At 66.1% G+C, this 55,183-nt stretch carries 55 protein-coding genes and 1 pseudogene (1 of these 56 cut by a window edge); 26 read left to right on the top strand and 30 right to left on the bottom strand.

Annotated elements, in window-relative coordinates; genetic code table 11:
• From V9L21_RS12475 to V9L21_RS12495, 5 genes and pseudogenes are all read left to right on the top strand, one after another.
• Positions 1-552: pseudogene (locus V9L21_RS12475) on the top strand (nitrite reductase large subunit); the annotation flags it as partial.
• A 20-nt stretch (positions 553-572) separates the two neighbouring features.
• Entirely contained in the window at positions 573-992 is a 420-nt protein-coding gene (gene nirD / locus V9L21_RS12480; RefSeq protein ID WP_337312250.1) for a nitrite reductase small subunit NirD, read from the top strand.
• 13 nt (positions 993-1,005) lie between these two features.
• Positions 1,006-1,836: a uroporphyrinogen-III C-methyltransferase gene (gene cobA / locus V9L21_RS12485; RefSeq protein ID WP_443304758.1), complete on the top strand. Its 831-nt coding sequence runs from the start codon at positions 1,006-1,008 to the stop codon at positions 1,834-1,836.
• Positions 1,837-1,909: 73 nt separating this feature from the next.
• Entirely contained in the window at positions 1,910-2,722 is an 813-nt protein-coding gene (locus tag V9L21_RS12490; RefSeq protein WP_258506356.1) for a formate/nitrite transporter family protein, read from the top strand.
• 30 nt (positions 2,723-2,752) lie between these two features.
• On the top strand, positions 2,753-4,486 hold the full coding sequence (locus V9L21_RS12495; RefSeq protein WP_337312535.1) for a protein kinase domain-containing protein: 1,734 nt from the start codon (positions 2,753-2,755) through the stop codon (positions 4,484-4,486).
• Here the strand turns inward: V9L21_RS12495 and V9L21_RS12500 are convergent.
• The 4 genes from V9L21_RS12500 to V9L21_RS12515 all read right to left on the bottom strand — a co-directional run bounded on the left by V9L21_RS12500 (position 4,470) and on the right by V9L21_RS12515 (position 8,446).
• Positions 4,470-5,615 carry a PAS domain-containing sensor histidine kinase gene (locus tag V9L21_RS12500; protein WP_337312252.1) on the bottom strand — a complete coding sequence of 382 codons (1,146 nt, stop codon included), beginning with the start codon at positions 5,613-5,615 and terminating at the stop codon, positions 4,470-4,472. The genes V9L21_RS12495 and V9L21_RS12500 overlap by 17 nt on opposite strands.
• A gap of 8 nt (positions 5,616-5,623) precedes the next feature.
• A complete protein-coding gene (locus V9L21_RS12505) occupies positions 5,624-6,433 on the bottom strand; it encodes an alpha/beta fold hydrolase (protein WP_337312254.1) in 810 nt (269 codons plus the stop codon).
• Positions 6,434-6,845: 412 nt separating this feature from the next.
• Positions 6,846-7,529 (bottom strand): hypothetical protein, encoded by a 684-nt coding sequence (locus V9L21_RS12510; protein ID WP_337312256.1) that lies wholly within the window; start codon positions 7,527-7,529, stop codon positions 6,846-6,848.
• Positions 7,530-7,624: 95 nt separating this feature from the next.
• Positions 7,625-8,446, bottom strand: a complete 822-nt coding sequence (locus V9L21_RS12515) for an AraC family transcriptional regulator (protein ID WP_337312258.1) — start codon at positions 8,444-8,446, stop codon at positions 7,625-7,627.
• Between the two features lie 116 nt (positions 8,447-8,562).
• On the opposite strand from V9L21_RS12515, the gene V9L21_RS12520 reads away from it, so the two are divergent.
• Entirely contained in the window at positions 8,563-9,507 is a 945-nt protein-coding gene (locus V9L21_RS12520) for an alpha/beta fold hydrolase (protein ID WP_337312260.1), read from the top strand.
• A 121-nt stretch (positions 9,508-9,628) separates the two neighbouring features.
• Here V9L21_RS12520 and V9L21_RS12525 read toward each other — a convergent pair whose 3' ends face one another.
• The 10 genes from V9L21_RS12525 to V9L21_RS12570 form a co-directional block, all read right to left on the bottom strand.
• A complete protein-coding gene (locus tag V9L21_RS12525; RefSeq protein WP_337312261.1) occupies positions 9,629-10,114 on the bottom strand; it encodes a DoxX family protein in 486 nt (161 codons plus the stop codon).
• Positions 10,111-10,899 (bottom strand): DNA-binding domain-containing protein, encoded by a 789-nt coding sequence (locus V9L21_RS12530; protein ID WP_337312264.1) that lies wholly within the window; start codon positions 10,897-10,899, stop codon positions 10,111-10,113. Before V9L21_RS12530 ends, V9L21_RS12525 begins: the two co-directional genes overlap by 4 nt.
• Positions 10,896-11,741, bottom strand: coding sequence for an MNIO family bufferin maturase (gene bufB / locus V9L21_RS12535; RefSeq protein WP_337312266.1), 846 nt, complete (start codon positions 11,739-11,741; stop codon positions 10,896-10,898). The genes V9L21_RS12530 and bufB overlap by 4 nt, the downstream gene beginning before the upstream one ends.
• 18 nt (positions 11,742-11,759) lie before the next feature.
• A complete protein-coding gene (locus tag V9L21_RS12540) occupies positions 11,760-12,047 on the bottom strand; it encodes a BufA1 family periplasmic bufferin-type metallophore (protein WP_258506368.1) in 288 nt (95 codons plus the stop codon).
• A gap of 131 nt (positions 12,048-12,178) precedes the next feature.
• Positions 12,179-12,961: an SDR family oxidoreductase gene (locus tag V9L21_RS12545; protein ID WP_337312268.1), complete on the bottom strand. Its 783-nt coding sequence runs from the start codon at positions 12,959-12,961 to the stop codon at positions 12,179-12,181.
• A gap of 26 nt (positions 12,962-12,987) precedes the next feature.
• A complete protein-coding gene (locus V9L21_RS12550; RefSeq protein ID WP_337312270.1) occupies positions 12,988-13,590 on the bottom strand; it encodes a cysteine hydrolase family protein in 603 nt (200 codons plus the stop codon).
• The gene (locus V9L21_RS12555) at positions 13,587-14,072 is read right to left on the bottom strand and encodes an aromatic-ring-hydroxylating dioxygenase subunit beta (RefSeq protein ID WP_337312272.1); all 486 of its coding nucleotides are present in this window, start codon (positions 14,070-14,072) and stop codon (positions 13,587-13,589) included. Before V9L21_RS12555 ends, V9L21_RS12550 begins: the two co-directional genes overlap by 4 nt.
• A complete protein-coding gene (locus V9L21_RS12560) occupies positions 14,069-15,373 on the bottom strand; it encodes an aromatic ring-hydroxylating dioxygenase subunit alpha (protein WP_337312274.1) in 1,305 nt (434 codons plus the stop codon). Before V9L21_RS12560 ends, V9L21_RS12555 begins: the two co-directional genes overlap by 4 nt.
• Before the next feature lie 27 nt (positions 15,374-15,400).
• Positions 15,401-16,366 carry a PDR/VanB family oxidoreductase gene (locus V9L21_RS12565; protein ID WP_337312538.1) on the bottom strand — a complete coding sequence of 322 codons (966 nt, stop codon included), beginning with the start codon at positions 16,364-16,366 and terminating at the stop codon, positions 15,401-15,403.
• Positions 16,366-17,625: a dienelactone hydrolase family protein gene (locus V9L21_RS12570; protein ID WP_337312276.1), complete on the bottom strand. Its 1,260-nt coding sequence runs from the start codon at positions 17,623-17,625 to the stop codon at positions 16,366-16,368. Before V9L21_RS12570 ends, V9L21_RS12565 begins: the two co-directional genes overlap by 1 nt.
• Positions 17,626-17,824: 199 nt before the next feature.
• Between V9L21_RS12570 and V9L21_RS12575 the strand changes: the two genes are divergently transcribed.
• Positions 17,825-19,018 carry an ABC transporter substrate-binding protein gene (locus tag V9L21_RS12575; protein ID WP_337312279.1) on the top strand — a complete coding sequence of 398 codons (1,194 nt, stop codon included), beginning with the start codon at positions 17,825-17,827 and terminating at the stop codon, positions 19,016-19,018.
• 13 nt (positions 19,019-19,031) lie between these two features.
• Here the strand turns inward: V9L21_RS12575 and V9L21_RS12580 are convergent, their stop codons facing one another.
• The 3 genes from V9L21_RS12580 to V9L21_RS12590 form a co-directional block, all read right to left on the bottom strand.
• Positions 19,032-20,060, bottom strand: coding sequence for an AraC family transcriptional regulator (locus V9L21_RS12580; RefSeq protein ID WP_337312281.1), 1,029 nt, complete (start codon positions 20,058-20,060; stop codon positions 19,032-19,034).
• A 176-nt stretch (positions 20,061-20,236) separates the two neighbouring features.
• A complete protein-coding gene (locus V9L21_RS12585) occupies positions 20,237-20,476 on the bottom strand; it encodes a hypothetical protein (protein WP_126745835.1) in 240 nt (79 codons plus the stop codon).
• A gap of 25 nt (positions 20,477-20,501) precedes the next feature.
• Complete coding sequence (locus tag V9L21_RS12590) at positions 20,502-20,762, bottom strand: hypothetical protein (RefSeq protein WP_337312283.1); 261 nt, start codon at positions 20,760-20,762, stop codon at positions 20,502-20,504.
• Positions 20,763-21,047: 285 nt separating this feature from the next.
• Here V9L21_RS12590 and V9L21_RS12595 point away from each other — a divergent pair, with 285 nt between their 5' ends.
• From V9L21_RS12595 to V9L21_RS12640, 10 genes are all read left to right on the top strand, one after another.
• Positions 21,048-21,449 (top strand): type IV pilin protein, encoded by a 402-nt coding sequence (locus V9L21_RS12595; protein ID WP_337312285.1) that lies wholly within the window; start codon positions 21,048-21,050, stop codon positions 21,447-21,449.
• A complete protein-coding gene (locus V9L21_RS12600; protein WP_337312287.1) occupies positions 21,449-22,033 on the top strand; it encodes a pilus assembly protein in 585 nt (194 codons plus the stop codon). Before V9L21_RS12595 ends, V9L21_RS12600 begins: the two co-directional genes overlap by 1 nt.
• Positions 22,030-23,193, top strand: a complete 1,164-nt coding sequence (locus V9L21_RS12605) for a PilW family protein (protein ID WP_337312289.1) — start codon at positions 22,030-22,032, stop codon at positions 23,191-23,193. Before V9L21_RS12600 ends, V9L21_RS12605 begins: the two co-directional genes overlap by 4 nt.
• 2 nt (positions 23,194-23,195) lie before the next feature.
• A complete protein-coding gene (locus V9L21_RS12610; protein WP_337312291.1) occupies positions 23,196-23,747 on the top strand; it encodes a pilus assembly PilX family protein in 552 nt (183 codons plus the stop codon).
• Positions 23,748-23,793: 46 nt separating this feature from the next.
• Positions 23,794-26,871: a pilus assembly protein gene (locus tag V9L21_RS12615; RefSeq protein ID WP_337312293.1), complete on the top strand. Its 3,078-nt coding sequence runs from the start codon at positions 23,794-23,796 to the stop codon at positions 26,869-26,871.
• 31 nt (positions 26,872-26,902) lie between these two features.
• The gene (locus V9L21_RS12620) at positions 26,903-27,397 is read left to right on the top strand and encodes a GspH/FimT family pseudopilin (RefSeq protein ID WP_337312295.1); all 495 of its coding nucleotides are present in this window, start codon (positions 26,903-26,905) and stop codon (positions 27,395-27,397) included.
• Positions 27,398-27,514: 117 nt separating this feature from the next.
• Positions 27,515-28,357: a DUF6502 family protein gene (locus V9L21_RS12625; protein WP_337312297.1), complete on the top strand. Its 843-nt coding sequence runs from the start codon at positions 27,515-27,517 to the stop codon at positions 28,355-28,357.
• The gene (locus tag V9L21_RS12630) at positions 28,354-29,733 is read left to right on the top strand and encodes a DUF5666 domain-containing protein (RefSeq protein ID WP_337312299.1); all 1,380 of its coding nucleotides are present in this window, start codon (positions 28,354-28,356) and stop codon (positions 29,731-29,733) included. The genes V9L21_RS12625 and V9L21_RS12630 overlap by 4 nt, the downstream gene beginning before the upstream one ends.
• A gap of 176 nt (positions 29,734-29,909) precedes the next feature.
• Complete coding sequence (locus V9L21_RS12635; protein ID WP_337312301.1) at positions 29,910-30,155, top strand: BON domain-containing protein; 246 nt, start codon at positions 29,910-29,912, stop codon at positions 30,153-30,155.
• Between the two features lie 35 nt (positions 30,156-30,190).
• Positions 30,191-32,560, top strand: a complete 2,370-nt coding sequence (locus tag V9L21_RS12640; RefSeq protein WP_337312303.1) for a phosphoketolase family protein — start codon at positions 30,191-30,193, stop codon at positions 32,558-32,560.
• A gap of 22 nt (positions 32,561-32,582) precedes the next feature.
• On the opposite strand, the gene V9L21_RS12645 is transcribed toward V9L21_RS12640, so the two are convergent.
• The gene (locus V9L21_RS12645) at positions 32,583-33,578 is read right to left on the bottom strand and encodes an AraC family transcriptional regulator (protein WP_337312305.1); all 996 of its coding nucleotides are present in this window, start codon (positions 33,576-33,578) and stop codon (positions 32,583-32,585) included.
• A gap of 224 nt (positions 33,579-33,802) precedes the next feature.
• Here V9L21_RS12645 and V9L21_RS12650 point away from each other — a divergent pair, with 224 nt between their 5' ends.
• A complete protein-coding gene (locus tag V9L21_RS12650; RefSeq protein ID WP_337312307.1) occupies positions 33,803-34,852 on the top strand; it encodes an aldo/keto reductase in 1,050 nt (349 codons plus the stop codon).
• 13 nt (positions 34,853-34,865) lie between these two features.
• Here the strand turns inward: V9L21_RS12650 and bioD are convergent, their stop codons facing one another.
• From bioD to V9L21_RS12670, 4 genes are all read right to left on the bottom strand, one after another.
• A complete protein-coding gene (bioD, locus tag V9L21_RS12655) occupies positions 34,866-35,588 on the bottom strand; it encodes a dethiobiotin synthase (protein ID WP_337312309.1) in 723 nt (240 codons plus the stop codon).
• Entirely contained in the window at positions 35,585-36,817 is a 1,233-nt protein-coding gene (locus tag V9L21_RS12660; protein ID WP_337312311.1) for an 8-amino-7-oxononanoate synthase, read from the bottom strand. Before V9L21_RS12660 ends, bioD begins: the two co-directional genes overlap by 4 nt.
• On the bottom strand, positions 36,801-38,198 hold the full coding sequence (bioA, locus tag V9L21_RS12665) for an adenosylmethionine--8-amino-7-oxononanoate transaminase (RefSeq protein WP_337312313.1): 1,398 nt from the start codon (positions 38,196-38,198) through the stop codon (positions 36,801-36,803). Before bioA ends, V9L21_RS12660 begins: the two co-directional genes overlap by 17 nt.
• Before the next feature lie 319 nt (positions 38,199-38,517).
• Positions 38,518-39,378 carry an NmrA family NAD(P)-binding protein gene (locus V9L21_RS12670; protein ID WP_337312315.1) on the bottom strand — a complete coding sequence of 287 codons (861 nt, stop codon included), beginning with the start codon at positions 39,376-39,378 and terminating at the stop codon, positions 38,518-38,520.
• 174 nt (positions 39,379-39,552) lie between these two features.
• On the opposite strand from V9L21_RS12670, the gene V9L21_RS12675 reads away from it, so the two are divergent.
• Entirely contained in the window at positions 39,553-39,741 is a 189-nt protein-coding gene (locus V9L21_RS12675) for a hypothetical protein (RefSeq protein ID WP_258506406.1), read from the top strand.
• Positions 39,742-39,783: 42 nt separating this feature from the next.
• Entirely contained in the window at positions 39,784-40,479 is a 696-nt protein-coding gene (locus tag V9L21_RS12680; RefSeq protein WP_337312317.1) for a UdgX family uracil-DNA binding protein, read from the top strand.
• An 18-nt stretch (positions 40,480-40,497) separates the two neighbouring features.
• Here V9L21_RS12680 and V9L21_RS12685 read toward each other — a convergent pair whose 3' ends face one another.
• Both V9L21_RS12685 and V9L21_RS12690 read right to left on the bottom strand, forming a co-directional pair.
• Positions 40,498-41,106 carry an alpha-ketoglutarate-dependent dioxygenase AlkB gene (locus V9L21_RS12685; protein ID WP_337312319.1) on the bottom strand — a complete coding sequence of 203 codons (609 nt, stop codon included), beginning with the start codon at positions 41,104-41,106 and terminating at the stop codon, positions 40,498-40,500.
• On the bottom strand, positions 41,093-43,381 hold the full coding sequence (locus V9L21_RS12690) for an ATP-dependent DNA helicase (RefSeq protein ID WP_337312540.1): 2,289 nt from the start codon (positions 43,379-43,381) through the stop codon (positions 41,093-41,095). The genes V9L21_RS12685 and V9L21_RS12690 overlap by 14 nt, the downstream gene beginning before the upstream one ends.
• 212 nt (positions 43,382-43,593) lie before the next feature.
• On the opposite strand from V9L21_RS12690, the gene V9L21_RS12695 reads away from it, so the two are divergent.
• From V9L21_RS12695 to V9L21_RS12715, 5 genes are all read left to right on the top strand, one after another.
• Positions 43,594-47,088 carry a response regulator gene (locus V9L21_RS12695; protein ID WP_337312322.1) on the top strand — a complete coding sequence of 1,165 codons (3,495 nt, stop codon included), beginning with the start codon at positions 43,594-43,596 and terminating at the stop codon, positions 47,086-47,088.
• A 47-nt stretch (positions 47,089-47,135) separates the two neighbouring features.
• A complete protein-coding gene (locus V9L21_RS12700) occupies positions 47,136-47,951 on the top strand; it encodes a CheR family methyltransferase (protein ID WP_443304772.1) in 816 nt (271 codons plus the stop codon).
• The gene (locus tag V9L21_RS12705; RefSeq protein WP_337312324.1) at positions 47,948-48,553 is read left to right on the top strand and encodes a chemotaxis protein CheB; all 606 of its coding nucleotides are present in this window, start codon (positions 47,948-47,950) and stop codon (positions 48,551-48,553) included. The genes V9L21_RS12700 and V9L21_RS12705 overlap by 4 nt, the downstream gene beginning before the upstream one ends.
• Complete coding sequence (locus V9L21_RS12710; RefSeq protein ID WP_337312326.1) at positions 48,543-49,763, top strand: hybrid sensor histidine kinase/response regulator; 1,221 nt, start codon at positions 48,543-48,545, stop codon at positions 49,761-49,763. The genes V9L21_RS12705 and V9L21_RS12710 overlap by 11 nt, the downstream gene beginning before the upstream one ends.
• 76 nt (positions 49,764-49,839) lie before the next feature.
• Positions 49,840-50,199 (top strand): response regulator, encoded by a 360-nt coding sequence (locus V9L21_RS12715; protein ID WP_337312328.1) that lies wholly within the window; start codon positions 49,840-49,842, stop codon positions 50,197-50,199.
• A gap of 10 nt (positions 50,200-50,209) precedes the next feature.
• Here the strand turns inward: V9L21_RS12715 and V9L21_RS12720 are convergent, their stop codons facing one another.
• Positions 50,210-51,151, bottom strand: coding sequence for an adenylate/guanylate cyclase domain-containing protein (locus tag V9L21_RS12720; protein WP_337312330.1), 942 nt, complete (start codon positions 51,149-51,151; stop codon positions 50,210-50,212).
• 393 nt (positions 51,152-51,544) lie between these two features.
• Between V9L21_RS12720 and V9L21_RS12725 the strand changes: the two genes are divergently transcribed.
• Positions 51,545-51,787, top strand: coding sequence for a hypothetical protein (locus V9L21_RS12725; RefSeq protein WP_337312332.1), 243 nt, complete (start codon positions 51,545-51,547; stop codon positions 51,785-51,787).
• 86 nt (positions 51,788-51,873) lie between these two features.
• Here V9L21_RS12725 and V9L21_RS12730 read toward each other — a convergent pair whose 3' ends face one another.
• The 5 genes in view from V9L21_RS12730 to V9L21_RS12750 are tightly spaced (at most 46 nt apart) and all read right to left on the bottom strand, a layout consistent with a single transcriptional unit that may run on beyond the window.
• A complete protein-coding gene (locus tag V9L21_RS12730) occupies positions 51,874-52,836 on the bottom strand; it encodes an LD-carboxypeptidase (RefSeq protein WP_337312334.1) in 963 nt (320 codons plus the stop codon).
• Positions 52,833-53,957 (bottom strand): tRNA adenosine(34) deaminase TadA, encoded by a 1,125-nt coding sequence (gene tadA / locus V9L21_RS12735; protein ID WP_337312336.1) that lies wholly within the window; start codon positions 53,955-53,957, stop codon positions 52,833-52,835. Before tadA ends, V9L21_RS12730 begins: the two co-directional genes overlap by 4 nt.
• Positions 53,947-54,183, bottom strand: coding sequence for a hypothetical protein (locus V9L21_RS12740; RefSeq protein WP_337312338.1), 237 nt, complete (start codon positions 54,181-54,183; stop codon positions 53,947-53,949). Before V9L21_RS12740 ends, tadA begins: the two co-directional genes overlap by 11 nt.
• A gap of 1 nt (position 54,184) precedes the next feature.
• Entirely contained in the window at positions 54,185-54,829 is a 645-nt protein-coding gene (locus V9L21_RS12745) for an FMN-binding negative transcriptional regulator (RefSeq protein ID WP_337312340.1), read from the bottom strand.
• A 46-nt stretch (positions 54,830-54,875) separates the two neighbouring features.
• Positions 54,876-55,183, bottom strand: the 3' portion of a protein-coding gene (locus tag V9L21_RS12750; protein ID WP_337312342.1) for an ankyrin repeat domain-containing protein. It continues 391 nt past the right edge of the window; 308 of the gene's 699 nt are visible here — the last part of the coding sequence; the start codon falls outside the window, past its right edge — the gene reads right to left on this strand; it ends in the stop codon at positions 54,876-54,878.

Below are 55,183 nucleotides of genomic sequence, written 5' to 3' on the forward strand. Positions count from 1 at the left end.
CTGCGCACGGTGAAGACCTGCGTGGGCAGCGAGTGGTGCCGCTTCGGCACGCAGGATTCGACCCAGATGGGCAAGGACCTGGAGCGGGCGCTGTGGGCGATGTATTCGCCGCACAAGGTCAAGCTGGCGGTGTCGGGCTGCCCGCGCAACTGCGCGGAGGCCGGGATCAAGGACGTGGGCGTGATCGGGGTGGATTCGGGCTGGGAGCTGTATGTGGGCGGCAACGGCGGCATCAAGACCGAAGTGGCGCAGTTCCTGGTGAAGGTGAAGACGGCCGAGGAGGTGATGGAGTACTCGGGGGCGTTCTTGCAGCTGTACCGCGAGGAAGGCTGGTACCTGGAGCGCACGGTGCACTACATCGGGCGGGTGGGGCTGGACTATGTGAAGAAGAAGATCCTGGAAGACGAAGCCGGACGCAAGGCGCTGTGGGAGCGGCTGCAGTTCGCGCTGGACGGGGAGCCCGATCCGTGGTTCGAGTCGAGCCAGGCGCAGGTGGATGTGCGGCAGTTCACGCCGGTGGCGGTGGTGGACGAGGCGCCCCAGGCCGCCTGAACGAGAAGGAGAAACAACCCATGAGCAACAACAGCAACACCAACGAGTGGAAAGTGATCTGCCGCGTCGAGGACATCCCGGTGCTGGGCGCCCGCCGCGTGGCACGCCCGGTGGGGGTGGATGTGGCGGTGTTCCGCAATGCCGAGGACCAGGTGTTCGCGCTGCTGGACCGCTGCCCGCACAAGGGCGGGCCGCTCTCCCAGGGCATCGTGTTCGGCACCAGCGTGGCCTGCCCTCTGCACAACTGGGCCATCGGCCTGGACGACGGCTGCGCCAGGTCGCCCGATGAAGGATGCACGCCCAAGTTCGCGGTGAAGGTGGCTGAAGGCGTAGTGCACCTGGATTCGAATGAGCTTGCCACGCATGCGGTGGAACTAGAGCGCCCGGTCGCGGGGCCGGCCAACCGCGCCTGCCTTCAAACCGAAGACTCGGCTGCCTGACACAACCAACATCATGAGCCTCACTCTCACGTCTTCGTCGCGCAGCGACGACCGCAAACCAGGCATGCCGCCCCCGCATGGCCGCTGCACGCTCGTCGGCGCCGGTCCGGGCGACCCCGAACTGCTCACGATCAAGGCCCTCAAGGCCATCCAGTCGGCCACCGTGCTGCTCGTCGACGACCTGGTGAGCGACGAGATCGTCGCCATGGCGCAACCCGGCGCACGCGTGATTCACGTCGGCAAGCGCGGCGGCTGCAAGAGCACGCCGCAGAGCTTCATCGAGCGGCTGATGATCATGGCCGTGCGCGAAGGCGAGCACGTGGTGCGGCTCAAGGGAGGCGACCCCTTCATCTTCGGCCGTGGCGGCGAAGAGGTCGAGCACCTTGCGCAGGCCGGCATCCACGTCGAGGTGGTGAACGGCATCACCTCCGGGCTGGCCGGACTGACCTCGCTCGGCGTGCCTCTGACGCACCGCGACCATGCACAGGGCGTCGTCTTCGTCACGGGCCATGCAAAGCCCGGTTCGCCGGGCACCGACTGGCAAGCGCTGGCGGCCACCGCGCATGCCGCGCGGCTGACGCTGGTGATCTACATGGGCGTGTCGGGCGCTGGCCGCATCCAGAACGAACTGCTGAGCGGCCTGCCGGCTTCGACGCCCATCGTGGTGGTCCAGAGCGCCAGCCTGCCGACCCAGCGGCATGCGGTGGGAACACTCGCAACGCTGGAGCAGACCATTGCCGACAACGGCCTGTGCAGCCCTTCGATCATCGTGGTCGGCGATGTCCTTCAGGGACTGGCCGCCGCGGCGTCTTCCGCGCATCTTGCGCTGGAGAAGGCGGCCTGAGGCTCCGGCCTCCCCTCGCCTCTCCTTTCCATCTTTCTTTCGGCTTTTTTTCTCTTCAAACCAAAGCAACGCCATGGCCTATTTGCAGCCTTCCGAATTCGTCACCAAGATGGTGGACGCCGGTGAATCCAAGATCTTCATGTCCACGCGGGACACGCTCATCCGCTCTTTCATGGCGGGTGCAATCCTGGCGCTGGCGGCTGTGTTCGCGGTCACCATCAACGTGCAGACCGGCTACTCGATCATCGGAGCCATCCTGTTTCCGGTCGGCTTCTGCATTCTTTACCTGCTCGGCTTCGACCTGCTGACCGGCGTGTTCGTGCTGACGCCGCTCGCGCTCATCGACAAGCGCCCCGGCGTGACCATCGGCGGTGTGCTGCGCAATTGGGGGCTGGTGTTCGTCGGCAACTTTCTCGGCGCGTTCACCGTGGCCGTGCTGATGGCCATCGTCTTCACCTTCGGCTTCACGAGCCCGCCCGACAAGGTCGGCCAGGTGATCGCCACCATCGGCGAGGCGCGCACGGTGGGCTACTCCGACCACGGCGCCGCCGGCATGCTCACGCTCTTCGTGCGCGGCATGCTGTGCAACTGGATGGTGTCGACCGGCGTGGTCGGCGCAATGATCTCGACCTCGGTTACGGGCAAGGTGCTTGCCATGTGGATGCCGATCATGGTGTTCTTCTTCATGGTGTTCGAGCACTCGGTGGTCAACATGTTCCTGTTCCCGTCGGCACTGCTCATGGGCGGCAACTTCTCGATCATGGACTACATCATCTGGAACGAGATTCCTACCGTGCTGGGCAACCTCATTGGCGGCCTGTCGTTCACCGGCCTCACGCTGTACGCCACGCACGTGAAAACGGGCCCCAAGCGCGTGGTCCGCTAAGCAAGGCCCGACTGCTCGCCGCCGGTGACGATGCGCTCCGCACTCGCGGTCTCGATCGGCCAGCACTCCGACAAGGGGCGCAAGGAAACCAACCAGGATTTCCACGGCGCCGCCCTGCCCGAGGGGCAAGTCCGCAGTGCCAAGGGCGTGGCACTTGCCATTGCCGACGGCATCAGCAGCAGCGACGTGAGCCATGTGGCCAGCGAGTCGGCGGTCAGGAGCTTTCTGACCGACTACTACTGCACCTCGGACGCATGGAGCGTGAGCCGCTCGGCACAGCGGGTGCTGACGGCCGCCAACGCCTGGCTGCACGCGCAAACGCAGAACGGCGGCGGCCGATTCGACAAGGACCGCGGCTACGTCTGCACTTTCAGCGCCCTGGTCATCCGGTCGAACACGGCGCACATCTTTCATGTGGGCGACACGCGCGTCTACCGCTGGCATGCAGAGGCGCTCGAGCAACTGACCGAAGACCACCGCGTGTCGGTGGGCGGCGGGCAAAGCTACCTTGGCCGCGCGCTGGGTGTGGGGCCGCATGTAGAGATCGACTACCGCGCCGTTCCAATCGAGCAAGGCGATGTGTTCCTGCTGACCTCGGACGGCGTTCACGAGCACATCGACGTTGCCGCCATCAAGGCCGCACTGGATGCGAATCCCAACGACCTGGATGCCGCGGCCCGCAGCATCGCCGAGGAAGCCTACCGCCGAGGCAGCCCGGACAACCTGACGGTGCAGATCGCCAGGGTCGACGCGCTGCCCGATGGCGACATCAACGAGCTGCACGCACAACGCGCCGCACTGCAACTGCCGCCGATGCTGGAGGCGCGCATGCGCTTCGACGGCTACACGATCGTGCGCGACCTGCACCACAGCCATCGCAGCCACATCTACTTGGCAACCGACGACGAGACGGGCCAGCGCGTGGTGCTCAAGACCCCTTCCGTCGACCTGCAGAACGACGAGGCGCACCTGGACCGCTTTCTGCTCGAAGAATGGGTGGCCCGGCGAATCGACAGCGCGCACGTGCTCAAGCCGCATGCCACTCATCGCAAGCGCAACTACCTCTACGTTGCGATGGAGTTCGTCGAGGGGCAGACGCTGGCGCAGTGGATGGTCGACAACCCGCGGCCGAGTCTCGAATCGATGCGCGGCATCGTCGAGCAGCTTGCGAAAGGCCTGCAGGCTTTTCACCGCCTGGAAATGCTGCACCAGGACCTGCGGCCCGAGAACATCATGATCGACCGCACGGGCACGGTGCGCATCATCGACTTCGGCTCCACCTGGGTGGCCGGCCTGGACGACAGCACGCTGGCCGCGCCCGACCAGATACTGGGCACGGTGCAGTACACCGCGCCCGAGTACTTTCTGGGCGAAGGCGGATCGGCAAAATCGGACCTGTTCTCGCTGGCCGTCATCGTCTACCAGATGCTGACCGGACGGCTGCCCTATGGCGCCGAGGCGGCCCGCATCAGGACGCGGTCCGACCAGCGAAATCTGCAGTACAGGTCCGCGCTGGACGCGCAGCGGGCCATTCCGGCCTGGGTAGACGAAGTGCTGCGAAAGGCACTCAACCCCAACCCGCTCAAGCGCTACGAAGTGCTTTCAGAGTTTGTGCAAGACCTGCGGCAGCCCCATCCGGATTTTTTGAACAGCCGCGGCACACCGCTCGTCGAAAAGAACCCGGTGATCTTCTGGAAATGCACGGCCTTGCTGCTGGGCATTGCGGTGGTCGTGCTGATCGGCTTGCTCAGCCAGCGAGGCTGAGCGTCGATTTTCCAAAGGCGGGCAAGGTAGCGCTGAAGGTTGTCCCTTCTGCGTTGCTCGACTCCACCGCCACCTGACCGCCATGCGCCTTCGCAATCCCCATGATGATGAACAGCCCTAGGCCCACGCTTCTGCCGGTGCCGACAGCCGATCCGCGGACCATCGGTTGGAACAAGGCCGAAATGAGTTCGCTCGGAATGGCAGGGCCCCAGTTGTGGACCGAAACTTCGACGCGCTCAGGACTCACTGACGTTCTGATGGTGACTTCCCTGTGCGGGTCACCATAGGCCACGGCGTTTGCCACCAGATTGCCGACGAGCTGCGCGACTCGATCCGGATCGGCACGGCACGCCCCTCGGCCTTCGGTTTCGTGGCGCAACGTCCGATCAGGAAAGGACAAAGCGAGTTCGGCCACGCTCTGGGCGACCACCTCATGAAGGTCGACCGGCTGGGGGTTGATCGCAATGCCTTTTCCCACACGCGCGACGGTGAAGTCCAGCAAGTCCGACACCAGGCGATTCGCGCGGTCTACCGACTGAGCCATTCGCGACAACACCCGTGCCTGGTTGTCGGTGGGTGCATGCTTGAAGAGAACCTGGATGCCGGTGTGAACGGCGGACAGCGGATTGCGCAGATCGTGGCTCACGATCCCGATCATCTGCTCCGCGAAAAGCGCCCGGTCTTTCGTTTCGGCCTGAAGGCGCTCCACCTCCGCAATATGCGTCTCGAGCTTTTTTCGGTTCAGGAGCAACTCCTGTTCGTACTTGTCGCGGTCTCGTGCCACGAACAGCGCCACTTCCTGGGTGTGGTCCGGCCCGTGCCCGTGGCGAACGACGTTGAGAACCATGGGCAGGGTGCTTCCATTCTTGTGCCGGATGTCGAGCTTCAACTCCGAGATGGAGCCTTGCATTTCCAGCAACGGCGCCCAATGGGTCTGGTGAAAGATACGGGCGCCCATGGTCAACAGATCCTGCAGTCGCTTCTTGCCCACCAGATCTGCCTTGTCATATCCCAGCCAGGCGCAGAACGGCTTGTTGACGCGCAGGAAGACGCCCTTCGCATCCGTCTCGGCCAGCCCGCAGGGAACACCGTCAAGCAGCGCCTCATCGGCAGGCCCAAGCGCTGTCATGAGCGGGCCTAGTAACCGCGCTGCGAAAGAAACGATGCGATCGCGTCGTTGCTGGCGCTCGGCTGGCTCAGGTGCGGACAATGTCCGACGTTCTCGATGATCGTCAGCACGCTTTCGGGCATGACCTTGTGCATGTATTCGCCGACAGCCACGGGGGCGATCAGGTCGTCGTCGCACTGAAGGATCAGCGAAGGCGTTCGCAGTTCGGCAATGGCGTCTCGGTGGTCCGACAGGAAGGTGACGCGCGCGAAATGCTTCGCGATCTCCGGGTCGGTGCGGCAGAAACTGTTGGTCAACTCGACACCAAGCGCGGGTTGCTCCGGCGCACCCATGATGGCCGGCGCCATCGTGCTGGACCATCCGAGATAGTTGCTTTCGAGGGTGTGCAGCAACGAGTCGATGTCGGCGCGTTCGAACCCTCCGACATAGTCGCCATCATTGATGTAACAGGGCGACGGCCCGACCATCACGTGCGCCGCAATGAGGCCCGGGCTGGCAAGGTCAGCCAGCACGCCGATCATCGCGCTCACCGAATGCCCCACGAAGATGGCAGGGCCCTCGCCATAGGCTTTCACGATCTCGATCACATCCGCGGCATGGCCGTCCAGCGAAGCGTACTTGGCGGGATCGAATGCCTTGAGATCGGAGCCGCCACTGCCGACGAGGTCGAAAAGCACTGTCCGGTACCTCTTGCGGTACTCGGGTTCCAGAAGGCGCCACATGTTCTGGTCGCAGCCGAAGCCATGCGCGAAAAACAGCGTGGCGGGGCCACTGCCGGCCACATGGACGTTATTGCGATGCTGCAACCCGGCGGTCATGTGCTGTCCTTTTGAAGCTCGATATTTCGCAAAACCGGGCGAAGTATGCCCTCCCAAGTCGGTCGGAAAAGCTCGGCTGGCAAGCATCCTACGTAATCCGTCAGTCCAGCCGTACGACCTTTCGATCGCGTGCGGTTAGCTTTGCCCGCAGGCGCCTAGCGAGTTGCTGATCTTTTCATTTTCCAAGCCAATATGTTCAGAACGATCCTGGGAGTCGCGGCAATCCCTTTGGTGGCAATCGCCCTGTTTTGCGCTGGCATTCTCACGGCGGCGCTGCACTTGCTTGCCTTGCCTGTGCTGTATCTGTGGGAGCGCTATCTCGAGCAACGGCCTCTCGCGGGCAAACGAGATCGCGATAAAGACCGGGTTGACTCCGGGAGTCGAACCGGGACATGAGTTCGCTCTGCCGGAGTCAGTTCGTCGCGAAGCAGTACATCAGCCCGGCGCTGCCGCTCATCTTGAGTTGATCGACGCTGCAGCCGCGCGTACCGTGCGAAGAGTTCCACGAGGCATTGGCTACTGGATCGGGATTGGTGCCCTTGCGGTCGTGGTGCCCAACGATGGCGGAGCCGCCGTCGCTTTTGGTCCAGTTGCCGCATGTGGTGTCCTTGCCCGGATCGGCCACGGCAAGGGTGCCGTCAGGGCGCGAGCCGGTGAGGATGTCGTGGCGGTTGACGGGGTCGCCGGCGCCGGAGACAACCTCGCCCTTCTCGGTCAGCGAGGTGTCCTTGCCGACCTTGGCGTTGGCGCTGTGCAGGTCGGCCACGCTGGTGGCGACGACCACACCCTTGGCGTTGGTCCAGGGGCCAGCGCCGATCCGGTCGCGCGCGTTGACAGCCGGCTGCCCGTTTGCGGCAGCAGTGCTCAGATAAGCGCGCCACGTTTTGTTGCCCGCCCCCGCACTCGTGGCCAGCGACTGGCAGAAGCGATCGGCTCCGGCCAAGCCTCCAAGGTCGCCGCCCTTGCCCGGGTTGACGCTGGTGATGAAGAAGCTCATGGATTTGCCGCCCGATGACGGACCCATGGCACCGCAACCGATGACCAGAGCGGAGGCCGCAACGGCGGCGCCAGCGGAAAGAAGTAAGCGACTTGGCATCGAGAGACTCCTGGCAGTGTTGGAGCCGGGAGGCTACCGCACCGTCGTGCCAGCGGCAACCCGGGCTGGTGCCAGTGCGCAGGCCTCGGCAGCCCTCATGCGGCCTGCTTCCACTCCCGCGGCGACAAGCCGCTTTGCGCCTTGAAAGCGCGCGACAACGCGGCTTCGCTTCCGTAGCCGACCTCTTGCGCAATGAGCTTGAGCGGGCGCCCCTGGCGCAACGCCTGCTGCGCAAGGCCGACGCGCCAGCGCTGCAGGTAGACCCCCGGCGTGCACCCGACGGTGTCGCGGAACTGGATGGCAAACACGCTGCGCGACATGCCGGCTTCGGAGGCAAGCGCGTCGAGCGTCCATTCGAGCGCGGGTTTTTCGTGCATGGCCACCACGGCGTTGCGCAGGCGCGGGTGCGACAGCCCCGCGAGCAGGCCGGAGCGGGCTTGGCCTTTTTCCATCAGGTGCCTGAGCACCTGGATGAGCACCACGTCGAACAGGCGGTTCAGCAGCACCTGCTTGCCGCAACGCTGCTCGAAGGCTTCTTCGAACAGCAGCTCCAGCACACCCTCGGTGCCGTCGATTTCTTCCAGCGGCAGGCACACGAACTCAGGCAACGCGGCCAGGATCGGGTTTGCGGCGCCGCCTTCGAACTGCAGGTGCGCGCAGGCAAAGTCCGCGCCGCGCGCGGCGTCGGTAATGAACCTGTGCGCCATGGGCCGCGGGTACATCAAAAGGCTTGGCCGCTCGATGCGCAGCACCTCCGCGCCGCCGTGGCTGACGCCCACCTCCCCGCGGCGCACCAGGTGCAGCTGGCCGGTTGCGCCCTCCCCGTCCAGGTCGTTGATTCCGCACAGCGCCCCGGTATGGAACACCCGCGCGCTGACGGAAAAGTGCGTCAGCAGGGCTTCGAGCCGATCAGGCATGAAATACTCCAAGTCAAGTTATCAGGACTTTTTATCACCAATCGTTTCACCATGCACGTAAAGTTCGTTCTGTCGATTCCGACCTGAAACCTCAACCCGAATCAAAGGAAAGAAACATGAACGCCGTTACCCGTATCTTCGCCGTGGCTGCCCTCGCTGTTGCCGCCAATGCCGTGTTCGCCGCCGACAAGTCGGCCGTTCGCCAGCCGGCCGCCGCGGTTGCAAAAAGCGCGAGCTACATCACCACCAAGGACGGCGTGCAGATCTACTACAAGGACTGGGGCCCGCGGAATGGCCCGGTCGTTACCTTCAGCCACGGCTGGCCGCTGAGCTCGGACAGCTGGGAATCGCAAATGATCTTCCTCGCCTCGAAGGGCTACCGCGTGATTGCGCACGACCGCCGCGGCCATGGCCGCTCGAGCCAGCCTTGGGAAGGCAACGACATGGACCACTATGCCGACGACCTGGCCACCGTGATCAACACGCTCGGCGTGAAGGACGTGACGCTGGTCGGCTTCTCCACCGGCGGCGGCGAGGTGGCGCGCTACATCGGCCGCCATGGCACCAGCCGCGTCAAGAAGGCGGCGCTGGTGAGTGCGGTTCCCCCACTCATGCTGAAGACCGACAAGAACCCGGGCGGCCTCCCGATCGAGGTGTTCGACGGCATTCGCAAAGGCGAGCTGGAGAACCGCTCGCAGCTGTATCTCGACATTGCCTCGGGTCCGTTCTTCGGCTTCAACCGGCCGGGTGCGAAGGTGTCGCAGGGCTCCATCCAGTCGTTCTGGGCACAGGGCATGCAAGCCGGCCACAAGAACACCTATGACTCGATCGCCGCCTTCTCGGCCACGGACTTCACCGAGGATCTGAAGCGCTTCGACGTGCCCACCTTGGTGGTGCACGGCGACGACGACCAGATCGTGCCGATCGATGCGTCGGGCCGCGCTTCCGCCAAGCTGATCAAGAACGCGAAGCTGATCGTCTACGCAGGCGCACCGCACGGCCTTGCCGACACGCACAAGGACCGCCTCAACAACGACCTGCTGAACTTCATCAAGGAATAAGCAGGCGCGGCGGCAAGCCTTGCCGCGGAACCGACGGCCTCCTGGCGCATGGCGACATGCGCCAGGAGGCCGTGCCGCTTGGAAAGCGGCCAAGGGCCAAGGGCCGCCGGCGCAAGGCCGCTCAGCGAATGCCCAGCGCGTGGTCCAGCGAAAGACGACCGCCGCCGCGGCCCACCAGATACAGCATGAGCGCCGCCCATGAGAGATGCGTGGGCCATGCGTCGGGGTAGACAAAGATCTGGATCACCAGCGTCATGCCCAGCAACGCAAGCGCCGAGAAGCGTGTGAAAAGGCCCAGCACCAGCAGCAAGGGGAACAGGTGCTCCGAATAGGCCGCAAGGTGCGCCGCGAGCTCGGGCGGAACAAGCGGCAGCTTGTATTCGGTGCGGAACAGTTCGTAGGCACTGTCGGTCAGCGTAAGAAAACCTTCGACCTTGGTGCGGCCCGAGTAGAAGAAGATGGCTGCAACAGACACGCGCGTGGCCAGCGCCAGCACGTCGTGCGTCACCACGCGCGTGAGCGTTTCGGCCGCGGCGTTCCAGTGGGCGCGCAGGCCGCGAGTGCTGCCGGTTGCGATCGGCTCTGACGCCTGGAGATTCGTGCTCATGGTGTTCTTTCGTTGGATGCGGGCGATGAAGATGGGGCGGTGAATGCGCCGGCGCTCAGCAGGCCAGCAAAGATGGCGGCAAGGTCTGCTTGGGCATCGGCGGCCATTGCGCGCTCTGCCGCCTGCTGGAGGGTTGCTCCGCTTGCGCAGGCATCGAGAAAGACGCAGCCGGCCTGCGTGAGCCCTTGCCACGCGACGGCGTCGTACGGCCGCGTCAGCAAGGCGCCCTCGCCTTTCCAGGCCAGTTCATCGGTGACCTCGCCCTGAGCGCGGTTGCGCTCCCAGATGCTGAACACCGGCTGGTCGTCGAACCACGCCCAGCGTGCCGCGGGATGAGGCCTGAGCGACAAGGCTGCCATCTGCTCCGGCGATTGGCGGGCCACCCATGCAGCATCGGCGGCGGGCGCGTCCTCTGCGACATGAGCCTCGCGCCAGAGCGTGTCGAGTTGCGCCACCCCTGGCAGGTAGACCAGTTCAGCGGCAGGCTCGAAGCCGCGCAGAAAACCGGCAAAGCCGCTGCCATAGTGCAGAAGGCGTCCATCTTGCGGCGCTTCGGCATTCACGTAGAGCGCGGCGGCGGCACGAAACCACTCGCTGCCCACCAGCCGCGCCACGGTCGGAAAGTTGGCCTCGAGTGCATCGATGCAGGCCTTCATCACCGTGTTGCGATACACGGCGAAAGCGGGTTGCGCTGCAAGCTCCCGCATCGCGGGGTCCAGCCCTTCGGTGGGCGAGAACAGCGCTTTTGCAAACGCCTGCTGGAACCGGCTGTGCGGCGTGGTCATGCGGTGGCCTCCTGCACCGTCGCGTGCTCGAGTTCGGCGGCGGCCTGCTCGCGCTCGGCCATCAGCTCTTCGAAGCCCGGCACATTGCCGTCGCGTTCAATCATCGTGGGGCGGGCACCGGCGCGTTCGATAAAGCGCCGATACAGCTGCCAGACTTCCGCCGCAATGGGCGCGTCGTGCGAATCGATCAGCAGCGTGTCGCCCAGGTTCGGATCGGCGGCATGGCCTGCAAGATGAACTTCGCTGACCAGCGCATGCGGAAAGCGGTCGATCCAGTCATTGGCTGAAAAACCCAGGTTTCGGGCCGACACGTACACGTTGTTGATGTCGAGCAGCAGCTTGCAGCCGGTGCGCTGCGTCAGCTCGCGAAGAAAGTCGATCTCGTCCCACTCATGCCCGTCGATGCGCAGGTAGTGGGACGGGTTCTCGATGGCGATGGCGGTGCCCAGCGCGTCCTGGGTGCGCGCGATGTTGGCCGCGATGCGGTGCAGCGCGGCGGTGCTGCGCGGAAACGGCAACAGATCCGGAAAGTACTGGCCGTTCCATGTGGACCATGCCAGGTGCTCGGACACCAGCGCCGGCTGGATGCGCCGCGCCAGCGCTGCCAGCCGTTGAAGATGCGCGGCGTCCGGCTCTGCGTCACCCGCAAGTGAAAGCGAGACGCCATGCAGCGACACCGGATGGCGGGAGCGAATCGCTTCCAGCCACCCGAGCCGCGGGCCGCCCGCCACCATGTAGTTTTCGGGATGCACTTCGAACCACAGGCCCTCGACGCGCGCGCCGAGTGCGGGCTCGTAGTGCTCCGGTTTCAGGCCGACGCCGGCCGTGAGGAAATCTGGCATGGCGGCGAAAGGGCCTGGTCAGGACTTGATGGGAGCCAGCGAACCCATGCCCTTGGGGGTCTTGATCGTGGCGCAGGTGCCGGCGGGCACGTTCTTCCAGGCGTTGCCCTGGTAGTCGACCTTGGAGGTTCCCGCGCAGGTGGTGCCGGGGCCGGCGGCGCAGTCGTTCTTGCCTGCCATCGAAACGCCGTAGCACTTCTCCATCGCGGCCATTTTGTCGGCCATGGGTTTGTCCTGCGCAATGGCGGAACCGGCGGCAAGGGCGCCCAGTGCAAGGGCGGTAATGGCGAGGGGACGGTTGATCATGGATGAGCTCCGAAGATGGTTGAACATTTGCAACCGCGCCGGAATGCGCGGTTATTTTCTAGTTCGCCACTTCGGAAGCCCGGGTTACAGGGCTCCGCTCAATCGGCAAGATTTTTTTCGCTTGCGAAAACTCAGGCGCCGAACCAGTCGCGGGCCGACCTGCCCTGGTCGGGCCCGAGCATCGAGAAGCCACCATCGACGGGAATGTCGGCACCGGTCACAAAGCGCGCGGCGTCCGAGCACAGAAACAGCACCACTTGCGCGACGTCGTCCGGGTCTCCCGCCCGGCCCAGCGGATGCAGCGGCGCTGCCATGCGGTCGGCATGCGCACGGTCGCCGCCCGCCATGCGGCTCAGCGCGTCAGACCAGGTCCACCCGGGCGACACCGAGTTCACGCGCACGCCGCGCGGCGCCAGCGTGGCGGCCTGGTTGCGCGTGAGCTGCAGGATGGCGGCCTTGGCCGCGGGATAAAGCGCACGGTTTGCCGTGCCGAACTTGCCGCCCACGCTGCCCATGTTGACAATGGCACCGCGCTGCGCGGCCAGCGCATCCGCGGCCCTTTGCACCAGCACCGCGCCGGACACCAGGTTGACGTCTAAAGCGCGCAGCCACTCGCCGCGGGTGGCCGCCATGCCGTTGTCGCCATAGACCACTGCGTTGTTGATGAGAAAGTCGATGCGGCCTTCGGTGGCGAGCACATCGGCCAAAAGCGCGTCGAGCGCCGCATCGGATGCGATGTCGCAAGCCACGAAGCGGCAGCCGCTACCCAGTTCAGCCTGCAGTGCCTGGCCGCGCTCGGCATCGACGTCTACAGCCAGCACCTGCGCGCCGGCCTGCACGAAGGTACGAACGATGGCACTGCCGAGCATGGCAGCCGCGCCGGTGACGATGGCAACCTTGCCTTGCAGGTTCATGGCGTGCCTTTCGGTTCTTTCATGTTCTATGGCCCTGCATTGTTCTTCATGCGTGCAATCGCTTCATCGACCAGCATCACATCCGCAAGCATGGCCAGGGTTTCCAGGCTGGCCGCATGCAGGTGCGGCTGCGCGGTGCTGCACGCGTCGGCCACCACTGCCACCTCATAACCCAGGTCGCTGGCGTGGCGCGCACCGTGCTCGACCACGTGGTTCGTCGCGATGCCGGCCATGTACAGCCGCGCGGCACCGGTGCGGCGCACCGCCTCTTCGAGCCCGCTGGCCCAGAACGGATTGTTGCGCTTGTGGGTGATGACCGCCTCGCCGGGCAGCGGCGCCAGTTCGGCGTAGAACTCCGCGCCCCACTGCCCGTCGAGCACGGCGCCGGTTTCGGCGACCCGGCGGAACAGCATGCTGTTGCGAAGGCAGTCTGCATACCCGGGCGCGAACGCGATGCGCACAAAGATGACCGGCACGCCGCTCGCACGTGCGCCGGCAATCAGCCGCGCGGCGGACGCGATCAGGCGGGGCCGCGCGGGGTCGTCGGCAGCCACGCCCACCCGCACCTTGCCGTCCGCGTGGAGCACGTCGTTCTGGTAGTGCATTGCGAGCAGCGCGGCCTTGGTCATATGAACACCTGCAAGGCTTCGTGCGGCGCGTCGCAATTGACGAGCTCTACGCGTTTCATTTCGATGCGCCACTCGTCGCCTTCGCGGCGCAGGGTATGCAGCACGCTGCCGCCGAACGCCCGCTGTTCGGTCTTGCGCCATTCGAGCAGGTGAAAAGTCGAACGCACCACGCAGCCGGCTTCAGTGCGCGACTCGAGCGAGATGTTGCCCAGCACGTGAACGGTGCGGGTGGGCGGCTGCTGCGAATAGGCGCGGGCCTGCTCGAGCCGCCGCGCACGCATCGAGCGCAGCAGGGCGTCTTCGCAGAACAGCGAGGCGTGATTGAGGTGATCGGTCTGGCCGTGGACCAGCGGCACCCAGTACAGGCCATCGGGCGTGAACAACCGCAGCCATTCGTCCCACCGGTGCTCGTCGAGCAGGCGTGCCTCATGGAACAAAAACTGCGTGATGTCCTGCTGCTCTTGCCAGTCATTGAAGTTCATTCGGCGCCTCCGGTCCGCACGCCCATGTACGAGGCCCAAGCGCCGAACATGTTGCGCGCCGGCATTTCGCTGTTGCCGTTGGAAGACCGGCCGCCCGGCAATGGCTGGTCGCGCCCCATTCCGCGGTGCATGCTGACCCAGTCGCCGCCGTCGGAAGCCAGGCCTTCCTGCACGCGGTTGTAGGCTTCAAGGTCGTCGGGCATCACGTTCGACGAGGGCGAATTGACGATGTTGGTGTACTTGAGCGTGCGCTGGAATGTGGCCTCCGGCGCGCCCTTCAGTCGGAAGCTGAAAATTTCCACCAGCGTGCGGTCCACCGAGAGCGGCCGTATCACCCGGATCTGCTGGAACGAGGTGTGCGGCGAACAACTTGGGTACACGATGGTGTTGTGCCGGTTCACGCGCAGGATCTGGTCGGCACGCGCCTCGCCCTGCTTTGCCTGAAGCGCCGCCACATAGGCCAGGCTCACGGGATCGGTGGGCGGCACGAAGATGCCTTCCATGAAGCCGTGGCCATGGTCGTAGCCCTTGAGTTCGAGTTTCTCCCAGAACTCCAGCGGCTCTCCGTTGCCGTCGACGATCACCACCTCGAAGGGCTTGGGCGTGCCGGCCGGCATCGATTCGAATTCTTCCTTGGCCGCGCGCCAGGACGATTCATGCGTGGCCACCGCATGAATGGTGTCGTGCAGGTTCTCGAAGAAGATCTTCCAGTTGTTGCGCTGGATCACGCGCTGCACGCCTCCGGCCACTTCCACTTCTCCTTCCGGCGCGCGGTCGCAGAAGTTGTCGAGCGAAATGGCCACGCCGCCCAGAAACTCGACAAGCTCAGGGCCTTCCTCAGCCAGGCTCGCGAACACGAAGCCGCGGTGACTGGCCACGCGCGCCACCTTGCGCACCGAATGCTGCTGCGCCTTCAGATCGAGCGCGGTGTCTTCATAGCCGCTGCGCAGCGGCACAGAGAGCAGGCTGCCGTCGCACTTGAAGGTCCAGCCGTGATAGAGGCAGCGCAAGAACTTGCCGGCGCTGCCGCTCCCGTCGGGCACGATCTTGGCGCCCTTGTGCGGGCAGCGGTTGTAGAGCACGTTCACCGCACCGTCGGTGTGGCGCACCATCACCACGGGTTCACGGCCGAGCCGCGTGGTGAAGTAGTCGCCGATGTTCGGCACCTGGCTCTCGTGGCCGACGTAGAGCCAGGCCTGGCCGAAGACGCGGTCCATCTCGAGCTCGAAGATGGCCGGGTCCGTGTACACGCGCTTGTGCACGCGGTCAGGCTGCACGAGCGCCTGCAGGTCGATGGTCATGGGAATGGGTCTCCTGAAATGTGGTGGTCAGATGTCGAGCACCAGGTGCGGCGTCTTCGCGCGGGACACGCAGATGCAGATAGTCCGGCCCTCGGCTTTCTCTCGGGCGCTCAGGTTGTGGTCGCGGTGGTCGGGAACGCCCTCTTCCACTGCAACGGCGCACACGCCGCAGTCGCCCTGCCGGCAGTCGTACAAAGGGTCCAGCCCGGCAGAGATCAGCACGTCGAGCAGGCTCTGGTGGGCGGACACGGTCAGCGTTTTGCCCGAACGCAGCGTGCGCACTTCGAAAGGCGTGTCGCCCTCTTGCTCCAGCGCACCGGCAAAGAGTTCGCAGTGCACGTGGTCGCCGGGCCAGCCGAGGTCTCGGGCCAGGTCGACCGCGGCCTGCACCATGCCCTTGGGTCCGCACACATGAAGGTGACGCCCGGATTGCGGCCCGGAAAGCGCAGCGCGCAGGTCGAGGCCACGTGCAAGGTCGCCGCCGTCATGAACGACGGCGGCGCCCAGTGCGCGCGCTTCTTCCAGATAGGCGGTGTGCCCCGCACTTCGCGTGGCATAGAAAAATTCGAACGCGCGCCCTTCGGCGGCCAGCGCCCGCGCCATGCACAGCAGCGGCGTGATGCCGATGCCGCCAGCGATCAGGAGCGGCGGCACGCTGCCCGCACGCAGCGCAAAGTCGTTGCGCGGCGGCTGCGCCGTCAGCACGGCGCCGGGCGTCAACCCATGCATCCAAGCAGAGCCACCCGAGCCTTGCGGCTCATGCAGCACCGCAATTTCGTAGCTGCGGCCCTCCGCATGCGGCGCCACCAGCGAGTAGGCGCGCTGGCCGATGCGCCCGTTGGGCTGGACGACTTGCACGCCCAGATGCGCGCCGGGCGTGTATGGCGGCAAGGCACTGCCATTTGCGCTCCGCAGCACGAAGGCCTTGATGGCGGGCGTGAGCGGCTTCACCGCTTCCACCACCAGTTCGAGCATCTCCGAATCGCCCGCCATCATCCCAGCGGCAGCGCAGGATCGGCGATGGTCAGGCTGGCCGACTTTTGCCAGCGCGGCATGAGCGTGTTCGAAGGCAGGTGCTCGTCCACCAGCTTGCGCGCCGTCTCCACGCCTGCCACCGGCAAGCCCTTTGAATCGAGCAGGCCAATTTGCACCAGCACGCTGGCCTGGTCCCAATAGATGTGCTCGTGATAGAGCTTGTCGCCGCGAAACTTGACGATGGCAACGAGCGGAATTTCAACCGCCTTGCCGGTGGGCGCAATGCCCGGCAGCATCCAGTCGATCTCCACCGTGTGGGTGAAGCAGAAAAGCATCTCGTCGACGATCTGCGTGGCGCCCACAGTGCGCGAGATGGGGGTGAGCCGCGTATCCGGCGGCGTGGTGGGGATGAAGTGGTGCTTGTAGAAGCGCGAGAGCTCCTTGGCTCCTACCCCACCGGTCATGGTGGGAATGTGATTGACATAGGGCTCGCTCACCATCGTGCCCATGGTGGCGACCACGTCGCGCGTCGCGAACTCGTATTCGCAGTGCTTGTCCCAGAGCGCAGACAGGTCGTAGACCGGGCCGATGGCGTCCTTGAACAGCGCCATGGAGCGCTGGTGGGCCATGAGCGTCGAGGGCTTGTCGAAATGCTCGCCGCCGGTGCGTGCGAATGCGTGGTCCACGCCGGGGTACACATACATCTGCGCGCCGGGCTTGCCTGCAAAGGCTTCGAGCACCTGGTTGCGCGCCTCGGCCGGGCAGAACTTGTCGAGCTCCGCGAAGTGCAGCGCAATGGGGCATTCGATTTTGGACAGCACGTCCAGGTCTGCCTCGATGCCGACGCCGTAGTAGCCCACCGCCGCGTCCACACCCGAGTGCGCGGCCGCAAGGTACGCGAGCTTTCCGCCGAGGCAAAAGCCCAGCGCGCCGACCTTGCCGGTGCATGCCGGGTGCGCGCGCAGCGCCTTCACGCTGGCCGTGATGTCCGAAACGCCGGCGGCCACATCGAACTTTTGAAAAAAGCCGAAGGCGCGCTGCCAGTCTTCGGGCGAATAGCCGAGTTCGACATTCGGTTCCATGCGCCAGAACAGGTCGGGCGCGAGCACCACGTAGCCCTCTTCGGCGTAAAGGTCGGCCACCTCGCGCACGTAGTCGTTGATGCCGAAGATCTCCTGGCACAGCACGATGCCGGGGCCTTGCCCCGAGGGCGGCAATGCAAGGTAGCCACGAAAGGTCGGGCCGTCGGCGGCTGCGATGTCGATGTATTGGCTCATGGGGCGAGTCTCCGAAGTGGTGGGGTTCGGCGGACGATTCTGTGGAGCGGCCCGCGCGCTGTCTGTCCACTTCTTGCAGGCGCATGCCGCGCGAAAAGTGGATAGCCCGCCGCTCGCGTGCCGTGGAGACTCGGCCCCCGCGCACACATACCTTTGTTGCAACCCACGCCATCCGAATCACCCCCTGAGGAGATCCTTCATGTCGCAGGCAAGAATCACAACCGCCGTCGCTTTGCTGGCGCTCGCCGTCACGGCCGCTTTCGCACCGCAGGCCCAGGCGCAAACCGTCAAGGTCGGCCTGGCAATGGACCTCTCCGGCCCGTTTGCCGTGGGCGGCGCCGAGGCCAAGGCCGGCTTCGCGGTAGCGATGAAGCAACTGGGCGGCAAGCTCGGCGGCGTGCCGGTGGAGTTTGTCGAGGCGGACACAGGCGGCAGCCCCGACCTGGCCCGGCAGGTGGTCGAGCGCATGCTGCTGCGCGACAAGATCGACCTGTTCACCGGCCCCATCGGCTCGACGGTCGCACTGGCCGTGGGAGCACCGCTCTTCGCGGCCAAGGTGCCCTATCTCTCGAGCAACACCGGCCCGAGCGACTACTCGGGGGCCAGGTGCAACCCGTATTTCTTCGGTGCGTCTTACCAGAACGATGCGTACCACGAAGCAGCGGGCAAGTTCGCTTCGGACAAGGGCTTCAAGAAGGTTGCGCTCATCGCGCCGAGCTACCCTGGCGGCAAGGATGCAATCACCGGCTTCAAGCGCGACTTCAAGGGCGCGGTGAGCGACGAGCTCTACACCAAGCTTGGCCAGCTCGACTACTCCGCCGAAATTGCGCAGATCCGCGCGGCGAGGCCCGATGCGCTCTATTTCTTTCTGCCGGGCGCCATGGGCGTGAGCTTCATCAAGCAGTTTGTCGGCGCCGGCCTGTCGAAAGACGTGGCGCTGATCTCGACCGCCTTCTCGGCCGACGAAGACATGATTCCCGCCGTGGGCGAGCCGATGCTCGGGCTCTTCAACACCGCGCATTGGTCATACGACCTCGACAACCCGGCAAACAAGCGCTTCGTGGCGGATTTCCGGGAGCAGAACAACGGGCGCAACCCGTCTTTCTATGCGGGCCAGGCGTATGACGTGCTCATGGCGATGGACGCGGCAGTGCGGGACGTGGGCGGCAAGGTGGCCGACCGGCCGGCGCTGCTGAAAGCGATCAAGGCCGCCAGGTACAAGTCGGTGCGCGGCGACTTCAGCTACGGCGCCAACAACTTTCCCATTCAGAACTACTACCTGCGCGTGATCGGCAAGGACGCGAGCGGGCGCATCGCCAACAAGGTGATCGGCACGGTGCTGCAGAACTACCAGGACAGCTCGTCCGCCAAGTGCACGATGAAGCCGGCCTGACGAAGCCGGAGGTCTAGTGCCGCGCCGGCTCTCGCGAAGTCTCGCGCGGAAGCCGGCCAAAGCGCTCGCGGTAGCAGGCGGCGAAACGGCTCAGGTGCGAGAAGCCGCAGCTGAAGGCGACCTCGGTCACGCTGGCGCCGTCGTGCCGCGCCAACTGGGCGTGCGCGGCATCGAGCCGCATGTTGCGCAGCACTTCCATGGGTGAAAGATCGCGGTAGCGCCGAAACAGCAGGCCGAGCGCGCGCCGCGACACGCCTGCGGCCTCTGCCACCTCTTCCAGCGAAAGCGGCGCATCGAGCCGGCTGCGCATGAATTCTTCGGCAAGCCGCAGCTGCCGCATGCTGGCCGCCTCCGACCCGAGCCGCAGCGCGTCGTGCTGCCGCCGCACCGAATTGGGCCTGTGGCACAGCAGATAGAGCATGAGGTTGTCTTCGTAGTGGGCCAGCCAGCGCGGGTCATACGGCTCGTGGCCGTCCGCGGGGAGCAGCGATGCGAGGCCGGCCACCATGCGGCACCACTGGGTGCCCGCGGCATCGTCGAGCCGGAGCGGCAGCTCGAAGTCGATTTCACCGATTTCTGCCGCGGCCCCTGCACCGCCCGCGGGCCTTGCGGCAAACGTTCGGCGTGCCACGTCCTGCAGACGGGCAAGGTCGATCTTGAGCATCAGTTGCTCGCAGTCCGCGTGCCAGCGCAGCCGCACGGGTTTGTGCGCGGACACCACTGCGCCCTGGCCGGGATGGATCTGCACGGTCTGGCCGCCGGTATGTACTTCGGCATGGCCGCGCAGCGGCATCTGGACCAGCACGAAATTGCCCAGCGTGTCGGGCTCGATGTCGACATCGCAGCCGTAGCGCAGGATGCACAGCGACAGTGCACTGAGTTCTGCCCGGCAGAAGACCGCATCGACATTGCCGCGGCCCCAGGTGCTCCGGTGCGCCTTCAGCTCATGGGTCACGAGCGCGTGGGTTTCGTCCGCCTCGCGCGATCGGAAGATCTCGCGCCCATACAGGGTGGAAAGCTGCTGGCTCGACCATGCGTCCACGAACACTCCTCGGGGGCCAAAAGTAGTGAGAGCTGTCTCTGCCGCTGGGGGCAGGAGCGCAATCTACCGCCCGAGGCCGGGTCCTGCCATGGGGATTGCCCCGGGCGGCATGCACCGGCGTGCAAGAAGCTTGCCCGGCGGTTCGCCGCTTTTGTTCGTGGCCTGGTTCCGGCCGACTAGGTCTGCTTGCCGCCGGTCTCTTCCGCTTTTTCCTTGTCCTTGTCCTGCTGCGCCTTCGGCAGCTTGACCTTGGTTACGGTCACCGAAACCGGGTCGCTGGCGGGAAAGGATTCCTCGACGCCGCTGTCCAGGGCCTCTTCGCTGGGCGCCTGCTCGACCGGCTTGGCCGGCTCGACCGCGGGCTTGCCGTGGTTCTTGGATGTGGGAAAGGGGAAAGCTTTTTCCGAAGTCGTCATGAGGGCTCCTCGGCCATGCAAGCCGCTAGGGCTTGCGCGGCTCCTTGTTGGTTTCCGACCGGAGGTCTTCCCGCAGCCCGTAGGCGGCGGAACCGTCGTGGCGCGATGCCTCCACGTTCTTGCGCTTGCTCGCCATGCGCTCGGCGGGGGCCGGTGCCGAGTCTTGTTCTCCGGCGGCCGAAGAACTGCTGGTGAACTTTTCTCCTGCGCCGATGTTGTCTACCCCGCCGCTGGTGGTGGGCCGGGATCCGTCGCCCGAGCCGAGATTTCCGGGTTCTCTGTTCATTTCGTTCGACTCCTGCTCGCTCGAGGAGCAAAGTGGCAATGAATCGATTCTGGGAACTGCAGCCAGCGCGGACGTAGGACGACGCCAGCGTCCATCAGTCGGAAGCATCCTCGCCTCGGCACTCTTTTCAAAGTGTTGAATGTGTCGGTGCTTCGTATGTGCCGGTACACAACACGTGTCCCGCGGACACCAAATAGTCCGGTCCATAGGCGCACTATTTAACGTTCGGATGTGATAAATTCACATTTACATACAATCTGACACATCATTACCTTGGCCAGCTGAATGAAAAAGCTCTCGTTTTCGCGCCGGCGCAATGGCTTCACATTGATCGAGGTAATGATCACGGTGGCGATCGTCGCGATCCTGGCTTCCATTGCGGTACCCAGCTACAACCGTTACGTGATCCGCGCCAAGCGCTCCGCCGCCCAGGCGCAGATGATGGAGATTGCCAACCGGCAGCAGCAGTTCCTGCTGGCCAACCGCAGCTACGCCGACAAGACGACACTGACGGCCAGCGGCTACGCGCTGCCTGCGGACATTGCGGCCAACTACGACTACACGATCACCGTCACGACCGAGATTCCAGGCTTTGTCCTGACTTTCGATTCAAGAGGCGCCCAGGCGTCCGACGGCGACCTCACCCTCGACAACCAGGGCGCGAAAACGCCGGCCGACAAATGGTGATGACGCGTCCGACCACCGAACGCGCCGGCACGGAAGGCGGCGCCACACTGATCGAAGTGCTGGTCACTCTGCTGATCGTCGCATTCGGCCTGTTCGGGCTCGTGGGCCTGCAGGCGCGGCTCCAGTCGTCCGAGATGGAGTCTTACCAGCGCTCGCAGGCGCTGATCCTGCTCAACGACATGGCCAGCCGCATTGCAATCAATCGCCGCATGGCCTCCAGCTACGTCACTGCTTCGCCGCTGGGCGCCGGCATCGCCTGCCCCACCGGCACGGGCTCGCGCCAGCAGATCGACGCCATGGAGTGGTGCAACTCGCTGCAAGGCGCGGCCGAAACCTCGGGCAACACCAAGCTCGGCGCAATGATCGGCGGGCGCGGCTGCGTGGAGGACCTGGGCAACAACGAATACCTGATTACCGTCGCCTGGCAGGGCCTGGTGCCCATTGCCGCACCGCCGGAAGGCGTGGCCTGCGGCAAGGACGCGTACGACGTGGCACCCACCGCAACAACGCCAAGCCCCCCGTGCACCGCCGACAGGTGCCGCCGGACCGTGACGACGCTGGTTCGCATCGGGACGCTTTCATGATGCGCGCACGCCCGGCAGGCACAACTCGCCAAATTGCCCGTGCCCTGGAGCGTCAGCGCGGCCTGACGCTGATCGAACTGATGGTGTCCATCACGATCATGCTGATCGTGCTGGCGGCGCTGATTGCGCTGTTCCTCAATGTGAACAACACGCAGCGCGAAATGGTCAAGGTCAACCGCCAGATCGAGGGCGGCCGCCTCAGCGTCTTTGTGCTCGAGAACGAAATCACGCACGCCGGCTTCTGGGAAAACTACATGCCGGAGTTCGACGACCTCACGGTTTCGGGCGTGCCCGCGAAGGTGCCGACCGGCAATGCGCCCGATCCGTGCCTGCCCTATTCGGCGGCTAGCTGGACTGAAGACTACAAGCGCAGCCTGCTCGACATGCCCGTGCAGGCCTACGACGCCGTGCCGGCCAGTTGCGCCGGCCTGCTGACGAACAAGAAAGCCGACACCGACGTGCTGGTGGTGCGCCACGCTGAAACCTGCATCGCCGGCATGCCGAATTGCGAAGCCGACACGCTCGGCAAGCTGTACTTCCAGTCGTCTTTCTGCGGCACGCAGAAGCCCTCGGATTTCGACCTCACCACGGCCGGCTTTGCCACCATGATGAGCAAGAACTGCACGACGCCCTCGCCCAAGCGCAAGTTCATCTCCGACATCTACTACGTGCGCGACTACGCCGAAACAGTAGGCGACGGCATCCCGACCCTGGCGCGTTCGCGCTTCGATCTCTCGGCGACGGGCCTGGCGCAGCAGCCGCCCGTGCCTCTCATCGAAGGCGTCGAGGGCTTCCGCGTGGAACTGGGCCTCGACACGCTGGGCAAGACCGGCGCGGCCGTGAACTACACCCAGGCCATTTCATGGGCCGACGCGGCCGTGAGGTCCACCCCCACCAACCGCGGCGACGGAAGCCCCGACGGCAACTTCGTTCATTGCAGCACGGCTTCGCCCTGCACCGCCGACCAGCTGATCAACGTGGCGGCCGTCAAGCTCTACGTGGTGGCGCGCAGCATCGAGGTGTCTCCAGGCCACAGCGACACGCGCACCTACAACCTCGGCAGCGCAACGCTCGGCCCCTTCAACGACCGGTACAAGCGGCATGCCTTCACCACCGCGATCCGCATGACCAACGTGACCGGCCGCAGGGAAACGCCGTGAAGATGCGATCCACAATCTCCAGGCGCCGGCAAGGCGGCGCGGCGCTGATCGTCGGGCTGATCATGCTGGTGCTGATCACCCTTGCCGTCACGGCCGGGTTCACGCTCAGCAACACCAACCTCAAGTCGGTGGGCAACATGCAGAACCGCAACGAGGCGGTGGCCGCGGCCAACCGTGCCATCGAGGAAGTGGCCTCCTCCCTGCTGCTGCCGGGCGTGGACGGCTCGCCTTCGCTGGCCATGCCCCAGGGCACCCAGAGCCGGGTGGACATCAACAACGACGGCACCACCGACTACACCGTGGACATCGCCCCCCCCACCTGCGTGCGCGCGACCAAGTCGACCGACACGGGAGGCGGCACTGCGGGCCCAGGCGGCATCGGCGGAAATTCATCCACCAGCGGCTCCGGGCTCAACGCCCTGCCCGACCAATACAACACGGTGTGGGACATCAGCACCAGCGTGACCGACACCGCAAGCGGCACGGTCACTGCGGTACGCCAGGGCGTGCGGGCGCTCCTGACCAAAGAGCAATTCGAAGCGCTGTGCTCGTAGCCAGCCCTGTCCTGCGAATGATCACGACGATGAACGGATCGACATCATGAAAAAGAACTTCTTCCGGCCGCTCTGGGCCGCCGCGCTGCTGATGTTCGGCCTTTCCGCGGCGCAGGCGGAGGACATCGATCTTTTCGTCGGCTACAACCAGACCGTGACGGACGCGCCCAACGTGCTGTTCGTGCTGGACAACACGGCCAACTGGAACCAGCCCTTCACCGCCGAGATCAATGCGCTGGCCAGCGCCTTCGAAAGCCTGCCGGTAGGCAAGTTCAAGGTCGGCGTGATGCTGTTCAGCGAAACGGGCGGCGGCAATTCGAACATCGACGGCGCCTACCTGCGTGCCGGCGTGCGCTTGATGGACGAAGACAACAGGCGCAAGTACGGCGCGCTGATCCGCAGCCTCGACAAGCTCGACGACAAGTCCAATGGCGGCAAGGCCGGCAAGATGATGGCCGAGGTGTACCGCTATCTGGCAAGTGGCGCGCCCATGGGCGGCAACAACAAGGCCAAGGCCGACTACACAGGCAATGTCTTCGGTACCGCGGCGTCCAAGGCGATCTACGCGCTGCCGGACAATCCGCTGGCGGCCATCAACAGCAGCACCTATACCGGCCCCAACACCACCAACTGCATCGGCACCTACGTCATCTACATCAGCAACGGCGCCGCGCAAGACAACAACAGCGACACCACCACCTCCACCAATGCACTGCGTGCGGCTGGAGGCACCACCACCATGATTCCGCTGAGCCCGAGCGGCTCGCAGGACAACGTGGCCGACGAATGGGCCAAGTTCCTGCAAACCAGCATGGGCGTGAAGGTCTACACCGTCGAAGCGGCCAAGGCCACCGGCGGCCAGGGGCCGGGCTGGAGTGCACTGCTCAACAGCATGGCCAACCAGAGCAAGGGCGAGTACTACGACCTCAGCGAGAAAGTCGACCTGGGCCTGGCGCTCAAGGAGGCGCTGGACGACATCTTCAGCAAGATCCAGTCCGTCAATAGCGTGTTCTCGTCGGTAAGCCTGCCCGTGAGCGTGAACACGCAGGGTACCTACCTGAACCAGGTGTTCGTGGGCATGTTCCGGCCTGACGATTCCGCCTATCCGCGCTGGAACGGCAATCTGAAGCAGTACAAGCTGGGCCTGGATACCAACAACCAGCTGATCCTGCAGGACGCAGCCGGCAGCAACGCCATCAACAACCAGACCGGCTTCATCGCGCCCTGCGCGCGAAGTTTCTGGACACCCGCGCCAAGCACCACCGATGCCTATTGGAGCTTCCGGCCTTCCGGCGATTGCCTTGGCAAGGAGGCAGCCGAAAGCCCGGACGGCAACGTGGTGGAAAAAGGCGCGCAAGGCTACATGCTGCGGCAGGTGCCCACGGCCGACCGCAACGTGAAGACCTGCGCGGCGGACGACTGCTCGATCCTGACGAGCTTTGCCACCGGCAACACGGCCGGCATTACCAAAGAGGCGCTTGGCGTGCCAACCGACGCCGAGCGCACCGCGCTGATCGAATGGCTACGCGGCCTGGACAACAAGGGTGACGAGCGCCGCGCCGCCGACGGCACGCCGCTCACCTCCACCACGGCCATGCGACCGTCGGTGCACGGCGACGTGGTGCACTCGCGTCCGGTGGCCATCAACTACGGCAGCGACAGCGAGCCGCAGGTGGTGGTGTTCTATGGCGCCAACGACGGCATGCTGCGCGCCGTCAACGGCAACCAGAGCGCCGCCATCGGCGCCGCGGCGCCCGGCAGCGAGATGTGGTCCTTCGTGCCGCCGGAGTTCTACGGCAGCATCAAGCGGCTGTACGACAACACCAAGCGGATCAACTTTCCCGGCGTGCCGGTCAGCGTTGGCGCCACCGCCCCCAAGCCCTACGGCATGGACGGCGCCATGGCAGCCTATCGCCAGGGCAACGAAGCCTGGCTCTACGCGAGCATGCGCCGCGGCGGCCGCCTGGTCTATGCCTTCGATGTGTCGGACCCCGCCTCGCCCATTCTGAAGTGGCGCAGGGGTTGCCCGAACCAGGACGACGACGTCGGCTGCGACACGGGTGCAAACGACATGACAGGCATCGGCCAGACCTGGTCGGCGCCGAAGATCGTCAAGTCGGCCGGCTACGGTTCGGGCAACTCACCCATGGTGATGTTCGGCGGCGGCTACGACAAGTGCGAAGACGTCGACACCACCGCTGCGGCCCAGGCCTGCGGCGCGGGAGCCAAGGGCAACAGGATCTACGTGCTCGACGCCAGCACCGGCAACGTGCTGAAGACCTTCACCACCGACCGCGGGGTCACGGGCGAAGTCACGGTCGTGAACGACAGTGCGGGCCTGGCCAAGATCGCCTATGCGGCCGACCTGGGCGGCAACGTCTACCGCATTGCCATCGGCGCTGCCGCGCCGGGCAGCTGGACGATGACCAAGATCGCCTCGCTCGGCTGCGACGTTGCGAGCACCACCTGCACGCCCAACCGCAAGTTCATGTTCGGCCCCGACGTGGTCGAAGACAACGGCATGAACGTGCTGCTGCTGGGTTCGGGCGACCGCGAAAAGCCGCTGCGCTCCTACACCGCCGCGCTCAGCGTCTCCAACCGCTTCTACATGATGGTGGACAAGCCTGCCGACGCAGCCTGGCTCACCGACGAGTCCGGCAACTGCGACGGCAGTTCGCTCCTGTGCCACGGCTCGCTGCTCGCCATTACGGGCACCGATGAGCCTTCGCCCACCGCCCTGGCGGCCAAGAAGGGCTGGTACCTGGTGCTCGCACCGGGTGAGCAGGTGGTGACCTCGTCGGTGACCGCCTATGGCAACACCACCTTCAACACCCACACGCCCACCGATCCGTCGGTGCGCCAATCGTGCCGCGCCGACCTGGGCACAGCCAACGTCTACAACCTGGCCTACCTGAACGCCGGCGCGCAAGGCGCACGGTTCCAGAACGTGGTCGGCGGCGGCCTTGCGCCCTCGCCCGTGGTGGGCCGCGTGATGGTGAATGGCAGCTTCCGCGACGTGGTGATCGGCGCCAATCCCGACTCGTTCCTAAGCCCCAAGGGTGCCGCGGTCAAAACCGCCTTCACGCAGCCCAAGGGCCGCGTCTACTGGTTCATCCAGAAGTAAAAGGGTGCGCAAGGTGCAGACAACCGCCGGCATGCGAACACGTGGCTTCACGCTGGTGGAGCTGATGGTCACCATCATGGTGCTGGTGGTGCTGGTGTCCGTGGCCGTCCCCTCGTTCGACAACATCCGGCTCTCGAGTCGGCTGACTTCCTACGCGACCGATCTGGTGGCCGGCAGCCAGCTGGCGCGCAGCGAAGCCATCAAGCGCAACGCGGCCGTGACGCTCTGCGCCTCGGCCAACGGCACGGCCTGCGCCACCAACGGCCAATGGGAGGCCGGCTGGATCGTCATCAGCAACGGCGGGCAGGTGATCCAGAAGCAGCCGGCCGCGGCCAGCGGCTACCAGATGCGCGACAGCGGCGGGCTCAGCGCCCTCAGCTTCGACGCCACCGGCGTCGGCGGCACCGCGGCCGACATCACGATCTGCCGCGCCAGCCCCGTGGGCAACCAGGAGCGGGTGGTGAAAATCAGCGCCACCGGGCGTTCATCCATCACCCGAACCAGTGTGGGTACCTGTGGTGCATGAATGAGGTCTTTTTTGTGCGATCCTCGGCGATGCGGACAATAGTGCACTAACGCGGGCTCAAGGGCCCGCCAGTTCACGCCCTGAACCGCGATTGAATCAGTAAAAACGTCTCATTTCATGGAACACCAGCTGGACTGGGCACTTGCCGCATGCGGCCGCATCCTGCGGCCGGTGGTGCGGCTCGCCCTGGCCATGGGGGTGAAGCACCCGCACCTGGAAGTGTTGCTGCGCGACCTGCTGCTGGAGGAAGCCACCCGCTCCTGGCGCAAGCAGGGGGTGGCAAAGCCCAATATCAGCCAGCTGTCGGTCACGACCGGGCTGAACCGCAAGGCCGTGACCTCCAAGGTTCGCGCCCCGGTGGACGCCCTGCCCCACACGGAAATATCGGCCGCGGCCAAGACCTTCACGTTGTGGCTGCAGATGGTGTCGGAAAACCAGGCCTACCAGCGACTCCCGATCACCGCCGACGCCGAGGACACCCCCTCCTTCGAAACCGTGGCGCGGCTCGGCAGCCGCGGCAATGTGCACCATCGCGCCATCCTGGACGAACTGGTGCGCCTGAACATGGCGGCCGAACAGAACGGCTGTGCCGAGCTCAAGGTCGACGGCTTCGTGCCGGTGGACGACCTGCAGGCGATGCTGGCGTTCCTGGGCGACAACGGTCGCGACCACCTGCTGGCCGCGGTGTCCAACACCCTTGGCGAGCAGCCCCGCATGCTGGAGCGCGCGGTATACGCGCGTGGCCTGGGGCTGCAGGATTGCGAGAATATCCATCAACTGGTGCGCGAACGCTGGTCCGCCCTGCACCATGAACTGGCGGGCGAAATGACGCGCGCCGTCGACCGTGCCCCGAGCGGCGCCAAAGGGCGCATCCGGGTCGGCATCTACACTTATTATGAAGACGACGCCGCGCCGCTTGCGCCGGTCGTCGCCCCCAAGAGGGAAGAGAAAACGCCATGAAGAACCACTACCGTTGGGTGCGCGGCATCCTCCTGGCCGGAGCGATGGCCCTGCTGCTCTCGTGCGGCGGCGGTGGCGGCGGCGGAACTTCCGCCAGCGGCGTGGGCTTTGGCGGCAGCGCGGCCGTCGGCGGCGGGAGCGGCGACGGCTCCGCCGGCACGGGCACCGGCGGTACCGGCACAGCGGGCGGATCCGACGGTACGGGCACGGGCGGCACAGGCGGTACGGGCACCGGCGGCGACGGCACGAGCACGGCGGGCAACAGCACCGACGACGGTTCGGGCGTGGGCTCTGGCGGCACCGGCGTGAGCACCGCCGATGCCACGGGCGTAGGCTCCGTGGGCGGCATTGGCAGCATCATCCTGAACGGCGTGCGCTACAACACGGACGCCGCCACCTTCAGCCTCGAAGACACCAGCGAGCTGCAGATCGGCATGAGCGTGCGCATTGCCGGCAAGATCGACAACCAGTTCACCGCGGCCACGGCGCAGCAGGTGGTTTCGGCGGCCGAGTTGCGCGGTGCGGTTTCTTCCATCGACCTTGCAGGCGGCAGCTTTGTGGTGATGGGCACCACAGTCACCACCGACAACGCCACCGTGTGGAGCGGCGGAAACAGCCTGTCGGACCTGATTGCCGCGAGCCAGGTTCAGGTGTGGGGCCTGCCCTCCGTGCCGGGCACCTTGCGCGCCACCCGCGTGGAGCTGAAGCCCGCCTCGGCCGAGCCGCTGGTCACCGGATTCGTGCAGAACCTCGACCGCCTCGGCAGGAGCTTCATGCTCGGACAGATCACGGTGAGGTACAGCGGCGCCCTGTTCTCCGGAGGCATCGATGAGTCCACCCTCGCCGAGGGCGCCATCGTCCGCGTGCGCGGTATCGCGGCGCCGTTTGCGGGCATCTTCAACGCCACCAAGGTGCAAGGCTGGTATGCCATACCAACCCAGAACACCGCGGCGGTGCAGCTCGCGGGCATCGTCGCCAACTACAACGGGCTCAGCGACTTCAAGGTTCTCGGCACGGCGGTCAATGCGTCCAATGCCTTGATCACAGGCGGCTTGGCGTCGTCGATCGGCAACGGCGTCAAGGTCGAACTCGACGGCTTCATGACCAACGGCGTGCTGGTGGTGAAGAAGCTTCGCATACGCAACGTCCCCGGCGTCGGCGGACCGGTCGATTTCACGCTGATCGGTGCCATCGGCGGCTACCAGTCGCCCTCCAACTTCCGGGTGCAAGGCCGCCAGGTGGACGCCGGCCGCCCCGGAACCACGTTCGAAGGCGGAACCATCGTCCAGCTGGCCAACGGCCGCCGCGTGACCGTGGTCGGCGACGCAGTGGAAAACGGCGTGCTCATCGCGAAGCGCGTCTCCTTCACGCCCTGACGGCCTGCCACGCGGCCGCGCCGTCCAGCTGGCCGGCGCCTGCCCAAAAAACGCCCGAGAAAAGCCAGGGGTTGCATTTGCACCTCCGGCTCGATCGCGGCATCCTGTGAGCCGAGCGCGACGAAAAAGAAGAAGAACGGCCCTGTTCGAACAATCTCTTTTTCGAAAGGTTTGGAATGAACCCCGATCTTGAACTCAGGCACGAGGTCTTCGCCCAGCTCAACTGGGACCCGGCGGTGGTGGGATGCGATGTCGACGTGTGCGTGGAAGGCGGTGTGGTCACGTTGCAGGGCAAGCTTGCCAGCGAAGGCCTGAAGACCGCCGTGGAGCGCGCCGTGCGTCGCGCCGAAGGCATCGGCACCATCGTGAACCAGCTGACCACTGTTGATGCGCATCAAGCCGCTTCACCGCCCAAGCCTTGACACTTCGGGTGCCGGCAACCCGAAGAAAGCAGCCCATGCCTCTTACCTCCCCGCCTGCGGCTGAGCAGGACTTTTCGCTTCTCGACGCCTGGTGGCGTGCGGCCAACTACCTGTCCGTGGGCCAGATCTACCTGATGGACAACCCCTTGCTCCGCGAGAAGCTCGAGCTTGCCCACATCAAGCCGCGCCTCCTGGGCCACTGGGGCACCACGCCGGGCCTCAACTTCGTGTACGCGCACATGAACCGGCTCATCAACGCGCGCGAGCTCGATGCCATCTTCATTGCCGGGCCGGGACACGGCGGCCCGGGCGTGGTCGCCAACACCTACCTCGAAGGCACCTACAGCGAGGTGTACCCCCATGTCGGGCAGGACGCCGAGGGCCTGAAGCAACTCTTTACGCAGTTCTCGTTTCCGGGCGGCATTCCGAGCCACGTGGCGCCCGAAACCCCGGGCTCCATCCACGAAGGCGGAGAGCTCGGCTATTCGCTGCTGCATGCCTATGGCGCCGTGTTTGACAACCCCGGCCTGCTCGCCTGCTGCGTGGTGGGCGACGGCGAAGCGGAAACCGGCGCGCTGGCGGCAAGCTGGCATTCGAACAAGTTCCTGAACCCCGCAACCGATGGTGCGGTGCTGCCCATCCTGCATCTCAACGGCTACAAGATTGCCGGCCCCACCGTGCTCGCACGCATCGGCGACGAAGAACTGGCGCAACTGATGAGAGGCTACGGGCACGAGCCGTACTTCGTGGCCGGCGACGACCCCGCGCAGATGCACCGCCTGATGGCGGCGGCGCTCGACAAGGCACTTGATGGCATCCAAGCCATTCAAACCCGCGCGCGGAAAAACGGATTCAGCGAACGGCCGCGCTGGCCGATGATCGTGCTGCGCTCGCCCAAGGGCTGGACCGGGCCTCGCCAGGTGGACGGCGTGCCGGTCGAGGGCACGTTCCGTTCGCACCAGGTGCCGTTGACGGGCTTTTCCGGCAAGCCGGGCCATGTGGCCCTGCTCGAAGACTGGATGCGCAGCTACCGGCCCGAGGAGCTGTTCGACGCCGACGGCGCGTTGCGAGCCGACATTGCCGCCCTGGCACCCAAGGGGGCCAAGCGCATGAGCGCCAGCCCGCACGCCAACGGCGGCCTGCTGCTCACCGACCTGGCGATGCCGCCCTTCCGCGAGCCCGCCGTCGCGGTCGACGCCCCCGGGGCGACGGATGCGGAGGCCACGCGCATGGCGGGCCGCTTCCTGCGCGAGGTGATGCGCCTGAACGCAGCGTCAGGCAACTTCCGCGTGATGGGGCCGGACGAAACTGCCTCGAACCGGCTCGGAGACCTGTTCGACGTGACGGCGCGGACCTCGACCGCCGAGATCCTGCCCGGCGACGAACACGTGTCGCCCGACGGACGCGTGATGGAAGTGCTCAGCGAGCACCTGTGCCAAGGCTGGCTCGAGGGCTACCTGCTCACCGGGCGCCACGGCTTCTTCTCGTGCTACGAGGCGTTCATCCACATCGTCGACTCGATGTTCAACCAGCACGCCAAGTGGCTCAAGGTGACACGCGGCATCGGCTGGCGGCGGCCGATCGCCTCGCTCAACTACCTGCTCACCAGCCACGTCTGGCGGCAGGACCACAACGGTTTCAGCCACCAGGACCCGGGCTTTCTCGACCATGTGGTCAACAAGAAGGCCGAGGTGGTGCGCGTGTACCTGCCGCCCGACGCCAACACCCTGCTCTCGGTGGTCGACCATTGCCTGCGAAGCCGCAACTATGTGAACGTGATCGTGGCTGGCAAGCAGCCCGGCCCGCAGTGGCTGGACATCGATGCCGCGGTGCGCCACTGCACGGTGGGTCTGGGCGTCTGGACCTGGGCCAGCAACGACGAAGGCGCCACGCCCGACGTGGTCATGGCTTGCGCCGGAGACGTGCCCACGCTCGAAACGATGGCCGCGGTCGACCTGCTGCGCACGATGCTGCCGGACCTGAAGGTGCGCGTAGTGAACGTGGTCGACCTGATGGCGCTGCAGTCACCCGATGCGCACCCGCACGGGCTGCCCGATGCGGACTTCGACTCGATCTTCACCACTGGTTGCCCGGTGGTCTTCGCATTCCACGGCTACCCGTCGCTGATCCACCGGCTCACCTACAAGCGCACGAACCACGGCAACTTCCATGTGCACGGCTACCTGGAAGAAGGCACCACCACCACGCCGTTCGACATGACCGTGCTCAACCGGCTGGACCGCTTTCATTTGGCGGCCGACGCCATTGGCCGGGTGGAGCGGTTTCGCAACAGCGCGGGCCATGTGCAGCAACATCTGCGCGACAAGCTGCTGGAGCACCGCGCCTATGTCACCCGCCACGGCAAGGACATGCCCGAGATCGAGAACTGGCGCTGGGCACGCTGAACAGCGCGCCAGCGCCCCGTGCTCAGGCCGCTGCCATGGTCGCGCCGCCCAGCTGCGCGTCGTTCTCGGCGTCGCTGAGCCAGCGCCGCTTGTCGCGCAGCGGCGGCGCGCCGAACATGCGGCCGTACTCGCGGGCAAACTGCGACGGGCTTTCGTAGCCCACGCTGTGCGCGGCGCTCGCCACGTCGGCACCGGCCATCAGCATCTGGCGGCGCGCCTCCTGCAGGCGCAGCTGCTTCTGGTATTGCAGCGGGCTCATGGCCGTGACGGCCTTGAAATGATGGTGGAACGACGACACGCTCATGTGCACCGCGCGCGCCATGTCTTCGATGCGCAGCGACTGCGCATAGTTGACGCGCAGCGCGCTGATGGCCTTGGCAATGCGCTGGGTGTGGCTGTCTTGCAATGCAATCTGCCGCAGCCGCGCGCCCTCGCCGTTCACCAGCAGGCGGTACATGATCTCGCGCTTGATGATCGGCGCCATGATCGGCACGTCCTCGGGTGATTCGACCAGCCGCAGCAGCCGAAGCACCGGCTCCAGCACCGGCATGGCAATGCGGTTGACGTACATGCCGCGCGAGGCGGGCGCGTTGGCCTTGGCGGGCAGCTTCTCGTCGCCGATGAGCTCGCCGATGTCGTCCATTGCCAGCTCCAGCCGCACGCCGAGATAGGGTTCGTTGTCGCTCGTCAGGCGCACCTGGCCGCACACGGGCAGGTCGACCGAGGTCACCAGGTAGTGCATCGGGTCGTACACATAGATGTCGTCGCCCACGATGATCCGCTTGGAGCCCTGGGCAATCAGCCCGAGCGCCGGGCTGGCAAAGGCGTGCTTGGGACCGTCGGGCTTGCTGATGCAGAACACCTGCAGGCCGGCCACCGGTGTTTCCACCGTGCCGTCGCGCCCGCCGGTGATGCGGTTGATCAGCGCCACCAGTTCCTTCCTGGCTTCGTCGAGTTCGGGCTCCAGGGGCATCGGCTGGGCGATGGCGGCAGTGGTTTCGGGTGTTTCGTCGGACATGTTCGGGCCTTGTCGCGGGTTGGATCAACAAAGTCTGCGCCGAGTCTGCGGGCAGCGTGGAGGATCGGGTGGTTCAAAGCTTAGCGCCGCACTCATGAATCTGCACGGACCCGGACATAGGTCTGGAGAAATAGGCAAAGACTTTGCAGAAACGCGCTCGTCGGCCCGGGGGCCGCGGGCGGATACTTTTTGCCGACGCCTCTCCAACGCAAAGGACTCTCTCCATGCAATATCGCAAGTTCGGCCGCACCGGCCTGTTCGTTTCCGAGCTGTGCCTCGGCACCATGACTTTCGGCGGCGCCAGCGGCATCTGGGGCCACATCGGCAACCTGCAGCAGGCCGAGGCGGAAAGCCTGGTCGGCCGGGCGCTGGACGCCGGCATCAATTTCATCGACACCGCCGACGTGTATTCCGAAGGCCTCTCGGAAACCATGACCGGCCAGGCGCTGAAGAACCTCAAGGTGCCGCGCGACAACGTCGTGGTCGCCACCAAGGTTTTCGGCGAAGCCGGCAAAAGCCCCAATGCGGCCGGCGCCTCGCGCTATCACATCATGGACGGCGTGAAGGCCAGCCTGAAGCGCCTGCAGCTGGACCACATCGACCTGTACCAGATCCACGGCTTCGACCCGGTCACGCCGGTGGAAGAAACGGTGCGCGCGCTGGACAACCTGGTGCAGCAAGGCCATGTGCGCTATGTGGGCGTTTCGAACTGGGCCGCCTGGCAGATCATGAAGGCGCTGGGCATTGCCGAGCGCCAGGGCCTCGCCCGCTTCGAATCGCTGCAGGCCTACTACACCATTGCGGGCCGTGACCTGGAGCGCGAGCTGGCGCCCATGCTGCGTAGCGAAAACGTCGGCCTGATGGTCTGGAGCCCGCTGGCGGGCGGCCTGCTCAGCGGCAAGTACGGGCGCAATACCGAAGCCGAGAAAGGCAGCCGCCGCACCACCTTCGACTTTCCACCGGTGAATGTGGAGCGGGCCTACGACTGCATCGACGCGATGCGCGAACTGGCCGAGGCGCGCAAGGTGTCGGTGGCGCAGATCGCGCTGGCATGGCTGCTGCACCAGCAGGTGGTCACCAGCGTGATCGTGGGCGCCAAGCGCGTCGAGCAGCTGGACGACAACATTGCCGCAACGGGCATCCGGCTCTCCGCCGATGAGCTTGCGACGCTCGACAAGGTGAGCGCGCTGCCGTCCGAGTATCCGGGCTGGATGCTCGAACGCCAGGGTGGCGCGCGGGCGAAGCGCCTGGCGGAATCAGGCCAGCGCGGCTGAGCGCCTGGCCGGATCAGGCGAGCGCGGGAGCACGCCGCGCCGGGTAGGCGCCGGTGGCGCGCAATGCCCGCAGATCGAGATGCCGCGCGGCGCTTGCCGCGGACGCCTCCACCAGGTGCGGCACCACGCCGAGCAACGGCGCCCCGAGCCGGCCGCGCAAGGTCTGCAGGTTGGCCTCGGGCGCGAGCATCTCCGGTTCGACGATGCTCGCGACCCAGCCCGCCAGCATGAGGCCGCGTGCGCGGATGGCTTCGGCCGTGAGCAGCGCGTGGTTCAGGCAACCCAGGCGCAGCCCGACCACCAGCACCACTGGCAGGCCCAGCGCCACGGCCAAGTCGGCGCTGTCGAGGTCATCGCAGAACGGCACGCAGAACCCGCCCACGCCTTCGACCACCACCGCGTCGGCACGCGCCGACAACGCCGCAAAGGCCGAGAGCAGCGGCGGCAACTCGATGCGCACGCCCTCCTCCCGCGCCGCCAGGTGCGGCGACATCGGCGCGCGCAGCAGGTACGGGCAACGCAGGGCCAGCGGCGCATCGACGTTGCCTGCGGCGTGCAGCTGCTCGACGTCGTCGTTGCGCCACGCACCATCGACCAGGTCCAGGCCCGCCGCCACCGGCTTCATGCCGACCGCGCGCAGGCCCGAGTCGGCCAGCAAGCTCAGCATCGCGCTGCTGACCAGCGTCTTGCCGACGCCCGTGTCGGTGCCGGTAACGAACCAGCGGCGGGGCGTCATTCGTGCACCTCGAGCTGCTGCGCCAATGCATTGCCCAATGCATCGACCAGCCGAGCCACATCGGATTCGCTGTGGCTGGCCGAGAGCGTGATCCGCAGGCGCGCGGTGCCGGCGGGCACGGTGGGCGGGCGAATGGCGCCGACGCGCAGGCCGCGGGCGTCGAGCTGTGCCATGGTTGCCATCGCGCGCGCGTTGCCGCCGACGATCAGCGGCTGGATCGCGGTGGGCGAATCCGGCAGCCAAGCGCTGTCGTCGGGCGGCAAGATCCCTTCGAGGCCCCGGCGCAACTGGGCGATGCGCGCCTTCAGGCGGCCCCGTCGCGCATCGCCCTCTTCGCCTTCGATCAGCGCGAGGCTCGCAAGCAGCGCATGCGCAATGGCCGGCGGCGCAGCCGTGGTGAAGATGTACGGCCGCGCCCGCTGCACCAGGTAGTCGACCACGGTGGGGTGCGCCGCCACGAACGCGCCCGAAACCCCGGCCGCCTTGCCGAGCGTGCCAATGAGCACCAGTCGCTCCGAGCGCAGGCCTTCCGCCTGCAGCACGCCGCGCCCCGTGGCGCCCAGCACACCGAAGCCGTGCGCGTCGTCCAGCACCAGCCAGGCGTCGTGGCGCTCGGCCAGCGCGAGCAGCCCGGCTACCGGCGCGATGTTGCCGTCCATGCTGAAGACTGCATCGCTCACGATGAGCTTGACGGGCGCATCGCAGGCGCCGAGCTGCGCATCCAGCGCGGCCAGGTCGCAATGCGGATAGCGCTCGACCCGCGCCTTGGCCAGCCGCGCACCGTCGATCAGCGAGGCATGGTTGAGCGACTCCGAAAAAATCACCGCTTCGGCGCCGCCGAGCGCCGACAGCACCGCAAGGTTGGCCATATAGCCCGTGCAGAAGAACAGGCTGCGCGCCTCGGGAATGAAGGGCGCCATCCAGTCGCCGAGCCGCTCTTCCAGCTCCGCATGCGCGCGCGAATGGCCAAGCACCAGGTGCGACCCGCCGCTGCCCGTGCCATACCGCGCCGCTCCTTCGGCCAGTGCAGCGGCCAGCGCCGGGTGCGCTGCCAGCCCCAGGTAGTCGTTGCTGCTGAAGCAGAGCATGGCGCGTGGCGTTTGCGCGCCGGCAAGCGTCAGCATCTGCTCGGGCGCGCAGGCCGTCTCGGCTATCTGCCGGCTGCGACGCAGCGACTGCGCGTCGAGTGCCGCAATCTCGCCCTCCAGGCGTTCAAGCAAGCGCGACATCGCGGCCTCCCTGTTCCGCGTGGCCCGGCACATCAACCGCCCGCAGCGTGGCCAGCGTGGCATCGACCAGCAGGTCGATCTCGCCGTCGCCAATCGCATACGGCGGCATCAGGTACACCGTGGCGCCAATCGGCCGCATCAACAATCCGTTCGCCCGTGCGGCCAAGTGAAAGCGTTCGGCAAACCGGGCGCCGGGCTCGCGCACGTCGAAGGCCGTGATCATTCCGCGCTGGCGCAGGTGATCGACGGGCATGCCGCGCAGGCCTTCGCGCAAGCGGCCGACGAGCCGTTCGGCGCGCGTGCGGTTGCGGCGCAGCGCATCCTCTTGCTCGAACAAATCGAGCGTTGCAATAGCAGCGCGGCAAGCCAGCGCATTGCCGGTGTACGAATGGGAATGCAGAAAGCTGCGCGCCACGTCGTCGTCGACAAAGCCTTCGTAGATTGAATCGCGCGTCATCACCAGCGCCAGCGGCAGGTAGCCGCCGCTGATGCCCTTGGAGAGGCAAAGAAAGTCGGGCCAGATACCGGCCTGCTCGCACGCGAAAAAGCTGCCGGTGCGCCCGCAACCCACTGCGATCTCGTCGGCGATGAGGTGCACGCCGTAGCGGTCGCACAGCGCGCGCACCAGGCGCAGGTATTCGGGGTCGTGCATGGCCATGCCGGTGGCGCATTGCACCAGCGGCTCGACGATCACGGCCGCAATCGACGCATGGCTTTCGGCCAGCAGCGCCTCCAGCTCAGCCGCGGCGCGCCGTGCCACGGCGGCTGCGTCTTCGCCAGGCAGCACTGCCCGTGCGTCAGGCGACGCAACGAGGTGCGCATTCGCGAGCAACGGCGCATACGCGTCGCGAAACACAGGCACATCGGTCACATGCAGCGCGCCCAGCGTTTCGCCGTGGTAGCCGTTGCGCAGCGCGACAAAGTTGCGCTTGCCGCTGCGGCCCGCGTTGCGCCACGCATGAAAGCTCATCTTCAACGCGATCTCCACCGCCGATGCGCCGTCGGAGGCGTAGAAGCAATGGCCGAGCGCATGGCCGGTCAGCGCGGCGAGCCGCTCGGCCAGCTCCACCGCTGGCGCATGCGTGCAGCCCGCGAGCATCACGTGCGAGAGCGTGTCGAGCTGGTCTTTCAGCGCGGCGTTGATGGCCGGGTGCGCGTGGCCGAAGAGATTGACCCACCACGAACTCGTCGCGTCGAGATAGCGGCGACCGTCGTGGTCGTAGAGCCAGACGCCCTCGCCGCGCGCCATCGGCAGCGGCGGCACCGCCTCCAGCCGGATGCTCTGCGTGCACGGATGCCACACGTGGCGCCGGCTGCGCTGTTGCCAGCTCGCGTTTCTTGACGGCGCGGGCGTCGGGTGAGGAGCAATCGTTGGCGGCATCCGCGTAATCCTTTAGGAGCAAGGCGCGGGATCGTATCGGCGCCGATTCGCCTCGGCAAACCGCCGGCTCCGATGCGAGATGCTGCCGGTTTGAGCGGCGTTGACCGACGTAGGTGATGGTTCGAATCAAGCTCGTGCAACACGGCGGCTTCGCGTGCGCAGAACGTGCGAAGGGCCGGACGCAAGTTGTCTTGCAGGCGATAAAGATAGTTGCGGAATATCGAGGGTCCGCCGGTGCACGGTGGTGTTTTCTTGTTATCGGACAGGCCGATGGCCGATTTTGAAAATCAGAAAAATTGGGCCCGGCAGCTTGGCGTTTTCAGCCCTTCTTCACCAGCGCAGAGATGTATTCGCGCAGTGAAGTTGCCCCGCGTTCGGAGCTTTCCGGCTCTTCCTTCGTATCGAGGGTAAGGCGCGTCATGGCCGCGTAAGACCTTGCGCCGGCCTCCGAAAACCCCATCGAACGGAACGCCTGCTCCCACTGGTCCGGCGGCGTCACGATCACCTCCACCGGCCGCCCAAGCGCCTCCGCAAAAGCTCGCGCGACATCGCCCGGCGAGTAGCGCTCGGGTCCCTCGACATAGTGCGGACCGGAAGACCGGGCCTCGCCGCGCATGAGCCGCGCCCCGAACTCGCCAAGGTCGCGCGGCGCCACCATCGGCAGCGTGAAGTCGGGTGGGTACATGCTGTGCAGCTTGCCTTCGCTGCGCGCTGTGTCCAGCGAGGCGTCCCAGTTGCTCATGTAGTAGGCCGCGCGAATCGCGCTCACGGGCACCGGCCGGGCGGCAAGCGCCTGCTCCATCCGGTAGAGCACATCGAGGTCGCCGATGCGGTCGCCAGGCTGCGCACCGTAAGTGGACTCGGCAACGATCTTCTCCAGCGGCAGGCCTTCGATCGCTTCGAGAATGCAATCCAGGCTCCGTTGCTCTTCGGCAGCGGTGTCGGTGGAAGGCGGCGCAGGTGGGTTGAGCAGGAACAGGCGCTTGCCGCCGGCAACCACCTGCCGCAGTGAAGACACGTCGAAAACGTCGGCCTCGGCAATGTTGGCGCCTTGCCTGCGCAGCGCTTCGGCATGCCCGGCGTCACGCGTGACCGCAGTCACCTTCTCGCCTTGCGCAAGCAGCGCAGAAACCAGCGCCGAGCCGACACGCCCGGTCGCGCCCAGGACGATATGCGTCATGCGTGCTCCTTCCAACGGTTGCAAACAGGAAATGCCATGGATCAAAAGCTATTGGCCCGGCGCCGCCGCGGGCGCCCGGCTTGGACGACGCCCGTCGTGGGTCTATTCCCACACCGGCGGCTCCGCGCCGCGCGGAGAAATGCATGTCCACGCATTCTTTTGAAGGAGCAATTCATGTCGAAGACGAACCCCAACACCCCCGATGAACGCGGCTCGCTCCCGCCCGATCACAACAAGGCGGGCAACCAGAGCCCGACACCCCGCAACGAGCCACGCCGCACCGCTGAAAGCCGCCACGACCGCGAAAGCCACGTCGGCAGCAGCAACCAGACCCAGTCGCGGCGAGGCGGCGGCACGCATTGATGGCGGCCGGCTGAACACCACGAACCACACGCCGCCTCGGCCATGTCTCACCGCAACGAAGCCACTGCCGCCCTGAAGGCGCTGAGCATCGCCACCGACGCCTGCCGCGAGTGCCCGCTGGGAGAGCCCGCAACGCAGTCGGTCTTTGGCGAGGGGCCGGTCGGGGCCGTGCTGATGGTGGTGGGCGAGCAGCCCGGCGACAAGGAAGACCTGGTGGGCCGCCCCTTCGTGGGCCCTGCCGGCAAGCTGTTCGACCGCGCCGTGGCCGAGCTCGGCTGGTCGCGCGAGAAGCTCTACGTGACCAATGCGGTGAAGCATTTCAAGTACGAGCTTCGCGGCAAGCGCCGCATCCACAAGACGCCGGGCCAGCGCGAGGCCGAAGCCTGCAGGCATTGGCTCGAAAGCGAAATAGAACTCGTGCAGCCGCGCGCCTTCATTGCCCTGGGCGGCACGGCCGCGCGCTCGCTGCTGGGCCGGCCCGTGGCCGTGATGAAGGAGCGGGGCCAATGGCATGAAGATGCCGCCGGCCACCGCGTGCTGGTGACGCTGCACCCTTCCGCCCTGCTGCGCGGCGACCCCGAGCAACGAGAGGCCGCGTGGGAAGCCTGGCTCAAGGACCTGCGGGTCGCCTCGGAACTGATGAAGAAAACAGCGGCGACAAAGGCTGCCAAGCGTGCAGCCCTCGCGACCCGGCCGGTGCGTGCCCCGCGCAGGACCCGAACGACGGCCGCTGCCTGACCCCGCCTGCGCGCGATCTCATGCGCGCCGCCGCGTGCGCATGGTGATCGAATAGCGCAGCGTCTCTGTCGGCGCAATGGCGTGCTGCCATGCCCACCGCGCTTCGCCGCGCAGCGTGTAGATGGAGCGCGGTTCCATCAACAGCTCGAGGCTGGCGGGCGCCGTAGCGCTGGCCGGTGGGTAGGGCCGCAGCTGCATCACGGCGTCGCCGAGCAGCGAAACGCCGACGATGTCTTCAAAGTCGGGCACGTCGCGGTGCCAGCCGAGCGGCGTTCCGGGGCGGTATTCGGCCACCAGCATGTGGGCGAAATCCTCGGGGGCCATGCCCATCCATTCGGCCACCCTGGCCCTCAGCGGGTGGAACACCTCCGGCATTGCGGCGCCAGGCTTCAGGCGATGGTTGGCAAAGTCGTAGCTGCCGCCAAAGCTGATGCCGCGGCGGCGCGCGGTGTATTCCTTGTAGCGCATCTCCCGCAGCTCGAAGCCCTGCACGATGCGCAGCAGTTCCTCTTCCTCGGCGCGCGTGAGAAATTCGTGCTGGTACCGCAGCCCTTCGATCGCGGCCGCCGGCACCTCGCCGAACAGGTCTGGCTCGTCGGCCAGCTGAATGCGCCTACCGGACCGCATCGAAGCCTCCCCATTCGTCTCTGGCACGCGCCGGGCCGCCCAGTTGCAGTTCCCACCAGGGCGGCAGCAACTGCCGGATTTCGGCGCGTGCAAACCGGTCGTCCAGCAGATGCAGCACGCCGCGGTCCTGTTCGGTGCGAATGACCCGGCCAGCCGCTTGCACTACTTTTTGCAGGCCCGGATACAGATAGGTGTACTCGTACCCTTTGCCGAAGCGCGCCTGCATGCGCTCGCGCGTGATCTCGTTCAGGGCGTTGTATTGCGGCAGCCCCAGGCTCGCGACAAAGGCGCCGATGAGCCTGCTTCCGGGCAGGTCGATGCCTTCGCCGAACGCGCCGCCGAGCACGGCAAAGCCGATGCCCTGCCCGCCTTCTTCGAAGCGAGCCACAAAGTCGCGCCGCTCGGCCTCGGCCATGCCGCGGGTCTGCGCCCACACCGGCACGCCGGGGTGCCTGGCCAGGAAAGCCGCGCAGGCTTTTTCAAGGTAGTCGAAGCTGCTGAAGAATGCGAGGTAGTTGCCCGGCAGGCGCTCGAACTGCGCGCCGATGATTTCGGCCACGCTGCGCAGCGAGCCGGCACGGTCACGGAACCGGGTCGACACGTTCATGGCCACTTCCACGCGCAGTTGCCGGCTGCAAAAAGGCGAAGCCACGTCGAGCAAGGTCGTGTCCGCCGGCAGCCCGAGCGCGTCGCGGTAGAACTCGAAAGGCGACAAGGTGCCGGAGAAGCAGGTGACCGACGCAGCATCGGCAAACCGCGGTTCGAGGAACGGCGCCGGCACCAGGTTGCGAATGGCCAGGCTGCGCTGCTGCTGGTCTTGCGCGGGCCCGAGCGTTCGCTCGAAAACCGAATGGTCGTCGAACGATTCAGCCAGCCGGGCGAACTGCAGCGCGTCGAAGAAGAAGCGCTGCAGCGGGCCCTGCAGGGCTTCAGGCGTGGCCGCGAAATACTCGCCCATGGCCATGTTGGCCGCCTGCAGGGCGCGCGCAAAGCGCTCGGGCACCTCGTCGACAACGTCATAGGGCTCAGACTGCGATTGCTGCACCGTGTCCCACTCGCGGTAGAGCCGGGCCAGCGGCCCGCGCACCGCGGCGGGCGCTGCGCGGTGGGCTTCCTCGAGCGCGGGGCCGTCGAGCTGGGCGGTGTACATGCCGCGTGCGCGCTCCAGCAGGTTGTGCGCCTCGTCGACCAGCACGGCCGCGCGCCACTCGGCGTCTTTCATGGTGGCAAAGAGAAAGGCGCTGCCGTCGAAGTAGTAGTTGTAGTCGCCCACGATCACGTCGCACCAGTGCGCCATTTCCTGCGCGAGGAAATAGGGGCACACGGTGTGCGCCAGCGCAATGTGCCGCAGCGCCTGCCGGTCGAGCCGGGCGGTGCGCGCCGCCTCTTCCCGTGCGGCGGGCAGGCGGTCGTAAAAGCCCTTGGCGAGCGGGCATGAATCGCCGTTGCAGGCCCGGTCCGGGTATTCGCACACCTTCTCGCGCGCGGTGAGTTCGAGCACGCGCACCTGCGCGCCGTCTTTGCCGAGCAAACGCAGCGCGTCCAGCGCCACGGCGCGGCCGGAGGTCTTGGCGGTAAGAAAGAAGATCTTGTCGATCTTTTGCGCGGCCCGTGCCTTGAGCAGCGGAAAGATGGTGGCCAGCGTCTTGCCGATGCCGGTGGGCGCCTGCGCCATCAGGCAGCGGCCGTTCACGCCGGCGCGGTACACGGCCTCGGCCAGTTCCCGCTGGCCCGCGCGGAACGCACCGTGCGGAAATTCGAGCCGGCCAAGCGCGCCCGTGAGCCCGGCATGGTGCGCCGCCTCGGCCTCGGCCCACGCGCTGTAGCACGCGCACAGGCGCTCGAAATGCGCCTGCAGCGCAGCCCGTTCGTGCTGCTCTTCCAGCACGGTTTCGTCTCCGGTGGCGAGGTCGAGGTACACCAGCGCCACGGTGATGCGCTCGTAGCCGTGCAGTTCGCACAGCATCCAGCCGTAGGTGCGTGCCTGCGCCCAATGCAGCGCCCGGTGGTTGCCGCGGATGGCATCGAAGTCGCCGCGGAAGGTCTTGATTTCTTCGACACGGCGTTCGCGCGGGTCATGCCCGTCGGCACGGCCGCGCACCTTGAGTGCGCCCCAGTGCGAGACCAGCGCCACCTCGCTCTGGTAGCTGTCGCCGCGCCTACCCTGCACCAGCGCGTGGCCGGCCATGCCCTCGAGCGCGCTCGGCGCGGGCACAAAACGCAGGTCGAGGTCGCCCTCCTTGGCCGCGAAGGCACACAGGGCCTTGACGGACACCGTGCGCTCCCCGGGCGGATCGATCACCCCGTTCTGCAGCTTGGTCGAAGGATTCGCGGTCACTTGGGTGCGCTGTATGAAACAACAGTATAACGGCGGGCGTTTACCGGCGCACCGCATGGCTGCAGAGGAGCGTCTCGGGGCCTTCTCCGACACAAAGGACCTCGGACTTGGGCAAAACTAGAAAAGTTTTGCTTACAAATCTTGCCCGAATGAAAACTCCGACCGCGATCGACCCCGATGATTTCGACCGCCTGCTGAGCCGCAACCTGAAACTGCCGCTGCTCGGCGGGCTGATCGGCGCACTGGTGTTCGTCGGCCTGATCGTCTTCTTGCTGTCGACCATTGGTGCGGTCGAGCACTCCGACCGCGTCACGCGCAGCGCCAGCGAGCTGCAGCGGCGCAGCATCGACATGGAAACCGGCCTGCGCGGTTTTCTCATTACCGGGGACGAGAGCTTTCTGGAGCCCTACCAAACCGCCCTGCCCAGAATCAAGGGCGACATCGACGCGCTCGGCAAGCTGGTTTCGGACAACCGGCAGCAGCAGGAGCGGCTGGAGCGCATTGCCTCGCTCCAGCAGGAATGGAATGAATTTGCCCGCGGCCTCATTGCGGTGCGCAAGGGCGGCTCCGACTACCAGCAGGCGGTGCGGCAAGGCCGCGGCAAGCAACTGAACGATGCCATGCGGGCGGAGTTCGCCGGCTTCATCGAGACCGAACAGGGCCTGCGTTTTCAGCGCAGCGAGCAAGCCAATCGCACGAGCTGGCTGGTGGTGGGCACATTCCTGCTGTTCACGCTGCTGTTCACGGGCCTGGTGGCGTACTTCGGCCGGCGGCAGCTGGTGCGGCTTTCGAACAGCTACGACGTGGTGCTGCAGGAGCAAGCTGCGCATGCCGAGCGGCTGGCGCAGCAGGCATGGCTGCGAAGTGCGCAAACCGAGTTGGTGGGCGAACTGGTCGGCGAGCTGAGCGCGAACGATCTGGGCCGCAAGGTCCTGGCCTTTTGCTCGCGGCACCTGGGCAGCGCGGTGGGCGCACTGTACGTTCGCGAGCGGGACGGCACGCTGCGCCGGGCAGCGAGCTACGGCTTCTCGATGGAGGCGGAGGCTTCACCGCAAGTGTTTTCGCCCACCCAGAGCCTGCTCGGCCAAGCCGCGGCAGAAAGGCGCCGCATGCTCGTCGAGCCGATACAGGCCGATTACCTGAAGGTCAATTCGGGCCTGGGCGAAATGGCGCCTTCGGCCGTGCTGCTGATGCCGGTGTCGAGCAACGGCGTGGTCAACGGCGTGGTCGAGCTCGGCCTTCCGGCCGCGCCCGATTCGCGCACCAACGAACTGCTCGACCTGGTGGGCGAAGACATCGGCGATTCACTGGCCGCGGCCCGCTACCGCGAGCAGCTGCAGGACGCGCTGGCCGAAACGCAGCAACTCAACGAAGAGCTGCAGGTGCAGCAGGAAGAACTGCGCACCGCCAACGAGGAACTCGAAGAACAGTCGCGCGCGCTGCGGGCATCGCAGGCCATGCTGGAGAACCAGCAAGCCGAGCTGGAGCAGACCAACAGCCAGCTTTCGGAGCGCACCGAGGCACTGGACCAGCGCAACGCCGCCCTGCGCCGCGTGCAGCGCGACCTGGAAGACCGTGCCGACGAGCTGCAGCGGGCAAGCCGCTACAAGTCGGAGTTTCTGGCGAACATGTCGCACGAGCTGCGCACGCCGCTCAACAGTGCGCTCATCCTGGCCAAGCTGCTTGGCGACAACCCGCAAGGCAACCTGAGCCCCGAGCAGGTGAAGTTCGCCGAGTCGATCTATTCGTCGGGCAACGACCTGCTGACGCTCATCAACGACATCCTCGACATCTCGAAAGTCGAGGCGGGCAAGCTGGAGATCGTGGTCGAGAACGTGGCGCTCGACAAACTCGCGCAAAGCCTGGAGAGCACCTTCAAGCCGCTGGCCGGCGAAAAGCGGCTGGCTTTCCGGCTGGAGATGCGCCCGGGCACGCCGGCCCTGCTGGAGACCGACCGGCACCGGGTCGAGCAGATTTTGAAGAACCTGCTCTCCAATGCAATCAAGTTCACCGACAGCGGCGAGGTGGCGCTGGTGGTTTCCGCCGCGCCGGACGGCGGCGCGGTCTTTGCGGTTTCCGATTCGGGCATCGGCATTGCACCCGACCAGCAAGCGCTGATTTTCGAAGCCTTTCACCAGGCCGATGGCACCACCAGCCGCCGCTATGGCGGCACGGGCCTGGGCCTTTCGATCTCGCGCGACCTCACACGGCTGCTGGGCGGCACGCTTGCGGTACAAAGCCAGCCCGGCCAGGGCAGCACCTTCACGCTGCAGTTGCCGGCCGTGGCGCCGCAAGGCTTGCAAGAGCCCGCCCCGGCTTTCGCCAAATCGGCAGCCGTGCAGGCCCCCTCTTCTCCCATGTCCTTCACAGGACATGCGTTGCCCGCCCCGCCCGCACCCGCGGGCGCGGTGCCGCCACCGCTTTTTGCCGACGACCGCGAGCTGCCGCGCGACCAGGTTCGCCGGGTGCTCGTGATCGAGGACGAGCCGCAGTTCGCACACATCCTCTACGACCTGGCGCACGAGCTTGGCTACCGCTGCCTGGTGGCGCACGGTGCCGCGGACGGCTTCGAGCTGGCGCAGCAGTTTGTGCCCGACGCGATCCTGCTCGACATGCGCCTGCCCGACAGCACCGGGCTGGACGTGCTGCAGCGCCTGAAGGATTCGCCGAAGACGCGCCACATTCCGATTCACGTGGTGTCGGCCGCCGACAACGCGCAGGCTGCCGCGCTGCACATGGGTGCCATCGGCTACGCACAGAAGCCGGCCACCCGCGCCGAACTGATGCAGGTGTTCGCCCGGCTGGAGGAAAAGCTCACGCAGAAGGTCAAGACCGTGCTGCTGGTCGAAGACGACGCGCTGCAGCGCGAGAGCGTGATCCGGCTCATCGGCGACGAAGACATCGAGATCATTGCCGTGGGCTCGGGCGGAGAGGCGCTCGAGCTTCTGCGCAAGCGCGTGTTCGACTGCATGATCACCGACCTGCACCTGCCCGACATGCAGGGCAGCGAGTTGCTCAAGCAGATGGCGGCGGAAGAAATCGTTTCGTTCCCGCCCGTGATCGTCTACACCGGACGCAACCTCACGCGCGACGAAGAGGCCGAGCTGCAGCGCTATTCGCGCTCCATCATCATCAAGGGCGCCCGGTCGCCGGAGCGGCTGCTCGACGAGGTCACGCTGTTCCTGCACAAGGTGGAGGCCGAGCTTTCCAGCGAGCGCCAGGGCATGCTCAAGGCCGTGCGCGGGCGCGATCGCATCTTCGAGGGCCGCACCATCCTGCTGGTGGACGACGACGTGCGCAACATCTTCGCGCTGACGAGCGCGCTGGAGCAGCGCGGCGCCGCGGTCGAGATCGGCCGCAACGGCCGCGAGGCGCTCGAAAAGCTCGCCCAGGTGCGCGAGATCGACCTGGTGCTGATGGACGTGATGATGCCGGAGATGGACGGCCTGGAAGCCACGCGCCGCCTTCGCGCCGACCCGCGCTTCGACAAGCTGCCCGTGATTGCGATTACCGCCAAGGCCATGAAGGACGACCGCGAGCAATGCCTGGCCGCCGGCGCCAGCGACTACCTGGCCAAGCCTGTGGATTTGGAGCGCCTGTTCTCGCTCTTGCGTGTGTGGTTGCCGAAAATGGAGCGGCTGTGACCTCCTCCGTCCCGCCTTTGCCGCCGCCGTCTTCCCTGCCCTCCCCGTTGAGCAACACGGAGATCGAGCTGCGGCTGCTGATGGAGGCCATCTACCTCAGGTACAGCTACGACTTTCGCAACTACACCGTGGCGTCGCAGAAGCGCCGCGTGCTGCATGCGCTGGCGCAGCTCGGGCTCCCGAGCATTTCGGCGCTGCAGGAAAAAGTGCTGCGCGACCCGGCGCTGTTCGGCCGGCTGCTGCAGTACCTGACGATTCCGGTGAGCGAGATGTTCCGCGACCCGGCCTACTTTCTGGCGCTGCGCCAGCATGTGGTGCCCATCCTGCACACCTACCCCTCGGTGAAGGTGTGGGTGGCGGGCTGCAGCACGGGCGAAGAGGTGTTTTCGCTCGCCATCCTGCTGCGTGAGGAAGGCCTGCTCTCGCGCACGCAGATCTACGCGACCGACATCAACCCGGCTTCGCTCGAAAAGGCGCGGCAGGGCATCTTTCCGATCGAGGCGGTTCGCGGGTACACGGCCAACTACCAGCGCGCCGGAGGCCGGAGTTCTTTCTCCGACTACTACACGGCCGCTTACGAGGCCGCCCGGTTCGACCCATCGCTGTGCTCCGACGTCATCTTTGCCGATCACAGCCTGGCAACCGACAGCGTGTTTGCCGAAACGCAGCTGGTGTCTTGCCGCAATGTGCTCATCTATTTCAACCGCGAACTGCAAGACCGCGCGCTGGGCCTCTTTCATGAGTCGCTCTGCCACCGCGGGTTTCTGGGACTGGGCTCCAAGGAGAGCATCGACTTTTCGAGCTATTCGCAGCGCTTCGATGCGCATTCGAAACCGGAACGCATCTACCGCAAGGCCACATGAAGCTGACCGCACCCCCAACCCCGGGCCGGCGTGTCGAGGCCGTGGTGCTCGGCGCATCCGCCGGCGGCATCGAGGCGTTGTTCACGCTGCTGAATGGGCTCCCGCCATCATGGAAGCTGCCCGTCGTGATCGTGCTGCACGTGCCCGAAAACCATGAAAGCCACCTGGCGCAGATCTTTGCCGACCGCCTGCACCTGCCCGTGCACGAGGCGGCGGACAAGATGCCGCTCGCGGCCGGTAATGTGTATTTCGCACCGCCGGGTTATCACCTGTCGATCGAGCGCGACCGGCGCTTTTCGCTCAGCTGCGAGCCGCCGGTGCATTTTTCGCGGCCCTCCATCGACGTGCTGATGGCCTCCGCCGCCGATGCCTACGGCCCCGCGCTCGCCGGCATGCTGCTGACCGGCGCGAACGAAGACGGCGCCGAGGGCCTCCAGCGTATTCACCAGGCCGGCGGCATTACCGCCGTTCAGGACCCCCACGAAGCTCAGATTTCCATCATGCCCCAAGCGGCCATTGCCTTGCATTTCCCCGATCACGTGCTGCCCCTGCGCGAGCTTCGCGCATTGCTCTTGCAACTGGAGTCCGCCCATGCCCATTGACGTCCAAAGCAAGCTGCTGATCGTCGATGACCTGCCAGAAAATCTTCTTGCGCTCGAGGCCCTGATTCGCGGCCCCGGGCGCGCGGTGTTCCGCGCGACTTCGGCCGAGGAAGCGCTTGCGCTGCTGCTCGACCACGAGTTTGCGCTGGCCATTCTCGACGTGCAGATGCCGGGCATGAACGGCTTCGAACTGGCCGAGCTGATGCGCGGCACCGAGCGCACGCGGCACATACCCATCATCTTCGTGAGCGCGGCGGGCCGTGAACTCAACTACGCCTTTCAAGGCTACGAAAGCGGCGCGGTCGACTTCCTGCACAAGCCGCTCGATCCGCATGCGGTCACGAGCAAGGTCAACGTGTTCGTCGACCTGCACCGCCACCGCAAGGCGCTGGGCCAGGAGATGGAAAAGCTGGCTGCCGCCAACCACAAGCAGGAAGAACTGGTGCAGCAGCTGCGGCATACGCAGCGCGAGCTCGAACGCGCGGTGCAAATGCGCGACGACTTCATGTCGATGGTTTCGCACGAGCTGCGCACGCCGCTCAACACGCTTTACCTCGAAACCCAGCTGCGGCAGCTGCATGTGGCCAAGGGCAACCTGGAGTCCTTTGCCGCGGACCGGCTGCCCGCGATGATCGAACGCGACCAGCGGCAGATACGAAACATGGTGCGGCTCATCGACGACATGCTCGACGTGACGCGCATGCGGCGCGACGCGCTCTCGATTCAGCCCAAGCCGGTGGACCTGGCCGCCCTTGCACGGGCCGTGGTGGAAGGCCTGCGGCAGCAGGCGGAGGCCGCGGGCTCGGTGATTGCGCTGGAAGCGCCGCGCGAACTGCGGGGCGTGTGGGACGAGTTCCGCATCGAACAGGTGCTGACCAACCTGCTGACCAACGCACTGCGCTACGGCCGCGGCAAGCCCGTCGAAATGGTGCTCGCGCAGGTTGACGGCACCGCGCGCATCACGGTGCGCGACCAGGGCATCGGCATTGCGCCGGAAGACCAGGAACGCATCTTCGAGCAGTTCGAACGCACGGACGACAGCCGCAAGCATGCGTCGGGCCTGGGCCTTGGCCTCTACATTACGCGCAAGATCGTGTGCCTGCACAACGGCCGCATCGACGTGGAGAGCACGCCGGGCGAAGGGGCCCTTTTCCGAGTCGAACTGCCGCTGGAGGCCGTTGCCAGGACCGCGGCCGAAACGGAGGCGTAGGCGCCCTCCTACTGCATGCCTTGCGATTGACCGGGATACTGCGAGGTTCGCCCAAGCTGATTGAAAGCGTGCCACCGTGAATGTGCTGATCGTCGACGACAACCAGGCCGCGGCAGACCTGCTGCAGGAACTGCTGACTCTGCAGGACCATACCGCCCGCTGCACCTACACCGCGCAGCAGGCAATGGACGCGGCCAAGGCCGAGCACTTCGATGCGGCGCTCATCGACCTTACGCTGCCCGACTTTCCGGGCACCGAGGTGGCCCGGCGGTTGCGCACGGAATCCGCGGAAGGCGGCCCGCGGCTGCTGGTGGCCATTTCAGGCTTCTCGGTGGAAGACGCGGCCGGCGCGTCGGCGCGGGACTTGTTCGACCACCATCTCCAAAAGCCGATCGACTTCGGCCAGCTCGCCGCGATTCTGACCGCGCCGCAATGAGCTTTCGGCGCTAGGCGGCGCGGGGCGACAGCAGCATTTCCGTACCGGCCGTCTTGAAGGCGATGGTCGGCGCGGTGAAATCGCTCAGCGATGCGCCAAGGCCGATCTCTCCGCTGCCATGCAGCACGCACTCTTCGCGCCGCAGGGCGATCTCGTTGCTCGGCCCGCCGTTGCCGTGAAACCGCACCCAGGTGCCGTAGGTGCTGAGATCGGTCAGCACGCAACTGCCCTGCCGCAGCTCGATGCGCGCGTGCAGCCGCGAAACGCGCGGATCGGTGACCACGAATTGCGCGTCGTTCACGCGGCCCAGGTGAATCGGCAGCTCTTCAGTGCGAAACATGGAGCGCACGTCGAGCCACGCGAGCTCGATCTGGCCAAACGAGGAGTCGGGCAGGCGCATGGGCATGAGCGCGGCCGGCACGGTCAGGAACGAGGTCACCTCCTCTTGCCAGTCGATGCGGTGCACCGCCGACATTTCGCTGCGCCCGCGAATGGTGATGAGGCCCAGGTCGCGGTGCCGCACGCCGACCTCGCGCAGCTGCAAAATTACCGCGTCGGTGGCCCAGATCTGCCCGGGCCCCGCCAGGTCGCTCAGCCGCGAGGCCAGGTTGACCGCATCGCCAAAGCAGTCGCCCTCGACCTCGAGCACCTCGCCGCTTGCAACGCCGATCTGCAGGGCCATGCGCAGCGGCGCCGGCCAGGCCACCAGGCGCTTCTGGTGGTAGCGCTGCAGCTCGATGACCGCATGCGTGGCCGCGGCGGCGTGCGAGAAGATGGCAAAAACGCCGTCGCCCAGCGACTTGACCACCCTGCCCCCGTGCGCCTGGCAGATGCTGCCGATCCATTGGGTGAGCCGCGTCACCGTTTCGGTGGCGCGCGCGTTTCCCATGGCTTCAAAGACCCGGGAGCTCCCGGTCAGGTCTGCGAAAACGACTGTGGAATTGGCATCCATGCTGTTGAGGGAACTCGAAGGCAACAGTTGCTGATGCCCACACATTAACGGCCAGTTGGCGGATCGACGCTTGGGACGAACCTGTTAACCCCATTTCTTCGTTTTGAACTTGTGAGGCCGTTCGGGAGATGACATTAATTTTTACAACTTTCGTAGTCAAACGCCAACGACCACTTCAACTGAAGCGTAAAGTTTGTTGTTTACAAACAAGAAACACTGTTTCAGAACTTGTTAATCGCCTGACTGAGGCTTAAGGTAGCAACCGTCCTTGCTTCCGGCAATACGCTTTTAGTCCTCATGCTGACTTTTCGTCGCTTTTTTCGCTTCTTCGGAATTCCCGGTCTCGGGTCTCCCCGGATGGGAGAAAACCAGTTGGGAAGAATCCGCTCGGCCATGCTTTCGGTGCTGCAGGCGCACGGCGGCCATTCGGTGCAGCGCGTTGCGCAGCGCGTGCGGTTTGCGGCCGACGTGGAATCGCTCTGGTACCTGCGCCAGGACGTGATGGTGGCGCTGAGCGCCATCGACGGCGAAGCCGCCGCCCGCCGCCAGATGAAGGCCATCAACAGCATGTTCGAGGGCGGCCTCCCGGGCTCGATGGGCCCGCGCGTGCACCAGCGCTTTACGCAGCACCAGTAACGGCGCCGGCATACAGGCCTTCACGGCAGCCCGGCGGCTGCCGTTCCTTCCGCCTCCTGTTTTTCGTTCGCAGCCGCTCGCGGTGCTCAATGCGCGTGGTCGTGCGTGTGATGCGCGTCGTGGTCATGCGCATGCCGGTGGCCCCACACCATAAAAACATCGCGTCCCTCGGCGGCCACCTCCACCTTGGCCCCCACGGGCAGCAGCACCTTGGTCTGCACATGCCCGAAAGGCAGGCCCGTGAGCACCGGCACCTTGAGGGTCGCGCGCAGCCGGTCGACCACTGAATCGAAACCGAAGCCGCGGTCATAGCCCGGCACCTTGCGCATGCCGGTGAACTGGCCGAACACGATGGCGCGCTGCTTTGCCAGCACGCCGGCCATGCGCAGCTGGTCGAGCATGCGCTCGATGCGGTACGGGTGCTCGTTGGTGTCCTCGATGAAGAGCACGCCTTTTTCCACCCGGGGGAAATAAGGCGTTCCGAGCAGGCTGACAAGCACGCAGAGGTTGCCGCCCCACAAGGTTGCGTCGTGTACGGGCTTGAGCTTCAGCCCGGCGTCGCGCACCGGCATGCGCCAGCCGGTGCCTTCGCCCTGCCCGCTCGCCAGGTCGTCGAAGCAGGCTTCCATGATGTCGTCGGCGCCGCCCTCAGCACCGAAGTCTTCGCCCACCGCAGGGCCGGCCCAGGTGACGGCGCCGGTCTTGACGAGCAGCGCATTCTGCAAAGCCGTGAAATCGCTCAGGCCGACAAATTCGGTTCCGCGCTGGATCGCCTTGGCCACTGCCTTGTAGGGAATGGCATCGAGGATGCGCGTAAGGCCGTAGCCGCCGCGTGCAATCAAGGCAATGTCGGCCCCGCTTGCGGCGGCCCGGCTGATCGAGGCGAGCCGTGTCGCGTCGTCGCCCGCAAAACGCTGGTGCACTGCAAGCGCGGCCTCGTCGACTTCGACGTCATAGCCAAGGGCCTTGAGCCTTGCGACGCCGCGGCGGAAGGCGGCCTTGTCGCGAATCGCGCTGGAGGGGGAATAGATGTAGATGTGTTTGGTCACGCCGCCGAGTATCCCATTGCGTTGCGAGCCTTCTGTGCGAGCGACGCGGCCTGCTGCCCGTTCGGGCCCGATGTCGACGCCAAGGGCCCAAGCGCGCGCAGCGCAGCCTGGTAGCCGCGGTCCGGGAATGGCGCACGCCATGCATTGCCAACCAGCTCGCCAGCATCGGGTGCAAGAAGCACGGCCGTGAACCGCTCGGGCCTTGCAGCCTGCAGCAACATCGCGAACCCGGCGCCCGCGGCACTGTGCACCAGCACCATCGGCTCGGCCGGCATGCGGTCGAGCCATTCGCTCAGCACTTGGCAGTGCCATTCTGGCGTGTGCACCGCTTCGCGCTTGGGCTTGTCGCTTTTGCCGAAGCCAATGAGGTCTGGCACCAGCGTGCGCAGCCCCGGCACATCCACGAGATGGCGAAAGAAGTAGCCCCATTCGCCGGGGCCATGGAGGCACAGGCAACAGGCCGTCTGCGCGCCGCCAGGGCCCTCGCCTTCCCCTTCGTCTATGTAGTGCATGCGCCAGCCTCGCAGGCTGGGCAGGTCGTGGATGTAGCGCGGCTCGAAAGCGTAGCCCTCCAGCGCATCGAAGCGCTCGGGCGGCGTGCGCAGTGCGTCGTCGCGCAAGGGCTCGGCCTGCTCGCGCGCCGCATCGCGCCGCTCCTTGAAGAACTGCTGGAGCACGGCGCTGCATTCAGCGGCCAGCACACCGCCCTGCACCTGGGTGCGATGGTTCAGGCGGGGCTCCGCGAAAAGATCGACTACGGAACCCGCCGCGCCTGTCTTGGGATCGGCCGCGCCGAACACCACGCGCGCGAGCCGCGCATGCAGCATGGCGCCCGCGCACATGGCACACGGCTCGAGGGTGACGAAGAGCTCGCAGCCGTCGAGCCGGTAGTTGCCGAGTGCAGCCGCCGCGGCACGCAACGCGTTGATCTCGGCATGCGCGCTCGGATCGTGCTGCGCCACCGGCGTGTTGCGGCCCGTGGCGATGACCTGCCCGTTCTTCACCAGCACCGCACCCACGGGCACCTCGCCGGCGTCGGCAGCCCGGCGCGCCTCGGCCAGCGCCAGCGCCATCCAGTGCGCGTCGCCTGTCTGCAAAGGCTGTAGGGGCTCAGTTGTCATCCGGCATCTTGCGCGCTTGGGCAGCGGCGTCGAGCGATTGGTTGACCTGGGTCTGCACCTGCTGCACCTGCGTGCGCGCATTGGCCGGCGCCTCGCCTGGCGCGGGCGAGGCAGCGCCGGGCACCACCGGCAACGCCGGGGCCGCGGTGGTGGCCAGCTGCTTCTTCGCAAGCAGCCCGACGATCACCAGCGCGAGCACCAGGCCGAGCAATCCGAACATGCGCATCTCAGGCTCCTTGCGCCACAGGGGCTTCGCCGGTCATGCCAAGGCGCTCCATCCACAGCGCCAGCGCCTTCTCGTCCGGCGTGCCGGCGCTGTAGACAGCGCGCATGGCGGCATGCGATTCGCGGCGGTGCTGGTTGAGCTTGAGCTTGCACTGCAGCGCGGTCACGTGCATTTCGAAGCCGACGATGCCGGCCAGCATCTTGAGCTGGAACTCCTCGCCCAGGTCGCGCCACTGCTGCGCATACCCGGGCTCGTGATCGCCGATGAGCTTCTTGAGCAGCGCATCCTTCGCGCCGGGTTCTTCGATCAGCCGGGCCTCGACGGTGCAGTGCACCGCCAGGTAGTTCCAGGTGGGCACCCGTGCCAGGTCGGGGTAGACCGAGGGCGACAGGTACGAATGCGGTCCCATGAATGTGACGACCGCTTGCGGCCGCGCCTGCAGGTAGCGCCAGTGCGGGTTCGGCTTGGCGCAATGACCCAGCAGCAGGAGTTCGTCGCCTTCGCGCTGCTCGGCCACGATGGGCAGGTGCGTGACAAACGGCAGCCCTTCATCGTCGTTGGATATGAGGCTGGCGAACGGGTGTGCGCGCATCAGCTCCAGCGCAATGGCCGGGTCCTTGGCGTTGAACTGCGGGGGCATGTACATCGGGCGGTTTCCTCGTGGAGAGGCCCGATTGTCCCCCGAGCCGCGCTTATCTTGCGCGCGGCGCCTCCAGCAGCTTCACCATCGCGGTGTAGCCGCGGGCCTTGGCGAGCTGCAGCGGCGTGTTGCCCTGACGGTCGGCCAATTGCAGGTTGGCACCGGCATCGATCAGCGCCGAGAGCGTGTGCTGGTGGCGCGGACCGCCGTCGCCGAGCACGACGGCTTCGATGGCCGCCGTCCAGTGCAGGTTGTTGACATGGTCGAGCGGCGCGCCGGCTGCAATCAGTTGGCGCACCACTTCGTCATGGCCCAGGTGCGCCGCGGCGATGAGCGCGGTGCCGTCGTAGCGGCTCGTCA

The organism is Variovorax sp. CCNWLW235 (assembly GCF_037204085.1).
Lineage (GTDB): Bacteria > Pseudomonadota > Gammaproteobacteria > Burkholderiales > Burkholderiaceae_C > Variovorax.

What these genes read in the sequence shown, in the direction of transcription:
- V9L21_RS12660 (WP_337312311.1), bottom strand. Translation starts at nt 36,817, where the DNA reads ATGTCGCGCTTGCTTGAACGCCTGGAGGGCGAGATTGCGGCACTCGAC.
- V9L21_RS12680 (WP_337312317.1), top strand. Translation starts at nt 39,784, where the DNA reads ATGTCTCACCGCAACGAAGCCACTGCCGCCCTGAAGGCGCTGAGCATC.
- V9L21_RS12595 (WP_337312285.1), top strand. Translation starts at nt 21,048, where the DNA reads ATGAAAAAGCTCTCGTTTTCGCGCCGGCGCAATGGCTTCACATTGATC.
- V9L21_RS12550 (WP_337312270.1), bottom strand. Translation starts at nt 13,590, where the DNA reads ATGACCAAGGCCGCGCTGCTCGCAATGCACTACCAGAACGACGTGCTC.
- V9L21_RS12540 (WP_258506368.1), bottom strand. Translation starts at nt 12,047, where the DNA reads ATGATCAACCGTCCCCTCGCCATTACCGCCCTTGCACTGGGCGCCCTT.
- V9L21_RS12610 (WP_337312291.1), top strand. Translation starts at nt 23,196, where the DNA reads ATGCGATCCACAATCTCCAGGCGCCGGCAAGGCGGCGCGGCGCTGATC.
- bufB (WP_337312266.1), bottom strand. Translation starts at nt 11,741, where the DNA reads ATGCCAGATTTCCTCACGGCCGGCGTCGGCCTGAAACCGGAGCACTAC.
- V9L21_RS12695 (WP_337312322.1), top strand. Translation starts at nt 43,594, where the DNA reads ATGAAAACTCCGACCGCGATCGACCCCGATGATTTCGACCGCCTGCTG.
- V9L21_RS12685 (WP_337312319.1), bottom strand. Translation starts at nt 41,106, where the DNA reads ATGCGGTCCGGTAGGCGCATTCAGCTGGCCGACGAGCCAGACCTGTTC.
- bioD (WP_337312309.1), bottom strand. Translation starts at nt 35,588, where the DNA reads ATGACGCCCCGCCGCTGGTTCGTTACCGGCACCGACACGGGCGTCGGC.
- V9L21_RS12650 (WP_337312307.1), top strand. Translation starts at nt 33,803, where the DNA reads ATGCAATATCGCAAGTTCGGCCGCACCGGCCTGTTCGTTTCCGAGCTG.
- V9L21_RS12570 (WP_337312276.1), bottom strand. Translation starts at nt 17,625, where the DNA reads ATGAGCCAATACATCGACATCGCAGCCGCCGACGGCCCGACCTTTCGT.
- V9L21_RS12705 (WP_337312324.1), top strand. Translation starts at nt 47,948, where the DNA reads ATGAAGCTGACCGCACCCCCAACCCCGGGCCGGCGTGTCGAGGCCGTG.
- V9L21_RS12725 (WP_337312332.1), top strand. Translation starts at nt 51,545, where the DNA reads ATGCTTTCGGTGCTGCAGGCGCACGGCGGCCATTCGGTGCAGCGCGTT.
- V9L21_RS12510 (WP_337312256.1), bottom strand. Translation starts at nt 7,529, where the DNA reads ATGCCAAGTCGCTTACTTCTTTCCGCTGGCGCCGCCGTTGCGGCCTCC.
- V9L21_RS12625 (WP_337312297.1), top strand. Translation starts at nt 27,515, where the DNA reads ATGGAACACCAGCTGGACTGGGCACTTGCCGCATGCGGCCGCATCCTG.
- nirD (WP_337312250.1), top strand. Translation starts at nt 573, where the DNA reads ATGAGCAACAACAGCAACACCAACGAGTGGAAAGTGATCTGCCGCGTC.
- V9L21_RS12600 (WP_337312287.1), top strand. Translation starts at nt 21,449, where the DNA reads ATGACGCGTCCGACCACCGAACGCGCCGGCACGGAAGGCGGCGCCACA.
- V9L21_RS12555 (WP_337312272.1), bottom strand. Translation starts at nt 14,072, where the DNA reads ATGAACTTCAATGACTGGCAAGAGCAGCAGGACATCACGCAGTTTTTG.
- V9L21_RS12505 (WP_337312254.1), bottom strand. Translation starts at nt 6,433, where the DNA reads ATGACCGCCGGGTTGCAGCATCGCAATAACGTCCATGTGGCCGGCAGT.
- V9L21_RS12640 (WP_337312303.1), top strand. Translation starts at nt 30,191, where the DNA reads ATGCCTCTTACCTCCCCGCCTGCGGCTGAGCAGGACTTTTCGCTTCTC.
- V9L21_RS12745 (WP_337312340.1), bottom strand. Translation starts at nt 54,829, where the DNA reads ATGTACATGCCCCCGCAGTTCAACGCCAAGGACCCGGCCATTGCGCTG.
- V9L21_RS12520 (WP_337312260.1), top strand. Translation starts at nt 8,563, where the DNA reads ATGAACGCCGTTACCCGTATCTTCGCCGTGGCTGCCCTCGCTGTTGCC.
- V9L21_RS12740 (WP_337312338.1), bottom strand. Translation starts at nt 54,183, where the DNA reads ATGCGCATGTTCGGATTGCTCGGCCTGGTGCTCGCGCTGGTGATCGTC.
- V9L21_RS12615 (WP_337312293.1), top strand. Translation starts at nt 23,794, where the DNA reads ATGAAAAAGAACTTCTTCCGGCCGCTCTGGGCCGCCGCGCTGCTGATG.
- V9L21_RS12530 (WP_337312264.1), bottom strand. Translation starts at nt 10,899, where the DNA reads ATGACCACGCCGCACAGCCGGTTCCAGCAGGCGTTTGCAAAAGCGCTG.
- V9L21_RS12560 (WP_337312274.1), bottom strand. Translation starts at nt 15,373, where the DNA reads ATGACCATCGACCTGCAGGCGCTCGTGCAGCCTGACCGCGTGCACAAG.
- V9L21_RS12590 (WP_337312283.1), bottom strand. Translation starts at nt 20,762, where the DNA reads ATGAACAGAGAACCCGGAAATCTCGGCTCGGGCGACGGATCCCGGCCC.
- V9L21_RS12620 (WP_337312295.1), top strand. Translation starts at nt 26,903, where the DNA reads ATGCGAACACGTGGCTTCACGCTGGTGGAGCTGATGGTCACCATCATG.
- tadA (WP_337312336.1), bottom strand. Translation starts at nt 53,957, where the DNA reads ATGACAACTGAGCCCCTACAGCCTTTGCAGACAGGCGACGCGCACTGG.
- V9L21_RS12710 (WP_337312326.1), top strand. Translation starts at nt 48,543, where the DNA reads ATGCCCATTGACGTCCAAAGCAAGCTGCTGATCGTCGATGACCTGCCA.
- V9L21_RS12585 (WP_126745835.1), bottom strand. Translation starts at nt 20,476, where the DNA reads ATGACGACTTCGGAAAAAGCTTTCCCCTTTCCCACATCCAAGAACCAC.
- V9L21_RS12605 (WP_337312289.1), top strand. Translation starts at nt 22,030, where the DNA reads ATGATGCGCGCACGCCCGGCAGGCACAACTCGCCAAATTGCCCGTGCC.
- V9L21_RS12515 (WP_337312258.1), bottom strand. Translation starts at nt 8,446, where the DNA reads ATGCCTGATCGGCTCGAAGCCCTGCTGACGCACTTTTCCGTCAGCGCG.
- V9L21_RS12635 (WP_337312301.1), top strand. Translation starts at nt 29,910, where the DNA reads ATGAACCCCGATCTTGAACTCAGGCACGAGGTCTTCGCCCAGCTCAAC.
- bioA (WP_337312313.1), bottom strand. Translation starts at nt 38,198, where the DNA reads ATGCCGCCAACGATTGCTCCTCACCCGACGCCCGCGCCGTCAAGAAAC.
- V9L21_RS12670 (WP_337312315.1), bottom strand. Translation starts at nt 39,378, where the DNA reads ATGACGCATATCGTCCTGGGCGCGACCGGGCGTGTCGGCTCGGCGCTG.
- V9L21_RS12575 (WP_337312279.1), top strand. Translation starts at nt 17,825, where the DNA reads ATGTCGCAGGCAAGAATCACAACCGCCGTCGCTTTGCTGGCGCTCGCC.
- V9L21_RS12525 (WP_337312261.1), bottom strand. Translation starts at nt 10,114, where the DNA reads ATGAGCACGAATCTCCAGGCGTCAGAGCCGATCGCAACCGGCAGCACT.
- V9L21_RS12675 (WP_258506406.1), top strand. Translation starts at nt 39,553, where the DNA reads ATGTCGAAGACGAACCCCAACACCCCCGATGAACGCGGCTCGCTCCCG.
- V9L21_RS12645 (WP_337312305.1), bottom strand. Translation starts at nt 33,578, where the DNA reads ATGTCCGACGAAACACCCGAAACCACTGCCGCCATCGCCCAGCCGATG.
- cobA (WP_443304758.1), top strand. Translation starts at nt 1,006, where the DNA reads ATGAGCCTCACTCTCACGTCTTCGTCGCGCAGCGACGACCGCAAACCA.
- V9L21_RS12565 (WP_337312538.1), bottom strand. Translation starts at nt 16,366, where the DNA reads ATGGCGGGCGATTCGGAGATGCTCGAACTGGTGGTGGAAGCGGTGAAG.
- V9L21_RS12500 (WP_337312252.1), bottom strand. Translation starts at nt 5,615, where the DNA reads ATGACAGCGCTTGGGCCTGCCGATGAGGCGCTGCTTGACGGTGTTCCC.
- V9L21_RS12490 (WP_258506356.1), top strand. Translation starts at nt 1,910, where the DNA reads ATGGCCTATTTGCAGCCTTCCGAATTCGTCACCAAGATGGTGGACGCC.
- V9L21_RS12495 (WP_337312535.1), top strand. Translation starts at nt 2,753, where the DNA reads ATGCGCTCCGCACTCGCGGTCTCGATCGGCCAGCACTCCGACAAGGGG.
- V9L21_RS12630 (WP_337312299.1), top strand. Translation starts at nt 28,354, where the DNA reads ATGAAGAACCACTACCGTTGGGTGCGCGGCATCCTCCTGGCCGGAGCG.
- V9L21_RS12720 (WP_337312330.1), bottom strand. Translation starts at nt 51,151, where the DNA reads ATGGATGCCAATTCCACAGTCGTTTTCGCAGACCTGACCGGGAGCTCC.
- V9L21_RS12545 (WP_337312268.1), bottom strand. Translation starts at nt 12,961, where the DNA reads ATGAACCTGCAAGGCAAGGTTGCCATCGTCACCGGCGCGGCTGCCATG.